The organism is Bradyrhizobium sp. 164 (assembly GCF_023073715.1).
Classification (GTDB): Bacteria; Pseudomonadota; Alphaproteobacteria; order Rhizobiales; family Xanthobacteraceae; genus Bradyrhizobium.
Genome location: NZ_JADPKA010000074.1, coordinates 1 through 57,671, shown reverse-complemented (window position 1 = coordinate 57,671; position 57,671 = coordinate 1). Strand labels below are relative to the sequence as shown.

Sequence of the window (57,671 nt, the reverse complement as noted above, 5' to 3'; positions counted from 1 at the left end):
GCCCCGACCATCACTTCCTCATCAACCCATACGGGCTGATGTTCGACGAGATCACGGCGTCGAGCCTCGTCAAGGTCGATTTGCATGGCAATCAGCTCTCCGAGAGCGAATACAGCATCAACCCCGCCGGCTTCACCATCCATTCGGCGATCCACGAGGTGCGCGAGGACGCGATCTGCGTGCTGCATCTCCACACGCTCGACGGCACCGCGGTGTCGAGCAGCGCCGAAGGCCTGTTGCCGCTGAACCAGACCGCCCAGCTCGTCACCCACGACCTCGCCTATCACGACTATGAAGGCATCGCGCTCGACCATGACGAGCGGCCGCGGCTGCAGAAGGACCTCGGCGACCACAACCACATGCTTTTGCGCAATCACGGCACGCTGACGGTCGGCCGCTCGGTCGCTTCCGCCTTCGAGCGCATGTACCACCTCGAGCGCGCTTGCTCGATGCAGGTGCGCACGCGCGCGCTGGGTACGCCGATCTATCCAGTCGACGACGTCGCGATCGACAAGAATACCGAGCTACTGTCGAACCGCGACCGCGCCGAGCTGCGCGCCACCAATCTCGTGTGGCCGCCGCTGCTACGCAAGCTCGACCGCGTCAATCCGGGCTATCGGACTTGAGATTTTCGGGATTTGGTGTAGGGTAGCGTGCAACGAACCTCTACGCCTTTTGGAATGAAACGCCGCCCAATTCCGGGCGGCGTTTTTATTTAGGGGTAACTCCCCACGCCCGTCATTCCGGGGCGCGCGAAAAGCGCGAACTAAGGTGCGCAATTGCGCACCTGAGAATCTCGCGCAACAATCTCCAGATTCCGGGTTCGCCTCTTCGAGGCGCCCCGGAATGACCGCTACGCGGTCACTTCACCTCCGCCAGCGCGGCGAGGATGCGGGCCCAGGAGCGGATGCCCTTCTGGAAGCTGCGCAGATCGTACTTCTCGTTCGGCGAATGGATGTTGTCGTCGTCGAGGCCGAAGCCGACCAGCAGCGAATCGAGGCCGAGCGTGCGCTTGAAATCGGCGACGATCGGGATCGAGGCACCCGATCCCATCAGCACGGTCTCCTTGCCCCATTCCTCGGTCAGCGCCTTCTTGGCGGCGGCGAGCGGTTTCATATTCCAGTCGAGCGCGACTGCGGGCGCGGCGGAATGGTCGCCGAACTCGACCTTGCAGTCGCCCGGAATGCGCGCGGTCACGTAGTCGCGGAACGCCTTGCGGATCTTTTGGGGGTCCTGCCCCTCGACCAGACGGAACGAGACCTTGGCAGACGCGTGCGACGGGATCACCGTCTTGGAGCCCTCGCCGATATAGCCACCCCAAATGCCATTGACGTCGCAGGTCGGACGCGAGGAGGCCTGCTCGATCAGCAAGCGCCCCTTCTCGCCGGCAGGGATCGACAAGCCCACCGGCTTGAGGAACGTGTCCGGCGTGAATTCGAGCTTTTTCCACTGCACCAAGATGTCAGGGGGCGTGTCCTTGATCCCGTCATAGAAGCCGGGAATGGTGATGCGGTTGTCGTCGTCGAACAGACTGCCCAGAATTTTCGTGAGGACCCGGATGGGGTTCATCGCGCTGCCGCCGAAGACGCCGGAATGCAGGTCGCGATTGGCGGCGGTGATCTTCAGCTCCTCATAGAGCAGGCCGCGCAGCGATGTCGTGATCGCCGGCGTGTTGTGATCCCACATGCCGGTGTCGCAGACCAGCACGTAGTCGGCTTTGAACTCGTCCTTGTTGGCCTCGATGAAGGGCACGAAATTCTTCGAGCCGACCTCCTCCTCGCCTTCGATCAGGAAGGTGATGTCGACCGGCAGCGAGCCCGTCACCTTCATCCAGGCGCGGCAGGCTTCGACGAAGGTCATGACCTGGCCCTTGTCGTCCTCGGCACCGCGCGCGACGATGATCTTGCGACCATCGGCATGGTCGGTGACGACAGGCTCGAACGGCGGACGATCCCAGAGATCGAGCGGGTCGACCGGCTGCACGTCGTAATGGCCGTAGAACAGTACGTGCGGCCGTCCGCCCGCCCTGGCCTTGCCGACGATGGCGGGATGTCCGGCGGTCGGCCTCACTTCGGTGGCGACATCGAGGCTTGCGATGTCCTTGGCGAGGTGCTCGGCCGCGGCCTTGCAATCGGCGGCGAAGGCCGGATCCGCGGAGATCGACTTGATCCGCAACAACGAAAACAGACGCTCCAGGCTGTTATCGAAATCCTTGTCGATGTGGTCGAGCACGGATTGAAGCTGCGCATTGGCCATGGTCGTATTCCCGATTGTTGGTCTCAAGGTGTCTGCGCTTTTAGCGCTGGCGCGGCCTCGGGACCAGCCGGCGGATGCCAGATGTGCCATGCGAGGCTGCCGGCAAGGATGGCGGTCGCAACGAGATTATTGCCCCAGGCCTGGATGACATTGGGAAACCACGGCAGCGATAGCAGCATGAGGATGCCGGCGGCACCCAAAGCGAGCCAGGTTCCCAGCCGCACATTCGCCCGCGCGTCGAGGGTGGCCCGATGCATCAGCACCGTCATGGGCAGGAACAGCCACATGAAGTAGTATTGCCGCGCCAGAGGCGAGGCAATCGTCATCAGGCAGAACAGGATGCCGAGCTCCTCGGCGTCGGAGCGCGCCGTTCGCCGCGCTTGCCGAGGCATGATCGCGACGAAGCCGAGCCCGAGCACCGCCGACAGCGCGAGCACGATCCAGTTCGCCGTGCTGTAGTCGACGTCGATGACGTTCATCGTACGCGGCGGCTTGTTGGGGTCTTCCAGATTGTAATTGATCGGCCGGACCAGGCGATGCGTGACAGCAATGAGGGACTGGTTGACCCACGACCAATTCTGCTCGCCGCGCTGGCCAAAGCCTTGTTCCGAGTTGGTACCGACCATGGCCTGGTACCAGGTCGCAAGTTCGGCTGCGTTGCGCTCGAAGCCGCGGATCGGCGCCGGCACGACGTAAAGAAGAATGCCGGTGAAGGCGACCGTAGCGACGGCGGCCGCCCACTTCTGCCGCCACATCAGGTAGGGCAGCACCGCGATCGGAAACACCTTGATGGCCGTCGCGAGCGCAAACATGAAGCCAGCAAGCCAGGGGCGCTGATGCCGCAAGCTCCAGAAGCCGTAGAGCATCATCGCCAACAGGACGAGGTTCGGCTGGCCGAGGTCGAACATGTCGAACACGAAAGTGACGGTGACGAAGGCGGGCAATGCTTCCAGCCAGGGACCGGGCTTGCGGTCCGAGCCAGCCAGGACCTGGGAGAACATCCCGGTGTACCACCACGCCACTGCATTCAGGATGGACAGGACGGTATAGAGCGGGATCTTGCCGAACCAGCTCGGGATCGCCAACATGATCGCCGGAAGCGGCGGATAGATGAATTCGAAGTAGTCGCTGATATCGCCGGGATAGAGCGAGCGTCCCTCCAGGATCTGCTGCCCGGCCCAGTACCACAGCCCGTAATCCTTGGTCTTGCCGTGGCCGAAGATCTCGGGAATGAGCACATCGGCGGTCAGGAGGACGCAGCAGAACAGGAAAAGCAGGTCCAGCGGCGCGCGCAGCGACAGGCGTCTCGGCGCATCAGGTTTGGCTAACGGGGCGGTGGAGGTCACGGTGGAGTCCAGTCGGCGGCGGACTACCACGTAGCAGACGGGCGGATGCTTGGAGAGCCCCTCACCGGAATTTGTGCGCTGTGATGGCCTCCCGATGGCCGCTAAACCTCCGGCGGCGTGATGGCCGGGCGTGCTGCCTAAGGCGCGACGAGATCGGGATGAATCGTCATCGCGCTTCAGGTTATTGTTTGAACATGATCTTTTCGGAAAACCGCTTCACACTTTTCCGGATCACGCTCTAGCGCCGCAGCAATCCGCCGAGCGCGCCGCGAACCAGGGTGCGGCCGATCGAGCCGCCGAGCTGGCCGCCGACCGACTTGCCGATATTGGCGGCCATCCCCCCGATCACCTGGTTGGTCACCGATCGCGTCACGTCGCGCGCGATGACCTGGCCGGTTGACAGACGGCCGCGCTTGACGTTGGTGCCGAAGATAGAGCCGACGATCGAGCCGATCTGGCCGAGGATGCCGCCACCGCTTCCACCTGCCGAACCATCTGCCGTTGCCGCCGTGCCGGCGATGCGCTTCTGAAGAATCTCGTAGGCAGACTCGGAATCGACAGCGGTGTCGTATTTGCCCTTGACCGGGCTTATAGCCATGATCGCCTTGCGCTCCTCCGGCGTGATCGGTCCAATCCGGGCCGACGGCGGCCGGATCATCACCCGCTCGACCATCGAAGGCGTGCCGTTGCCCTCGAGGAAGGACACCAGCGCCTCGCCCTTGCCGAGCTCCATGATCACCTTGGCGGTGTCGAGCTTCGGGTTGGGCCGGAAGGTCTGGGCTGCGGCGGCGACCGCCTTCTGGTCGCGCGGGGTGAAAGCGCGCAGCGCGTGCTGCACCCGGTTACCCAACTGCCCGAGCACGCGATCGGGCACGTCGACCGGGTTCTGCGTCACGAAGTAGACGCCAACGCCCTTGGAGCGGATCAGACGCACCACCTGCTCGATCTTGTCCATCAGCGTTTTGGGCGCATCGTTGAACAACAGATGCGCCTCGTCGAAGAAGAACACGAGCTTCGGCTTGGGCAGGTCGCCGACCTCGGGCAGCTCCTCGAACAGCTCCGACAGCATCCACAACAGGAATGTCGCATAAAGCCGCGGGCTCTGGAGCAGCTTGTCGGCGACGAGGATGTTGACCATGCCGCGCCCGTCGCGGTCGGTCTTCATGAAGTCCTTCAGCGTCAGCGCCGGTTCGCCGAAGAATTTGGAGCCGCCCTGGTTCTCCAGCACCAGGAGCTGGCGCTGGATGGTGCCGACGGTCGCCTTGGTGACGTTGCCGAAGCCCTGCGCGGCCTTGCGGATGGCGGCGAGCGGATCCGCCGCCGCGTCCGGCCCCTTCTTCCCGCTATCGGGCACGATGGCGTCGAGCAGCGCGCGAAGGTCCTTCATGTCGATCAGGACGAGACCGTTGTCGTCGGCGACGCGGAAGGCGACGTTGAGCACGCCTTCCTGCACGTCGTTGAGGTCGAGCATGCGCGCGAGCAGCAGCGGTCCCATCTCGGTGACCGTCGCCCGCACCGGGTGGCCCTGCTCACCGAACACGTCCCAGAACACCGTCGAGAACTGGTCGGGCTGGAACGTCAGCCCCATCTCGGTGGCGCGCTTGACGATGAAATCCTTTGGTTCGCCGACCTCGGAGATGCCGGAGAGGTCGCCCTTGATGTCGGCTGCGAAGACCGGAACGCCGGCGCGCGCAAATCCTTCCGCCATCACTTGCAGCGACACGGTCTTGCCGGTTCCGGTTGCACCGGTGACGAGGCCATGGCGATTGGCGAGCGCCAGCGTCAGCCATGCCTGCTCGTTTCCCTTGCCGACGAAGATCTTCTCGTCGGTGTCACCGAGCTTGCTGTCCTGTGCGGTCATTATGGTCTCTGATCTCTGCAGTTTCGCGTATCGAAACTCGAATACACCAGTTCCGGAGTTTAACGCATGTCGCGAGCCGATTGAAACCATTCAACGTGGTCCGGACATGCGACATCGTCGGAAACATCAGCCGAAAGTCGGAAAGGTGCATTCGCACCGCGGTATTTTCTTGCTGATTCCATCTCCGCTCTTGCATCGCTGCAACACTTTTCGCGCGTTCGAAACGTTGGTCGCGTTCATCGCTTGTATTTCACATCGCACCGGCTCAAGATCATTTTCGAAAGCAATACTCCGGCATGTGAACCGGCTGAGGGGCAGGCCATATGGACGAGCTGATCGGGCGGCTGGCAACAAACGCCAGCATAGATAGTGCTGTCGCTGAAAAGACTGTCGGCATTATCCTGGGTTTCCTCCGCAGCGAGGGTCCTTCCGACAGCGTGCAGGCCCTGATCGACCAGATTCCCGGTGCGGAAGCCGTGATCGAGACGTCCGGGAGCGGCGGCGGACTGTCGCGGCTGATGGGCGGTGGCCTGATGGCCGTCGGCTCACGCCTGATGGGCCTCGGACTCGGCATGTCGGAGATTCAAAACATCGCCCGTGAACTTTTTCGCTTCGGCCGAGACAAAATCGGAGCCGATCAGATGGGCAAGATCATCGCGGGGACGCCGGGCCTCAGCCAATTCGCCTGAAGCTTTCGCATTTCATATCGAGAATCATGACATATCCCATCTCCGAGATTGAGGGCCTGTCGGCCTTTGCCGCCAACAAGTTGAAGGCGCAGGGAATCCGCACCACCGACGCGCTGCTCGAGGCTGCCGGCACCGTGAAAGGCCGCAAGGCGCTGTCTGCCAAGACCGGCATCAGCGAGCAGCTGCTGCTCGAATGGGCCAACGTCTCTGACTACATGCGCATCCCCGGCATGGGCCGGGCCAAGGTCGGCCTGGTCCGCGCTGCCGGCGTCACCACGGTGCGCGAGCTCGCTTATCGGAATCCGGCAAGGCTCGCGCAGAGCATGCGGGACGCGAACGAGAAGAAGAAGCTCCTCCGCATCCTGCCTTCCGAGAAGTCGGTCGGCGAGATCATCGCCAAGGCGAAGAAGCTGCCGCCGAAGATTACGTATTAGCCACACACTCTCTCCGTCGTACCCCGCGAAGGGGTATCCAGTACGCCGCGCCTCCTCCACATTGTCGCAATGCCTCGGAGTATTGGATTGCCCGCTTTCGCGGGCAATGACACGAGGGGTTGGTCTTGAACTCCCCCTCCCCGACCGCTAAAGCCACCCGCATGAGCGCCTCGCCCTCCCCATCCGTCCCGCCGGCCGGCTCGGCCGGGGCCGACGTGCTGCGGACGCTGTTGGAACGGCCGCTTCCGGCGGTGATGGGGGTGCTCAACGTCACCCCGGATTCCTTCTCTGACGGCGGCGCGTTCATCGCGCCCGAGCAGGCCTTGGAGCGTGCCCGGACGATGATCGCTGATGGCGTCGACATCATCGATATCGGCGCGGAGTCCACCCGGCCCTACAAGGGCGCCCAGCCGGTCACAGCGGAACGCGAGCTCGCCCGGCTGAAGCCGGTGCTGGCTGGCGTCGTGGCGCTTGGCGCGCCCGTCTCGATCGACAGCATGAAGGCGGAGGTGGTGGCGTTCGCGCTCGACCAGGGCGCGGCGATCGTCAACGACGTCTGGGGCCTGCAACGCGACGCCGCCATGGCACCGCTGGTCGCGGCTAAAGGCGTTCCGGTCATCGTGATGCACAACCGCGACAATGCCGACCCCACCATCGACATCGTCACGGACATGAAAACCTTCTTCCTGCGCTCGCTGGATATCGCGGCCAAGGCTGGTATCGCGCGGGACAAAATCGTACTCGATCCCGGCATCGGCTTCGGCAAGACGGCCGAGCAGAGCATGATCGCGCTGGCGCGGCTGCGCGAACTCGACATGTTCGGCCTGCCGATCCTGGTCGGCGCCTCGCGCAAGCGCTTCATCGCCGCGGTGTCGCCGTCGGAGCCGAAAGAGCGACTCGCCGGATCGATCGCCGCGCACGTCATCGCCGCGCAGCGCGGCGCAAAAATCATTCGGACCCATGACGTCGCCGAAACCTTGCAGGCCCTGCGTGTAGCAGCAGCAATCGAGAGCAAGCCATGACCGATACGATCTTCGTCACCGGCCTGTCGATCCACGCGCGCCACGGCGTCATGGATCACGAAACCGAAGTCGGCCAGCGCTTCGTCATCGATCTCGAACTCTATACCGACCTGTCGGAGCCTTCGCGCAGCGACCGGCTCGCCGATACCGTGTCCTACGCCGAAGTGGTGGCGACCACCACGGCGGCGTTCAAGAACACCAATTACAAGCTCTTGGAGCGCGCCGCCGGCGCGGTGGCCGATGCCATCCTGTCGCATTTCCCGCGCATCCGCGCCGTGAAGATCACCGTGCACAAGCCGCATGCGCCGATCGCCGCGATCTTCGACGACGTCGGCATCATGCTGACGCGCTCGCGGCATCCATAAGATGGCGAGCGTCTTGATCGCATTCGGCGGAAATGTCGGCGATGTCCGCGCGACATTCCGCAAGGCGATCGCGCATATCTGCGGCATGGCGCAAGCCGCGCTGATCGCGCGCTCGTCCGACTATGCAACGCCGCCCTGGGGCGATGAGGACCAGGAGCCCTTCATCAACGCGTGCATCGAGATCGAGACCAGCCTTGATCCGCATGCACTGCTGTTCGTGCTCCAGAAGATCGAGCAGAAATTCGGCCGCACGCGGGACAAGGAGCGGCGCTGGGGCCCGCGCACGCTCGATCTCGATATGATTGCCTATGACAATGTCAGCTTGCAGAAGCCCGATCTGACCCTGCCGCATCCGCGCCTGTTCGAGCGCGCCTTCGTGCTGGTGCCGCTGGCCGAAATCGCGCCCGACCGCCTCATATCAGGCGTTCGTGTGCGTGACGGGCTCGCCAGCGTCTCGACGCAAGGCATTGAGCGGCTTCCGGATACCGGTTAACCAAAAACAACCGTTTGCAGGGGCGGTCCGCCGTGGCAATTTCGCCTGCGAATAACAAGATTTCGGGAGCCCCTCGCCGCATGACCTCCGTGACTGACGACCTGCCGCTGGCGGCGGATTTCCCCAAGGCGACGATCGAAGACTGGCGCAAGCTGGTTGACGGCGTGCTGAAGGGCGCGCCGTTCGAGAAGCTGGTCGGCAAGACCTATGATGGCCTGAAGATCGAGCCGCTCTACCCACGCGCCAAGGGCCTTGCGCCCGTGGTGGGCCGGCCGCCAGCTGCGCCCTGGCAGATCATGCAGCGGATCGACCATCCCGATGCGGCTGCCGCGAATGCGCAGGCGCTGACCGATCTCGAGAACGGCGCGACGGGGCTCGCGCTGGTGTTCGCCGGCGGCAGCGGCGCCCACGGCTTCGGCCTGGAACCGTCAGCCGATGCGGTCGCAAGAGTCTTGAAGGACATCCATCTCGATGCCGGCATCGGCCTCGAGCTTCAGATCGGTCCGCAATCGCGGATGGCCGCGATCCATGTCGCGGAATATGTGAAGAGCGCAGGCTTCGATCCCGCCGCCTGCAACATCCGCTTCGGGCTTGATCCGCTCGCGGCCGGCGCGGTGTGGGGCCACAGCCCCTATACTTGGGAGGAGATCGTTCCAGCCATCACCGGCGCCATCAAGGGTCTCGCTGGGCTCGGCTTCAAGGGGCCATTCGCCTCCGCCGACGGACGCGTGATCCACGATGCCGGCGGTTCGGAAGTGCAGGAGCTTGCCTTCGTGCTCGCCTGCGGCGTTGCCTATCTGCGCGCGATCGAAAATGCCGGCATTGCGCTGCAGCAGGCGCAGGACATGGTCTATGCGCGGCTTTCCGCCGATGCCGACCAGTTCCTGACCATGGCCAAATTCCGCGCGCTGCGGCTGCTGTGGGCGCGCATCGAGCAGGCCTGTGGCCTGACGCCGAAACCGCTGTTCATCGCTGCCGACACGGCCTGGCGCATGCTGACGCAGCGCGACCCTTACGTGAACATGCTGCGCGCGACCATCGCGACCTTTGCGGCCGGGCTTGCCGGCGCCAACGCGATCACCGTGTTGCCGCATACGCTGGCGCTCGGACTGCCCGATCCGTTCGCACGACGCGTGGCGCGCAACACGCAAGCCCTGCTGCTGGAAGAAAGCAATCTCGCCAAGGTCAGCGATCCCGCGGCGGGCGCCGGCGGCATCGAGACGCTGACCGCGCAGCTCTGCGAGGCCGCTTGGGCGCTGTTCCAGGAGAGCGAGAGAGCCGGCGGCGCCTTTGCCGCGCTTCAGCAGGGTATTTTTCAAAGTAAAGTAGCGGCTACGCGAAAGGCGCGCGAGGCCAACATCGCAAAACGCCGAGACGTGCTGACCGGCGCCAGCGAGTTTCCGAACCTGCATGAGAGCGAGACGGCCGTGCTGAAGGTGACGCCAATCGCGCTTCCGCCTTACGGTGAGCAAAAATACAAATTCGATGCACTGTCGCCGATCCGGCTGGCGGAACCGTTCGAGGCGTTGCGTGACAAGTCGGATGCCGCGTTGAAAGCACGTGGCGCCCGGCCAAAGGTGTTCCTGGCCAATCTCGGCACGCCCGCCGATTTCACCGCGCGGGCGACGTTTGCCAAGAGCTTCTTCGAGGCTGGCGGCATCCAGGCCCTCGACAGCGAGGGTTTTGCCGATCCGTCCAAGCTTGCTACCGCGTTCAAGGCCTCCGGCGCGGAGCTTGCCTGCCTCTGTTCCAGCGACAAGGTCTATGCCGGTCACGCGGAACCCGCCGCCCGGGCCCTGCAAACGGCCGGCGCCCGACATATCTATCTGGCAGGCCGCCCGACCGATGCCGAGGCGGCGCTGCGTGCGGCCGGCGTCACCGGTTTCGTCTTCGCCGGAGGCGATGCGCTTGCGACGCTGCAAGACGCCTACCGGCGGATGGAGCAGCCATGACCGAAACCAGCAAAACCGTTCTCACCGGCGGCTGCCAATGCGGGGCCGTGCGCTTTCGAGTCACGACGGCACCGACCAAGGTCTCGATCTGCCACTGCCGGATGTGCCAGAAGGCGGCTGGCGCCCCGTTCGCCTCCTTCGCCGACATCAACAAGACGGACTTTGCCTGGACCAAGGGACGGCCGTCGTTCTTCCGCTCCTCCTCCATCGCCGAGCGCGGCTTTTGCGCCGCCTGCGGCACGCCGCTGAGCTTTGGCCGCATCGACGGCGACCGGATCGAGATCATGACAGGCACGTTCGACCGCCCCGACCACGTTGTCCCAACGCGGCAGTTCGGCACCGAATCTCGCCTCGGCTGGGTAGTCGGCATCTCCAATTTGCCGAGCCAGACCACCCAGCAGAATTACGGACCGGAGAAGATGGCGACCATCGTCAGCTATCAGCATCCGGATCATGATTGAGGCCGTCCGGTGTTTCAGCTGCTCGGACAAAGCTTGCTAGGTCTCGCAGAATGGAAGTTTGTCGAGCTTTTCGCGCGCTTGCCGCGGAGCGGGACTTGAGCGATGACTGAGAGCCGGCTGGATGATCCGGTCTACAAGAAGAATGTGCAAAGGCTGATCGAGCATCATCGCAGCTTTGAGGATTCCAAGAGATGAGCCGCATTCCCAATTTCGCCGATGTCGCCTTCGAGCGGACCGCAACCACAGCGCCATTAGGCAGCGCCGAGCCGTGGCTGACGCCCGAGGGCATTCTCGTAAAACCCGCTTATGGCGAGGCCGATCTTGCCGGCCTCGATTTCCTCGAGACCTATCCCGGCATCGCGCCCTTTCTGCGCGGTCCCTACCCGACCATGTATGTCAACCAGCCCTGGACCATCAGGCAATATGCCGGCTTCTCCACGGCAGAGGATTCCAACGCGTTCTATCGCCGTAATCTCGCCGCTGGACAGAAGGGCCTCTCGGTCGCCTTCGATCTCGCCACGCATCGCGGCTATGACAGCGATCATCCGCGCGTCGGCGGCGACGTCGGCATGGCCGGCGTCGCGATCGATTCCATCTACGACATGCGCACGCTGTTCGCAGGGATTCCGCTCGATCAGATGAGCGTGTCCATGACCATGAACGGCGCGGTACTGCCGATCCTGGCGCTCTATGTCGCGGCCGCCGAGGAACAGGGCGTGCCGCCGGAAAAACTCTCGGGCACCATTCAGAACGACATTCTGAAAGAATTCATGGTGCGTAACACCTATATCTATCCGCCCGCGCCATCGATGCGGATCATTTCGGACATCTTCGCCTACACCTCCACGAGGATGCCGAAATACAACTCGATCTCGATCTCCGGCTATCACATGCAGGAGGCCGGTGCGACGCAGGACCTCGAGCTCGCCTACACGCTCGCCGATGGCGTCGAATATCTGCGTGCCGGACTCGCTGCAGGCCTCGACGTCGACCGCTTCGCGCCGCGCCTGTCGTTCTTCTGGGCGATCGGCATGAACTTCTTCATGGAGGTCGCCAAGCTGCGCGCCGCGCGCCTGCTCTGGGCGAAGCTGCTGAAGCCATTCAATCCGAAAGACCCGCGCTCGCTGTCGCTGCGCACGCATAGCCAGACCTCAGGCTGGTCGCTGACCGCTCAGGACGTCTTCAACAACGTCATGCGTACCACGGTGGAGGCGATGGCGGCCACCCAAGGCCATACCCAGTCGCTGCACACCAACGCGCTCGACGAAGCGCTGGCGCTGCCGACCGATTTCTCGGCGCGCATCGCTCGCAACACCCAGCTCTTCCTCCAACAGGAGAGCGGCACCACGCGCATCATCGATCCCTGGGGCGGCTCGTATTATGTCGAGCGGCTCACGCGCGACCTCGCCGCCAAGGCCTGGAGCCACATCCAGGAGGTCGAGGAGCTCGGCGGCATGGCCAAGGCGATCGAGGCGGGCGTGCCGAAACTGCGCATCGAGGAAGCCTCGGCCAAGACACAGGCCCGCATCGATGCCGGCAAGCAGGCCGTGATCGGCGTTAACAAGTACAAGCCGACCGATGAGGCGCCGATCGAGATCCTCAAAGTCGACAACAGCAATGTCCGCCGCTTGCAGATCGACAAGCTGACGCGGCTGAAATCCGAGCGCAATCAGAAGGACGTCGATGCCGCCCTCGCCGCGCTGACGCGCTCGGCCAGAGAAGGCAACGGCAATCTGCTCGCGCTCGCCATCGACGCGGCGCGCGCCAAGGCGACCGTCGGCGAGATTTCGGAGGCGATGGAGAAGGTGTTCGGCCGGCATCGCGCCGAGATCAAGTCCATCACCGGCGTCTACAAGCGGGAGGCCTCCAGCATGGGAAACCAGGTCGAGAAGGTTCAGGCGCTGATCGACGCCTTCGAGGAGGCGGAAGGCCGCCGCCCGCGCATCCTGGTGGCCAAGATCGGCCAGGACGGCCATGACCGCGGCCAGAAGGTGATCGCGTCAGCCTTCGCCGACATCGGCTTCGACGTCGACATCGGGCCGCTGTTCGCGACCGCCGACGAAGCTGCGCGGCAGGCGGTCGAGAACGACGTGCACATCCTCGGCGTCTCCTCGCTCGCCGCCGCCCACCTCACGGCGGTGCCGGAACTGAAGGCCGCGCTGAAGAAGCAGGGCCGCGACGACATCATGATCATCGTCGGCGGCGTAGTGCCGCCGCAGGATTACGACGCGCTGTACGCGGCCGGCGCCGAAGCCATCTTCCCGCCGGGCACCGTGATCGCCGATGCGGCGGAGGAACTGATCCGCAAGCTGAACGTCCGGCTTGGGCATAGCGAGGCGGCGGAGTAGTGATGGACTGGTCGTGCGCCCGGCCAGGTTGTGTCCATGACACCTGACGAAATCATTGCTGCAATACGCAAGAACGCGGATGCCATCAAAGGCAAGGGCGTATCGAAGCTCTCCATCTTCAGCTCGCACGTCCGCGACGATTATCGTCGATATAAACGGGATAGTTGTTGAAGTCGCGAATTAGCGACCAGACTTCGTCCAGCGGGTGATCCAGCACCGTGCTGTAATAGGCTTGGGTCATGGCTTGCCTTTGGCACTTGTTGCGCGCTGAGGTTGGCGACTTGCGCCGGCAAAACCCACCCGATTTCCGACTGCCCGTCCGATGGTTTCACACAAACGGCGATCTCGCTGGTAGCGCTACCTTGCGGCGCCGCCGCAAAGCCGACTAGAATGCCGCCGTTGACAAGAGCGCTCGACGTCGCGGGCGCCGCTGGGAGGCATTCAATGTCCAAGATCACCCGCCGCGCCTTTGCGGCCTCGTCTGCCGCGGTCGCGGCATCCGCCGCTTTCGGGTTCAAGCCGGCACTCGCACAAGCCTATCCGGCGCGTCCGGTCACCGTGATCGTGCCTTGGGGCGCGGGCGGCGGCACCGATGCGACCGCGCGCATCGTCGCGGCGCTGCTGGAGAAGGATCTCGGCCAACCCTTCAACGTGGTCAACCGCACCGGCGGCTCCGGCGTCGTCGGCCATAGCGCGATCGCGAGCGCGCAGCCCGACGGCTACACGATCGGCATGCTCACGGTCGAAATCTCGATGATGCACTGGCAAGGCCTCACCGAGCTGACGCCAAAGAGCTACACGCCGCTGGCGCTGATGAACGAGGATCCGCCCGGCATCCAGGTCTCCTCCTCCTCGCCCTACAAGACGGTCAAGGAGCTCGCCGACGCGATCAAGGCGGCGCCTCCGGGCAAGTTCAAGGCTTCGGGCACCGGCCAGGGCGGCATCTGGCATCTGGCGCTGGTCGGCTGGATGCAGGCGATGGGCCTGCCTGCCAACCAGGTCGCCTGGGTGCCGTCAAATGGCGCAGCGCCCGCGATGCAGGATCTCGCCGCCGGTGGCCTCGACCTGACCACCTGCTCGGTGCCGGAAGCGCGCGCCATCATCGAGGCTGGCAAGGCCAGGAGCCTTGCCATCATGGCGCCGGCGCGCAACCCGATCTTCAAGGACGTGCCGACATTGAAGGAGGCGATGGGCATCGACTACGCGACCGGTGCCTGGCGCGGCATCGGCGCCCCGAAGAACCTGCCGCCGGAGATCGCAACGAAGCTGACCGCAGCGCTGAAGAAGGTCTACGACTCAGCCGAGTTCAAGGACTTCATGAGCAATCGCGGCTTCGGCACCGTGTGGGGCGATGCCGCCCATTTCGCCGCCTTCATGGACAAGGGCGACGCCCAGATGGGCGAGGCGATGAAGGCGGCGGGCCTGAGCAAGGCGTGATTTTCACCTCTCCGCGCGAGCGGCAGGGCTGTCGCATATGAAGAACGTGGCGAGTAGCTCGCTTGCAGCCCATCCTTCGAGACGCCTGCCTACGGCGGGCCCTCAGGATGAGGTCGCGTTTTGCGGCGAGATATCAAACCCTCATGGTGAAGAGCCCGCGAAAGCGGGCGTCTCGAACCATGCAGGCCGAGCAGCTTCATCATATGCGCTAGCCCAACCCACGCGGGGAGAGGGAGTGCACTTCTCATAGGACTCTCCCATGCGTCTTCCCGACTCCGTCACGGGATCGTTTCTCGTCGCACTCGGCGCGGCCGCCGCCTATGGCGGTTGGATCTTGCCGCCGGTGCCGGGCCAGCCGGTCGGCCCCAACGTGTTTCCGCTGGTGATCGGCACCGGGCTCGCCCTGTGCGGGCTCGCGATCGTGTTCGGCATCGGCCATTCCTTCGAGGAGGAGGAAGAGCTGGTCCCGCTCGAGAACGGTCAGGCCGCCAGCCCGCCGCCGCAGGGCAAGCTCTACGGCCTTCGCGCCTTGCTGCCGCCGGCGCTGCTGCTGTTCTACGTCTTTGCCGCCGACCGGCTCGGCTTCATCCTCGCTGCCGCGATCATGGTCTACGTGACCTCGACCGCGTTGGGGGCGAAGTGGAAGCTGGCGCTGCCGCTCGCGGCGCTCTCGCCATTCGCCATTCACCTCATTTTCGGCAAGCTGTTGCGCGTGCCGCTGCCTGCCGGCCTGCTGCCGACGCCCTGGTAATCCCATGCTGAAAACCCTGATTGATGCGTTCGCACTGATCTCGACCTGGGAGGTCATCATCGCGATGTTCGCGGCCTCCGTGTACGGGCTCGTGATCGGCTCGCTGCCGGGCCTGTCGGCGACGATGGCGACCGCCCTGCTCGTCCCCGTCACCTTTTACCTGTCGCCGATCGCGGCGATTGCGACCATCGTCGCGGCGTCCTCGATGGCGATCTTCTCCGGCGACATTCCCGGCGCGCTGCTGCGCATTCCCGGCACGCCGGCTTCCGCCGCCTATGCCGACGAAGCCTATGCCATGACCCGCAAGGGCCAGGCCGAGCTCGCGCTCGGGGCCGGCGTCTGGTTCTCCGCGGTCGGCGGCATCGCCGGCGTGCTGTCGCTGATGATCCTGGCGCCGCCGCTCGCCGAGATCGCGCTGTCGTTCTCGACGTTCGAATATTTCTGGCTGGCGCTGCTCGGCCTGATGTGTGCCACTTTGGTCGCGCGCTCCTCGCCCGTGAAGGCGATCGCCGGCATGTTCATCGGCCTGCTGGTCTCCTGCATCGGCATCGAGAATCCCGGCGGCGTCCCGCGCTTCACCTTCGGCCTCACCGATCTGTTCGGCGGCATCGAACCGATCCCGGCGCTGGTCGGCGTGTTCGCGGTGGCGCAGGTGATGCGCGCGATGCTGACGCCCGAGCCGCCACCGCTGCCGCGACGAAAATTCGGAAGCATCATGGCCGGCCAGTGGAAGCTGACCAAGAAGTATCATTGGCAGATGACGCGCGGGAATATCGTCGGCATCATCATCGGCGTGCTGCCCGGCGCCGGCGCCGACATGGCCGCCTGGGTCTCCTACGCGATGTCGAAGCGCTTCTCGAAGGAGCCTGAAAAGTTCGGCACCGGTCACGTCGAAGGCCTGGTCGAGGCCGGAGCCAGCAACAACGCCAGCATCGCCTCCGGCTGGGTGCCATCGCTGCTGTTCGGCATCCCCGGCGACACCATCGCCGCGATCGCGATCGGCGTGCTCTACATGAAGGGACTCAATCCCGGCCCGACGCTGTTCACCGAGAAGGCGTCGAGCATGTACGCGATCTATCTGATGTTCATCATCGCGAACATCATGATGATCCCGCTCGGCATCGCCATGATCCGGGTCGCGGCCTACATCCTGCTGGCGCCACGCTCCACCGTGATGCCGATCATCATGCTGTGCTGCGCGGTCGGCTCGTTCGCGATCGGCAACAACATGTTTGGCGTCGTCACCGTCGCCGCCTTCGGCGTGATCGGCTATATCATGGAAGCGAACGGCTATCCCGTGGCAGCCATGGTGCTCGGCATCGTCATGGGCACCATGGTCGAGCAGGCTTTCGTCACCTCGTTGATCAAGTCGGACGGAAGCATCCTGCCGTTCTTCGAGCGCCCAGTCGCGGCGATCCTCGCCGCGATGGCAATCGGCGCCCTGCTGTGGCCGGTAATGGTGTGGGTGTGGCGCAAGATGAAACCGCCCCAGGCGGCGGCGGCAACATCCCGGTGATTTGCAGGCGAGCGCCCTCGCCTGCCCAGCCGGGCCGTTGTAAAGCAGGGCATGACTGAGAAGAAGGCCTCGCCGGACACCCAATCCCTCGCCCGCGACGTGCGCGCCGGCAGCCGCGCGGCGCTGGCGCGGGCTATCACGCTGGTGGAGAGCCGGCGCTCCGACCATCAGGCGCTGGCGCGCGAACTGGTGCAGATGCTGCTGCCCGACACCGGCAAGGCGGTGCGCGTCGGCATCACCGGCTCTCCGGGCGTCGGCAAGTCCACCACGATCGACGCGCTCGGCACGTATCTGATCGAACAAGGCCACAAGGTCGCAGTGCTCGCGGTCGATCCGTCCTCAGCGCGCAGCGGCGGCTCGATCCTCGGCGACAAGACCCGGATGGCGCGGCTGTCGGCCTCCACCGATGCCTTCATCCGCCCCTCGCCGTCTTCGGGCACGCTCGGGGGCGTCGCGGCCAAGACACGCGAGGCAATGCTGATTTGCGAAGCCGCAGGCTTCGGCGTCGTGCTGGTCGAGACCGTCGGCATCGGCCAATCCGAGACGGCGGTCTGCGACATGACCGATTTCTTCCTCGCACTTATGCTGCCGGGCGGCGGCGACGAACTGCAAGGGATCAAGAAGGGCCTGGTCGAGCTCGCCGACATGATCGCCATCAACAAGGCCGACGGCGACAACCTCAAGCGCGCCAAGATCACGGCCGCTGACTACCGCGGCGCGCTGCACATCCTCGCGCCGCGGTCCGAGCATTGGCACCCACCGGTCGAGACCTATTCGGCGCTCACCGGCGACGGAATCGCGAGAATTTGGCAGAGGATCCTTGATCACCGCAAGGCGATGAGCGCATCCGGCGAGTTTGCCGCGCGGCGGCGCGATCAGCAGGTGAAATGGATGTGGTCGATGCTGGAGCAGCGCATACTGGCGCGGCTGCGCAGCGAGGCGTCGGTGCGGACCAAGGTCCGGAAGATCGAGGCCGAGGTCGCCGACGGCCATCTCACGCCGGCCCTCGCCGCGGAGCAGATGCTGGAGTTGCTGCAATGAGCGAAAGGCTCCGCATTCTCCTCACCGGCTTCGGGCCGTTTCCCGGCGCGCCGTTTAACCCGACCCAGCCGCTGATAGCGCGGCTGGCGCAGCTGCGCCGCCCGGCGCTCGATAATGTTGCGATCGCAAGCCACATCTTCCCGGTCACCTATGCTGCGGTCGACCGGCAATTGCCTGACGTGCTCGCGAAGGTGAAGCCGGATGCACTTCTGATGTTCGGCCTCGCCGCACGCACGCCTTACTTGCGCATCGAGACCCGCGCCCGCAATGCGGTCACCATGCTCTGGCCGGATGCCGCCAACACCCGCTCGAGCAAGCGCGGCATCGCCGGCGATGCGGACGCGATGACGTTCGGTCCGCACACCGCAAGGCTGCTGCGCGCCGCACGCCTCACCGGCATCGATGCGCGCGCCTCGCGCGATGCCGGCGCCTACCTCTGCAACTATCTGAGCTGGCGCGCGATCGAGAATGTGAGAGCGGGCGGGCCCAGGCTTGCGGCGTTCATCCACATCCCGCTGCTCGCGCGCAGCGGCGCGGTGCGCCGCAAGGGCGCACCCCGGATCACGCTGGAGGAACTGGTGGATGCGGGCGAAGCGATGCTGATGGAGATGGTGCGATTGGCGCGGAAGGAACGGAACACGCTGGGGCCGTAACCCCTACCGCACCTTGCTTACGTAAACATTTAACCCTACCGCGAACAATCCTCACGCCACCGGCCGTCCTGAGCTACCTAGTCCCCGCGGACACGTCCCGCGTCCGCCGGAGGACGCGTCATGGACCTCAATCGCCGTCACCTCATCGGAGCCTCGACCGCGGGCATCGCCGGCGCGCTCGCCGTGCCGGCCGATGCTGCGCGCGCGGCGCCGCTGACGTCCCTGCTCGGCCGCGACGCCACGCAATACGGTGTGCGGCCCGGCGCCAGCGAGGACCAGACCCGCGCGCTCCAACGTGCGATCGATGAGAGCGCGCGGACGCAGATGCCGCTCGCCTTGCCGCCCGGCATCTACCGCACTGGACTATTACGGCTACCGAGCGGCGCGCAGCTGATCGGCGTGCGCGGTGCGACGAAATTCGTCTTCACTGGGGGCGCGTCGGCGATCCAGAGCGACGGCGCTGACTCCATCGGCCTCACCGGCATCACGTTCGATGGTGGCAACATTCCGCTGCCGACGCGGCGCGGCCTGATCCACGTCCTCGGCGGCCGCGACGTCCGCACCCGATTGCATGATGATCGGCTCCGGCGGCAGCGGCATTTGGCTCGAGCAGGTCTCAGGCGACATCTCCGGTAACATCTTCTCCAATGTCGCAGCGACGGCGGTCGTCTCGTTCGATGCCCGGGGCCTCAGCGTCTCCCGCAACACCATCACCGGCACCAACGATAACGGCATCGAGATCCTGCGCACCGCGATCGGCGACGACGGCACGCTGGTCGCTGACAACCGCATCGAGGACATCAAGGCCGGCCCCGGCGGCTCCGGCCAGTACGGCAACGCCATCAATGCCTTTCGCGCCGGCAACGTGATCGTGCGCGGCAACCGCATCAGGAATTGCGATTACTCCGCCGTGCGTGGCAACTCCGCCTCGAACATCCATATCACCGGCAACAGCGTCAGCGACGTGCGCGAGGTCGCGCTCTATTCGGAGTTCGCGTTCGAGGCCGCGGTGATTGCCAACAACATTGTCGATGGCGCCGCCGTCGGTGTCTCCGTCTGCAATTTCAACGAGGGTGGCCGCATCGCCGTGGTCCAGGGCAACATCATCCGCAACCTGATCCCGAAACGGCCGATCGGCACCGCGCCGGACGACGATGCCGGCGTCGGCATTTATATCGAGGCGGATTCCTCGGTGACCGGCAACGTGATCGAGAACGCGCCGTCCTACGGCATCGTCGCGGGCTGGGGCAAGTATCTGCGCGACGTCGCCATCACCGGCAACGTGATCCGCAAGGCGCTGGCAGGCATCGGCGTCTCCGTGATGCCCGGTGCCGGCACCGCGCTCGTCAACAACAACATGATCTCGGAGACCCCGCGCGGCGCCGTGGTCGGGCTGGACCACGCGCGCGCCGTGACGTCCGACCTGTCAGCCGACGGTGCGCAGCGGTTCGCGCAGGTGGTGGTCGGCGGGAATGCGGTGCGGCGTTAGAACGCGTTGCGCAGCAGCGGGTATTTGGCCTCCAGGCCATCGAGGCTGAAGGTGAATTCGACGACGCGCTCGGGGGCGGCGACGATTTCGGCGGGAGGTGGGGAGAATTGCGGCAGTAGCGTTGCCGCCGTGGCCGGCGCCATAACGGCAGGTGCCGTGCGCGATGCCATCGCGGGTGGCGCGGAGAGCGGTGCGATCGGGGCTTCGGTAACGTCGGCGAGAACGTCCGGCGTGGGATCGAGCCTGACCGGCACCGCGGTCTCGGGCGCGATGTGGACGGCCTTCGGCTGCACGGTCTGCGCCTGTTGGTCGCGCGGAAATACGCGCGGCATCGTTGCCGGCGACCAGCCGAAGGCGGGCGTCACGCTGGCGGCTGCCGCAGCGACGTCCGCGCCCGTTGCAAGGGCGCGCCAGGTCTGGACCGCACGCTTGGCCTCCTGGATATTTTCGAGAAATGCGATCTCGGAGTGGTAGCGGCGCCAGCGTCCGGTCTCGAACATTTCGGAGAGATGTTGCAGCCGCTGCTCCGCGAGAGCGCACCAGCGTGCCGCAATGTCGCGGCTAACGGCCACGTCGCGAACGACTTCTTGGCGATGTGTCATGAACCAGCCCGTCAGGAGAAAACACGGACGCAGGGACGCAACGCACACGAATCAATTTAGACGCGACATGATTATTTTGTGGAAAAGTTTTGACTTGTCCAGCAACGACACCGCGTCCGCCATCGAGCACCGTAATCGTGCGGAGATTTGCTATGTTTTCGAGTCAAGCTTCGCACAAGCATGACCGGCTTGCGGCGTGCCGCGCGAGCGACGCGGCGGACGCGGGTGCGGTCCTTCAACCGGAAGCTGAACGATCGCGAGGCTTTAAAATTGGATGCCCACAAAGAAAAGACCCGTCCGGGGGGACAACCGGACGGGTCGAGCCATATGGGCGCTTGGGGTGGATGGGCGCTCGCGCCTGATATGACCGATGGGGAGGGATGACCGCTCCCACATAATTTGGTCGTGGCAGCTGGCTGAACGTTCAACGCGGCATTCGCTTTTTTGACCTTCGGCGGGCGCGCGCGTCTTGTCGCAGCCGCTACCGCGGCGCCGGCCTATCCGCCTGAGAAATCGCGGATTTTTCGTCTGCGCTCGACAACGAGGGTTGCTCGATGGCGCGGATGCCGGGCTCGTCGGGACGCTTCCCGGCATCTTCACGTTTTGTTGTACCGGATGCCGCCGCAACCGGCGTCGCACTGTCGGCCGGAACGGCCATGACCGCGGCAAACGCATCGGCCTCGCCGTCGCCGAACAGATCATCACGGCCGGGTGAACCGAGGTCGCGCGCGGTCTTCGCCAGCGTCGTGCGCAGCGCTTCCGGCTTCAAGGCATGGTTGCGCTCGAGCAGCAGCGCCGCGACGCCGGAGACATAGGCGGCGGAGAAGGAGGTTCCGGACGTCATCTGGTATTTGCCGTCAGGCGCCGGCAGGAAGATGTCGACGCCGGGAGCTGCGACCGCGATGTAGTTGCCGCGATTGGAGGCGGTGAACAGCCGGTCCTGCTGGTCGGTCGCACTGACCGCGATCACGTTGGGATTGGCGGCGGGATAGAGCGGCGGCGATTTGGCCCCGGCATTGCCGGCGGCCGCGATCAGCACGAGGCCACGCGCGGCGCTCGCGGCGATGGCCCGCTCGATCAGGGCGTCCTTGGGGCCCGCAAAGCTCATATTGACGATCTGCGCGCCGTGCTCGGCAGCATAGTTCAGCGAGCGCAGGATGATGTAGGACGAGCTCTCGGCCCCGCCCGCAGGGCCGCCGAAGGCGCGGATCGCGATGATGCGCGCCTCGGGCGCGCTGCCCATCAGCCGGCCATGCGCGACGATGGCACCCGCGATGCCAGTGCCGTGAACATGCGGTCCCTCGGTGGTGCCGAGCGCATCGAAATTGTCGGCGATGGAATCAGCGAGTTCGGGATGGCTGGCGTCGATCCCGGAATCGATCACGGCAACCGTGACGTTGGCGCCGTGCGCCAGCGTATGCGCCTGCGGCAGGCGGAGCTTTGTCAGTGCATATTGCGCAGGATCGCCTTCGGTCGGCCCCGACGGTTTCTGGTCCTGGAGCACATAACGGAAGTTCGGCTGAAGCGAGCGCACACTGCCCTCGGCCGCGAGTTCGCGCCGCACCGTCTCGTATGCCCGGCCATCGGTGATGCGGAACAGGCCGAAAGTGGCGCCGATCAGCGGGAAATTCTCGGAGGCAACGCGCGTCAAGCCGTGGCGACGGGCGAGTTCGTCGGCCTCGGCCGGCGAGAGCGCACCGTCGATCTCGGCGATGAGCTCCTTGGCGAAGCTGCGCGAGGTGACCGCGGCCGGCGTGCTGTTGCCACGCCCCTTGCCGGCGCTCTTCTTGACTGATTTTCCACCGCCCTCGCCGCCTGCGTTCGGCTGCGCCAGGCATTCGCCCCCGGCATCGCGATAGGGTGCGGTGCAGGCCGGATAGAGGTTCGGCGAATAGCGCGCATAGGGCATTACCGGCGTCGGCCGTATGCGGGACGACGTGGTGTGGGGGATGGCCGCGATCGTCCGCGGGCCGCGGCCGACGCTGACCGCGCGCGCCGCGACACCGGGGCTTACACGCGGGGCAATGCTCGGAGAGATGGTCGGCGTGCGCGAGGGAACGCTGATCGTGGGCGTACGCATGATCGCCTGCGCCTGCGCAACCTCGACGCCGAGACAGGCTGTGAGCAGCAGCGCGGCTCCGACCGACGAAACGTAGGCCCCGGCGTGTACCCTGCTCTCCGACTGGCGCGTCATCGGTTCAGCGGCGCGGTCAGGGGGTCGCGACGGCCAGATTGACGAACTTCTCGCGCTGCATCTTGCCGAGCAGCGAGGCGAGCTCGTCCTGGCTCATCGCCTTGTTGAATTGGAGGCGGAACATGCCGCCCTTGGCTCCGTCGATGATCGACGCCTGATAGCTGTCGAGCAGCGCGGTGATGTCGGCGATGCGCGCCTCGGGAGTGAAGCGCACCAGCGCACGCGCCGGCGCGGCCGTGCTTCCAAGCTCGCGTGTGATCGGCGCGCTGGTCGAGAGCGAAGCCGTCTGGAAGGTCGCCGGCTGGTTCTTGATCAGCACGGCGCCGATGATTCCGGCTTGCAGCACGAGCGCGACGGCGCCGAGGCTCGCCGACCAGGCCAGCGTCCGCGGCGACAAGCTCGCGAAGAAGGTCGAAATGCGCGCCGACAGCGGCAGCGAACCGGTCGCCCGCGCCGGCTCGGCATCGATCGCGGCGAACAGCTTCTGCAGCGCGCGCGCGGACGGAGCCCCCAGGCTCTCGTTCAGATGGATGGTCTCTTCGTACTCGCCGCGGATCGCGGCATATTGCTTCGCGAGCTCCGGATCGCGCGCCAGGGCTTCCTCGACGCGGCGGGCATCGCGCGCGTTCAGCGTGCCGGCGGCGTGCCAGGGCAGCAGCAGTTCAATTTCACTGGGCTCTTGCTCCAGCATCTTCTTGCTCAACGCCATCATGGCCAGCCTCGCTCAACGCCGGCTGCCTTCAGCAGTTCGGCCAATTTCTTGCGCGCATAGAACAAGCGCGTCTTCACAGTGTTCTCCGGTATCCCGACGATCTCGGCCACTTCTTCCACGGACTTCTCGTGGTAGTAGACGAGATCGACGATTTCCCGGTGTTCCGGCGAGAGACCCGTCAGACACTCCCGCAACGCCTCACTGGTATCCTTCTTCTGCACCAGCGTTTCTGGATCGTCGGACGTATCCTCGATCGCGTTGGCGGCCTCTTCGTCCAACTCAAAATCCTTCCTGCGCCGAAGCGCAGACAGGGCCTTGAATCGGGTGATTGCCAGCAGCCAGGTGGAAACGGCGGATCGACCCTCGAACTTGCCGGCTTGACGCCAGACGTCGAGAAACACCTCGCTGATGAGGTCTTCCGCCGCCTGCTCGTTCCGCACGAGCCTGAGCCCGAACCTGTAAACCCTGACATGGTGCCGCCCGTACAGCACCTGCATGGCGAGCCGGTCGCCTTGAGCGATCCTGGCGATGAGGACCTCGTCCGAAGCCGCCTGTGTCACGCTCAAAGGCCGTCTCGCAAGATTGGTCGGGTCGATGCGGCGGACGGTTCGACCGAAAAGGCGAAATTCTTCAACTTACCGCAGTCATACGCGAGCCTGTGTGATCTACCCCACATACGTGCATTCTTCATATTCGCCCGTGGCGGTCGGCCATTTCGGTCCAGATCGGTAGCATAGTACTGAAATATGTCCTCAGCAGAAAGCCGGTCCAGCACAGCCAGCGCGGCCAAGTCTGGATCCATAGCAGTTCTGCACGCCATATGTCTCACGACCCCCCGTTTTGGCTCGACCGCATCGCCCTGCCTCATCGCCGGCAGATGTCCCTGCCACCGATGTTCCATGACCGGAACGCCCCACACGGATTCGGTTCCGAAGGATACCAAACCTAAAGGCTTGCCACGTAGATTTTTGGGCTGACATCCACCATCGGCAGGATAATGAACACGGCCGCGACGTCCTTTCCGGAGAGGAATGCCGCTGAAGTCGCGGATCTCGTCTTCGCGCGCGAAGCGGCGGCTCCGGAAGTCGTGGCGCGCCGGGCCCGGCAGCGCCGCCAGATGTATATCGGCCAGGTCGCGAGCTACTCGCTCGGGGCCTCGGTCCTGCTGCTGTACGCCTATGACGGCGCGATCTCCATGGGCGTGCCGTCGCTGTTTTGGCTCGGCGGCCTCCTGATCATCGGTACGTTCACCGTGCTGTCGGAAGCCGGCTTCGGTGATCGGTTCGAAGATCATTACCTCACCGTCTTCCAGATATCTGCGCATACGGCGCTGCAAGTGGTGTTCCTGCTCGCGGTACCGACGGTCGGGGTCGCCTTCCTTGCCGTGCTGTTTCTGATCTTCGCGTTTGGTACGCTGCGGATGACGTCGAGCCAGGCGATGGTCACCTGGGGTCTTACCACCTGCGGGCTCGTCGTGGTCTTTCTGGGCTCGGACCTGCCGATCGGCCTGCCGGTTACGACCCGGTTGCAGCGGACCGCCTCGATGCTGTGCTTCGTGCTGGTGATCGGCCAGTGCGCCACCCTCGGCCTGTTTGGCGCAACGCTGCGCAAGATCCTGTACCGGCGCAGCATCGAGCTGAAGGCCGCCTATCAGCGCATCGAGGAGCTGGCCGAGCTCGACGAACTCACTGGCTCCTACAATCGCCGCTGCATCATGCGGCTTCTCGACACCGCGATCGAAGAGTCACGGCAGGCATCAACGCCTTGCGCGATCGCGCTGATCGATCTCGACTGGTTCAAGCGCATCAACGATGCCCACGGCCATCCCATCGGCGACGAGGTGCTGCGCACCTTCGCCATCACCATTTTTGCCAACATCGGCCCGGCCGACTGCTTCGGCCGCTACGGCGGCGAGGAATTTCTGCTGCTGCTGCCCGGAGCGGATGGCGGGGCGGCATCGCGCATGCTCGACCGCTTGCGCCAAATCGTCGCCGATCTCGACTGGAATGCATTTTCTCCGGGCATGCGCGTGACCATTTCCGCGGGCGTCGTGACGCTGCGCGACAACGATACTGCCGACACGTTTCTCGTGCGCGCCGACCGCGCGCTCTATTCCGCCAAGGCGCAAGGGCGCAACCGCGTTATAACGGACTGACCAATTCATTTTTTTCCGACGCGTGAGAAGACGGCGCCGGACCGAACGCTCCAGGACAGGGCCATGAGATCGAAATCCGCAACGTCATCCGAGAACCTGCTCGAGGAATTGCAGGCGGCGCTCTCCCACGGCACCGTTGCGCGCCGGGTCGAGACGCTGCGCCGCGTCACCGATCTCTTCGTGGGCAACGCGGTGGATTATTCCGACGACCACGTCCGCGTGTTCGACGACGTGTTCCAGTGCCTGATCGAGCAGATCGAGGTTTCGGCCAGGGCGCTGCTCGCTGACCGCCTCGCACCGATCGCGTCCGCGCCGCCCAAGATCATCCGTACGCTCGCGCTCGACGAGGTGATCGAAGTCTCCGGCCCCGTGCTGTCGAAATCGGAACGGCTGGACGAAGCGACACTGATCGAGATCGCGCGAAGCAGAGGCCAGGCGCATCTCAAGGCGATCTCGCTGCGGCGGGTGCTATCGGAGGCGTTGACCGACGTGTTGGTGACGCGCGGCAACGAGGACGTGGTGCAGTCGACCGTCAGCAATCCGGGCGCGCGCCTGTCGGAGGGAAGTCTCACCGACCTCGTCAACCGCGCCGAACGCGACGATGACCTCGCCACCTGCATCGGTCTGCGACCCGACCTGCCGCGTCATCACTATTTGAAGCTGATTGCAAAGGCTTCCTTGAGCGTGCGCAAGAAGTTAGAGGCCGCACACCCCGGGCTCGCGGAGGAAGTGTCGAGCGTCGTCCAGGAAGCCGCCCAGCGGGTCCGCGCCGCCGCCACGACCAGGCAGACCGAGACGGCGCGCGCGCTGGTGAAGTCGCTGCACGAGGACGGTCGCCTCAACGAATTTCAGGTCAGCACTTTCGCCGAGCAGGGCAAGTTCGACGAGACCAATGCGGGACTCGCAGCACTCGCGGGCGTCGCGATCGAGACCGCCGAGACCATAATGATCGACAGCCGGACCGAGGGCGTGATGATCCTCGCCAAGATCGCGGGCATGTCATGGTCGAGCGTGCGCGCCATCATCGCCATGCGCGAGAAGCTCTCCGGCGGCTCGCAGACTGACACGCTGACGCGGCGCGACACCTACGAGGCCCTGCGCTCATCGACCGCGCAGCAGGTACTGCGGTTTTACCGCATGCAGCAGAGCACGACGCCGGCGTCGTGAAGCCCGGCGCGCTAGTACCGCAGGACTTTCGAGCCCACTGCCGCGCCGATCGCGGTCACCACCGCGGTCGCGAGCGTGTACCAGGTCGCGACGAACAGCGGAGAATCGTCGGTGCAGTGCGAAGCGTAGAGCGTCGCGGCCAGCCCGGCAGACAACAGCCCGGCGAGCGCGCCGGCGAGCGCCGGGCGCGACGGCGCACCGTGGCGCAGGCCGAACAGCGCTCCCGCAAGCAGCGGCAGCGCCATCGCGGGGATCGCAAACAGGCACACCCTGGAGTTCTTGCCCATCAAGCGCATCGTCATCGGCATGGCCGGCGCCATCATCGCCTCACTGCCGATCGCCACAGCAAGCAGTCCGACGGGAAGCAGCAAGAGCCAGCCCCAGCCGCGCAGCAGGGCTTCGGGACGCGACAGATGCAGGCTGACGATGATGGCGGGAATCGCGAGCGACAGCGTCACCGCGAACTTCATGTCGAAGAACGGGTTGCGCATCGCACTCATCATGTCCGGACGCACACCGAGGAACGTCGCGAAGATCAGGATCGACAGCGGCGCGGCCACCAGCAGTGCCATGGTCAGGACGGTGCCGACGCGCGGCGCGCGATGAACGTTGTCGGCCGCGAGCGAGCGAATGAGTTGATCGGTATCCATGCCTAGTCGTCCCGCAGTTTGGCAGTCAGTGCAGCAAGTCCACGATGCAGCGCAACCCGCACCGCACCTTCGCTCATCGCAAACTTTGCCGCCGTATCCTTGATCGAGGCGGCCTCGACCGCGATCGACTGCAAAACGTCGCGCTGGCGCTGCGGCAGGGTGCTCAGCTGGGCGGCGACCTCGCCCACCGAAGCCGTCTCCTGCGGCGCCGCGCCCGGCAGCGTCTCGGCGAAATCGTCGATGTTGACGAAGACGCGCCTGCCGCGCCGCCGCAGCGTATCGATCAGCTTGTTGCGGGCGATCGCGAACAGCCAAGGCGCGAAGGGGGCTTCGCTATCCCAGGTGTGCCGCTTCAGATGCACCGCCAACAAAATCTCCTGCACGATATCCTCGGCTTGGTCGGGAGACTGGCCTGCCCGCGCCAGCCCACGTCTTGCAGCAGCGCGCAGCACCGGCGTAACCGCCTTCAACAGGCGATGATACGCCGCATTATCGCCCGCCATGGCCGACCGCATCAGGCCGGTCCATTCATCCTCACGTCCGCGCACGCGCGCCCCTCACCATGCAATTCGGCCGCTCTTTCAATTTGTTACCCCTGCGCCCGCGTGATCACGAACTCGTGATCGACGCCGAGCCTCCTCTCCGCTGCGGCCGTAAGAGCCCGCGACGCCTCATAACACCTATCAATCCGGCCCGCATCCGGCGGCCGGCGGCGAGGGGCGGTTTGCCCCGTTTTCGCCCTGTGGAGCCCGAAGAATCCCATTTTCTGCCCCGCTGTCGTCACGCCCCAGGGTCTCTGTTCGTTCTTGGGACGGGCGGAATTGGGGAGATCGTCAACATGATCAAAGCCAGCGGGCGCGCGGCCCTGATCCTTGTGGCCGGGCTTTTCTTGGTGTTTGGCGGCGTTGCACAGGCGGCGCCGAACTCAGCCGAAAGCAGCAAATCCGACAGCGCAGGCAATCAGGCCGACGCGGCCAAGCCGAGCAAGCAGCGGCACCATGAGTCGCGCCGCGCCAGCAGCAAGACGGCGCAAAAGACCGACAAGAAGGACGCTGCGGCAAATACCTCCGAGGCCAAGGCCGGCATCGACGGGAGGGCCTCAAGCCAGATGCCGCCGGAAGTCGCCAACGCGCATGCGCAGCTCACCGCCACCGATATGCCGACCGCTGCTGCGGCCACTGCGATGACGGGCCGTGCCAACGACAACGTCCAGGCGGCGGCGGCCGATGACACCGCCAATAACACCGCGGCCGAGACCCAGGTGGTGGCCCCCGATCAGCTCAACGACATCGACCGCGCCGTGCAACAGGACAACCCGCCGGCGCAGAAGGCCGTGGTCGCTGCAACCGAAGCGCAGCCGCGCCCCACGCCGGTGATGGCAAGCAGCCAGCAGAGCTCGGCCTGGGACCAGAGCTCCCTGATCGGCAAGATCTTCATCGGTGTCGGCACGTTTCTGACGCTGGCCTCAGCTGCGCGCATGTTCATGGCCTGACCGTCAGTTCCGCCAGGACGCACGGCCCCGCGAGTCCTGCGTCCGGCCCCTTGAAGCCCACCGCGCCAGCGGGCACATTGCCCACCCAATCAGAAGCGTGGGTGGACCATGAGCACGTTCGAACACATCATCGTCGAAAGCAAAGGCGCGGTCGGCATCATCAAGCTGAATCGGCCGAAGATGCTCAACGCGCTCTCTTTCGGCGTCTTCCGCGAGATTGCGGCCGCCGTCGACGATCTCGAGGCCGATGAGGCCATCGGCTGCATCGTCGTGACCGGCAGCGAGAAGGCCTTTGCCGCCGGCGCAGACATCAAGGAGATGCAGCCGAAAGGCTTCATCGACATGTTCTCCGAGGATTTTGCCGCGATCGGCGGCGACCGCGTCGCGCGCTGCCGCAAGCCGACCATTGCGGCAGTCGCGGGTTATGCGCTCGGCGGCGGCTGCGAGCTCGCCATGATGTGCGACTTCATCATCGCCGCCGATACCGCCAAGTTCGGCCAGCCCGAGATCACGCTCGGCACCATTCCAGGCATCGGCGGCACCCAGCGCCTGACGCGCGCAATCGGCAAATCGAAGGCGATGGACCTCTGCCTCACCGGCCGCATGATGGATGCGGCGGAGGCTGAGCGCGGAGGCCTCGTCAGCCGCATCGTGCCGGCCGACAAGCTGATGGACGAGGTGATGGCGGCAGCCGAGAAGATCGTGGCCATGTCGCGCCCTGCCGCCGCGATGGCCAAGGAAGCGGTGAACCGCGCCTTCGAGACCACGCTCGCCGAGGGTATGAGCGTCGAACGCAACCTGTTCCACGCGACTTTCGCGCTGGAAGACCGCTCCGAGGGCATGGCCGCGTTCATCGAGAAGCGCAAGCCGGTGAACAAGAACCGGTGAGGGACAAGTCCATCAGGCTGGTGTAAGGCTCTGCCGCGTTCTCGCCGAAACCCTGTGACGAAGCTGCAACAAGCACGGATTTCATGGGGGTTTTCCCCGCGGCAGTTTGCCTGCGGGACCTGCGCTGGTTAAACAGTTAAGAGGGCCCCGTCGGCGGGGGCGGACAGCCAGGATTTTGCGGGATTACATGATTGGGCGTACCGCCAGAGCTGGTCGCGTGATGACGCGGCATCGATCGGGCGTGGCTCCCGTGCTTGCGACATGGACCATGCTGGCGCTCTCGTGCGTCCTTTCCTCCCCAGCGTGGGCCGAGGCCCTGCCAGAGGCGCTCGCCAAGGCCTACCAGACCAACCCCCAGCTCAATGCCGAGCGCGCACGGCAGCGTGCGACCGACGAGAACGTGCCGCAGGCACTTGCCGGCTATCGACCGCAGATCGTGGCCAGCCTCAGCGCCGGCCTGCAATCGGTGCGCAATCTGCTGCCCGACAACACCATCCAGACCGCCAATCTAAAACCCTGGATCATCGGCGTCACCGTGACGCAGACCCTGTTCAACGGCTTCCGCACCGCCAACAGCGTGCGCGCCGCCGAACTCCAGGTGCAGTCGGGCCGCGAGGCGCTGCGTAATGTCGGCCAGGGCGTGCTGCTCGACGCGGTCACCGCCTACACCAACGTGCTCGCCAACCAGTCGCTGGTCGAAGCGCAGCGCTCCAACGTCGCCTTCCTGCGCGAAACACTCGCCGTGACCCAGCGCCGCCTCAATGCCGGTGATGTCACACCGACCGACACCGCCCAGGCCGAGGCGCGCCTCAACCGCGGCCTTGCCGATCTCAACGCGGCGGAAGTCGCGCTCGCCGTGAGCCAGGCAACCTATACGCAAGTGATCGGCAACGCGCCGTCGCAGCTTCGGCCCGCCGAAGCCGTCGACCGCTATCTGCCGAAGAGCCGCGAGGATGCCATGACGATGGCGATCCGGCAGCATCCGGCGGTGACGGCCGCAAGCTTCGACGTCGACGTCGCCTCCACCAACATCCGCATCGCCGAAGGCACGCTGCTGCCGAGCGCCAGCATCCAGGGCAGCGCCAGCAAGAGCCGCAACAACGACCCGACGCTCGGCACCTTCGCCGAGGATCAGGCCTCGATTGTCGCCAACGTCACCGCCCCGATCTACGACGGCGGCCAGGCCGCGGCGCAGACCCGGCAGGCCAAGGAGATCACGGCGCAGAGCCGGCTCGTGCTCGACCAGGTGCGCAACCAGGCGCGTACGGCCGCAGTCAGCGCCTGGGTTGCCAATGAAGGCGCCAAGATCACGGTCTCGGCCTCGGAGTCCGAAGTGAAGGCGGCTACCGTCGCGCTCCAGGGCGTGCAGCGTGAGGCCGCCGGCGGACAACGTACGACGGTCGACGTGCTGAACTCGCAAGCCGACTTGATCCAGGCCAAGGCGCGCCTCATCAGCGCCAACCGCGACCGCGTCATCGCCTCCTACACGCTGCTCAGCGCGGTCGGCCATCTCGATGTCAAGACGTTGAACCTGAACACGCCGGATTACCTGCCCGAGGTGCACTACCACCAGGTCCGCGACGCCTGGCACGGCTTGCGCACGCCGTCGGGGCAGTAGCAGCCGGCGACGCAGGATCTCCAGCGCGCTGCCCTGCTCGCCCGTCTTGACGTACCCGGTCGTGCGTGTTGACGGCTCACGCCCGCTTGCGGACCTTGTTGAGCAGCTATGCAGCGAAGTGGAGCGGCTTCCGGGCTGATGTGATACTGTCCCAGCCCTATTGCCAAAGATCGTATTACAGGGAGAGAAACCATGCTCAGCCGACGCGGCGTCCTGTTCGCCTCGCTTGCCGCCGGAGTAGCCATGACCAACAGAGCCAACGCCCGTGCGGCGCAGCCTGAGACGCCGATCAATTTCGATGTCCCGGCGCATGCCTGCGACTGCCACACCCACATCCATGGCGATGTCGAAAAGTTTCCGTTCTTCGCAGGGCGCGTCTACACGCCGGAGCCGGCGAGCCCCGAAGAAATGGCCGCGCTGCACAAGGCGCTGCATATCGAGCGAGTGGTGATCGTGACACCAAGCGTCTACGGCACCGATAATTCATCGACCTTGTTCGGCATGAAAGCACGCGGCGCGACCGCGCGCGGAGTGGCCGTGATCGACGACAAGACCACCGAGGCCCAACTCGACACGATGCATCAGGACGGATTCCGCGGCATCCGCCTCAATCTTGCGACCGGCGGCGTCAATGACCCCAATGTCGGCCGACCGCGCTTCACTGCCGCCGTCGAACGGATGAAGGCGCGCGGCTGGCACGTGCAACTCTACACCACGCTCGCCATGATCTCGGCGATCAAGGACCTCGTCGAGACGGCGCCGGTGCCCGTCGTGTTCGACCATTTTGGCGGTCTCGAAGCCTCGCGGGGCCTGGAGCAGCCGGGCTTTTCCGATCTCGTCGCGCTGGTGAAATCCGGCAAGGCCTATGTCAAGATTTCGGCCGCCTACCGGTCATCAAAGCTCGCACCCGACTATCAGGACATGGTGCCCTTCGCGAAGGCGCTGATCGCGGCGAACGCGGATCGCATCGTCTGGGGCACCGACTGGCCGCATCCCGATTCCAGCCGCGTCGAGGGACGCAAGCCCACCGACATCGCGCCGCTCTATCAGATCGACGACGGACGTCTGCTCAATCAGCTGCCAGTATGGGCGCCAGATGCGGACGTGCGCAAGAAGATCCTGGTCGACAATCCGGCGCGTCTCTACGGGTTCTGACGATCAGCGCGCGGGCGGGAGAAAAAGGAGATCAGGACCGGCAAGGTCACGAGGATCACGACCGGCGCCAGCATCATGCCGGTGACGACCACGACCGCGAGCGGCTTCTGCACCTGCGAGCCGATGCCGTCCGACAGCGCCGCCGGCAACAGGCCGACGCCGGCGACGACGCAGGTCATCAGCACCGGCCGAAGCTGCAATTCGCCGGTACGCACCACCGCGCTCATGCGGTCCATGCCTTCCTCGATGAGCTGGTTGAACTGCGACAGGATGATGATGCCGTCCATGACGGCGATGCCGAACAGCGCGATGAAGCCGATCGCCGCGGAGACGCTGAAGGCCGTGCCGGAAATCAAAAGGCCCAGCACGCCGCCGAAGATCGCCATCGGGATCACGCTCATCGCGAGCAGCGTGTCGGTCATCGAGCCAAAATTGAACCAGAGCAGGACGCCGATCAGCGCCAGCGAGATCGGCACCACGATCGACAGCCGCCGGATCGCATCCTGGAGGTTGCCGAACTCGCCGACCCACTCCATGCGCGAGCCGGGGGGCAGCTGCACCTGCTCGGCGATCTTTTGCTGCGCCTCGCGGATCGCGCTGCCGAGGTCGCGTTCGCGTACCGAGAACTTGATCGGCAGATAGCGCTCCTGCTGCTCGCGATAGATGTAGGCGGCGCCGGAGACGAGGCTGATGTTGGCGACCTCGCTCAGGGGGATCTGCGTGACGGTGCCGTTCGGTCCCGGCGCGCCGATCCGCAAATTCTGGATCGCCTCCGCGCTTCTGCGGTATTCCGGCGCGAGGCGCACGATGATCGGGAAGTGGCGGTCGCTGCCAGGCTCATAGAGATCGCCCGCAGTGTCGCCGCCGATTGCGACCTTGATCGTGGCGTTGATGTCGCCGGGGGCGAGACCATAGCGCGCAGCCTTGGCACGATCGATGTCGATCTGGATAGTCGGCTGCCCGAGCGAGGTGAACACCGCAAGATCGGTGACGCCCTGCACGGTGGCCAGCACCGACTTGATCTTGTTGGCGGTGTCGGTCAGCGCCTGGAGGTCGCTGCCGAACAGCTTGATCGAGTTCTCGCCCTTCACGCCGGAAACGGCTTCGGAGACATTGTCCTGGAGATATTGCGAGAAGTTGAACTCGACGCCGGGGAAGCGGTCGTCGAGCTGCTTGAACAGTTGCGCGGTCAGCTCTTCCTTGTCGCGCGTGCCGGGCCACTGGCTCGCGGGCTTGAGCGGCGCGAAGAACTCGGCGTTGAAGAAGCCGGCGGCGTCGGTGCCGTCGTCGGGACGGCCGTGCTGCGACACCACGGACTCGACCTCGGGCCGGGCGCGGATCACCTTGCGCATCTCGTTGACGTAAGAATTGCCTTCCTGGAGCGAGATGGTCGGCGGCAGCGTGGCGCGGATCCAGAGATTGCCCTCTTCCAGTTTGGGCAAAAATTCGAGACCCAGCAGCCGGCCGAGCGCAACCGTCATCAGCACGAGGCCGACGGCGCCGCCGAGCACGATGTTTCGATTGGCGACCGCCCAATGCAGCAGCGGCGAGTAAAGCCTGTGCAGGATCTGCATGATCCTGGTCTCGGTTTCCTCGACATGGGCGGGCAGGATGATCGCCGATAGCGCCGGGGTGACGGTGAACGTCGCAAGCAGCCCGCCCGCAAGCGCATATGCGTAGGTGCGCGCCATCGGCCCGAAGATATTGCCCTCGACGCCTGACAGCGTGAACAGCGGCAGGAAGGCCGCGATGATGATGGCCGCTGCAAAGAAGATCGAGCGCGAAACGTCGGCCGCAGCGCTGAGGATGGCATGGCTCTTCATGCCGAACAGCGTCTCATGCGACATCTGCTCGGCTTCCGACATCGGCGTGGTCTGGGTCAGGCGTCGAAAGATCGCCTCCACCATGATGACGGTAGCATCGACAATCAAGCCAAAATCAATGGCGCCGACGGACAGCAGGTTCGCCGATTCTCCGCGGAGCACCAGGATGATAACGGCGAAGAAAAGCGCGAACGGAATGGTGGCGCCGACGATCAGCGCGCTGCGCAAGTCACCGAGGAACATCCACTGCAACAGCACGATGAGCAGAATGCCGACCACCATGTTGTGCAGCACGGTGTGGGTGGTGAGCTCAATCAGGTCTCCGCGGTCGTAGATCCGCTCGATGCGCACGCCTGGCGGCAGGATGCTGGAGTTGTTGATGGTTTGAACGAGTTGGTGGACGCGCTTGATGGTCGGCGAGCTCTGCTCGCCGCGGCGCATCAGGACGATGCCCTGCACGATGTCATCGGAATCGTCGATGCCGGCAATGCCCAGACGTGGCTTCTGGCCAACGGTTACGGTGGCGACGTCCTTGACCAGCACCGGATTGCCGCCGGACTGCGCCACCATGGTGTTGGCGAGATCATCGATCGAGCGGATCAGGCCGACGCCGCGCACCACCGCCGATTGCTGGCCGATATTGACGGTGTTGCCGCCGACATTGACGTTGGAATTGCCGACCGCTTGGAGCAATTGCGGCAGCGTCAAGCCGTTGGCGACCAGCTTGTTGAAATCGACCTGGAGCTCGTAGGTCTTGCTCCTGCCGCCCCAGCCGGTGACGTCGATGACGCCCGGCACGGCGCGGAAGCGGCGCTGCAGGATCCAGTCCTGGATGGTCTTTAGGTCAAGCACGCTGTAGTTCGGCGGTCCGACGAGACGATACCTGAAGATTTCGCCGACCGGACTGAGTGGCGATATCTGCGGCTGCACGTTGCCGGGCAGCGGCGCGAGTTGCGCCAGCCGGTTCAGCACCTGCTGCAGCGCCTCGTCATAGGTATAGGCGAAGGAGAACTGGAGTTTGACGTCGGAGAGGCCGTAGAGCGAGATTGTGCGGATAATCGTGAGGTTCTTCAGGCCCGCGACCTGTGTCTCGATCGGAATCGTGATGTAGCGCTCGATCTCCTCTGCCGAGAGGCCCGGACTCTGCGTCACGATGTCGACCATCGGCGGGGTCGGATCGGGATAGGCTTCGATGTTGAGCTGGTTGAACGCGATCAGACCGCCGATCATGACGGCGACGAACATGCCGACCATCAGAAAGCGCCGATTGACGGCAAGGGCAACGAGACGATCCATCAGGTCTTCAGTTTTCTTGGGTCGTCGATCAGCTGCCGGACGCCGCGCGGTCGATGAACAGGCTGCCCCTGGTGACGATCTGCTCGCCAGGTTTCAGATTGCTAGTGACCTCGACGAGGTTGCCGTTGATGAGGCCGATCTTGATCTGGCGCAGCTCGACCGATTTGTCCTCGCGCGCGACCCAGATGCGGACCTTGTCGGCTTCATAGATCAAAGCCTGCTTCGGCACCGCCGGCGCGGCACGGTCGCCGGCCGAGTAGATCGTGACGTTGGCGAACATCTCCGGCTTGAGCAAGCCGTCCTTGTTGTCGATGGTGGCTCGGACCAGGAGGCGGCGGGTGTTGGGATCGATCGCGGCGGCGACGTAGTTGATCCTGGCGGTCAGCGGCCGCCCGGGCAGCGCCATCACGTTGACGGTGATGTCCTGACCGATGCACACCGCGGCCGCATCACTCTCGCGCACGAAGGCGGTGAGCCAGACCGTGGAGAGGTCGCCGATCACGAAGACCGGATCGCTGGCACCGGAACTGACGTACTGGCCAGGGCCGATCTTGCGCTGCACGACCGTGCCCGCGATCGGCGAATAGATCGTGATTTCCGGATTAATGACGCCCTTTTCCTGGAACGCCTTGATGGTCTCGTCGGTGAAGCCGAGGATGCGCAGCTTGTTGCGCGCCGCTTCTAGCGCCGTCATCGAGGAGCGCATGTCGTTCTGCGCCTGAACCTGGGTCGCCTCCGCCTGCTGATAGTCCTTCAGCGGAATGGCATGGCCCTCATAGAGGTCCTTAGCGCGCTTGAACTGGATGTCGGAGAGCTCAAGCGCCGACCTTGCCTTGTTCTGCGAGGTCATGGCCGCGACGAAATCGTTCTGAGCCTGCACAGTGTCGGCGGCCTCGATCGTGAACAGCGGTTGGCCTTGCTTCAGCATCTCACCCGGTTTGGCGAGCAGCTTGGTGACCCGGCCCGCATAGGGCGAGAACACCGGCGTCGAACGGTCCTCGTCGACCGCGACTTTGCCCTCGGTGACATACTCGGCCCGGAAGCTCTTGGCCTTGACCGGCTCGATCGTCAGCGTCGCCCATTCGGACGGCGTCGGTGTGAAGGTCTGCGCATTCCTGCGCGATTGGCTCGAGATTTCGGAGTGTTTCTTTTCCTTAGATCCCGAATACAGGAAGCCGTAGGCCCCGGCACCGGCGAGCGCTAGTAAAACTACGGAGGTGATCATCCGTTGTTTTGTAAGCACCTGCAATCGCTTGGTATTTTCAACCACCATTGAGCCCGGTCGTGTTTGCGACGATCTCGGCAAATGACTGCCTTATCGGTCGCGCTAATAGTGCTGAATTCCGATTTCAAACAACCTAAAAAACGCTGGGCGCCTCTTGGTCGACGTTAAAATTTCGCGATGTGTCAGCTTCATGTCAGCTTCGCGCCGGCCACTGTGCCGGATGACTGCCGAGCGGCATCGCCGGACGACTCCATTGTGCCGGCGTCGTCGATAGCACCGCCGAATGGCGCACCGCCTTCAACATGCCGAAGCCAGATGGCATGCTCTCGATGAACGCAGCATGTATGGCCTCCCCCGTAAGATCCGGGGTGTCCAGTCCGCCGTCAAGCCGGCCGAGATTCCACAGCCAGCGTCCGGTCTGCGCCAGCGACACGCGGACGTGCCAGCTGCCACCTTCGCGAGCCTGGCGCACTTTGGCCATCATGGCGCCGAACGCCATCAGATAACCGGTGGCGTGGTCGAGCATCTGAGCCGGCAATTCCTTGGGACCGTCGATGCCGGCGGCCTGTCCCTCCGCCTGGTTGAAGCCGGTCGCGGTCTGCACCAGTGAATCGAAGCCGCGCCGCTCTGCCCACGGACCGGCATGGCCATAGGCCGACAGCGTGACATAGACGATGCCGGGATTGGTTTGCGCTGCGTCCTCCGGCGCGAAGCCGAGGGCGGCGAGCGCGCGCGGGCGGTAGCCTTGCGAGAAGACGTCGGTGTCTTGCAACAGGGCGCGCAATTGCGCCCTGCCCGCCTCGCTTTTCAGTTCGATGAAGGTGGTAAGCTTGCCGCGGCCGGTGTCGATGGTGAGCCAGGGGATGGCGGGTAGTTCGGGCCCTGAGACGAGCAGCACGTCCGCGCCGTGCGCAGCGAGCGTGCGGCCTGCGACAGGGCCCGCGATGACGCGGGAGAGATCGAGCACGCGCAGGCCCGCGAGCGGACGATCGCTGTTCGACAATCCCAGGGGCCACGGTTTCGCCGGGGCCTCGCCGATCTTCTCGATCGAGACCAGCGGTAGTTCGGCGAGCGCCCACGCTTGCGGCAGCGCCGACCATTCGTCGTAGCTGCGCATCAGGGCAACGACGCCGCCCGCGGCGTAAGCCGCAGCCTCGAAATCCTCGCCTTTCCATTGCATGAGCGCCGCCTGCACCTTCTCGCGCTCGGGCACGCAGCCGAGTACCTTGCAGACGGCCTCGCGGTGATGCGGGAAATTGGTGTGGCAGCGGACGAAGCGGCCGTCGCCGGTTCTGTAGACGCCGGCGATGGCGTCCCAGGCCGGGGGCGGCGGCTTGTCGTCCACGCGCAAATAGCGCTCGGATCGGCATTCGACGACCGCATGACGCATGTCGACGGAGACGTCCTGCGCCTCACCGCTGCGCAGTCGCCAGATCTCCGCGGCGGCGAGGCCGGCGGCGGCGATCGTCGTCTGGCCGGCGACGGCGACGCGAAAGGAGGATGGGATCTGCGGCTCCTCACCGGTCAGCTGCACGCGGTCGAGCGCGGCGGCCTCGCCGCCTGCGGAGGTCCAGATGCTCTTGAGAATATCGGCCGGGCTTTGCATGGCCGCTTCTCTCCCTGCTCGTTTGCTGTACTTTTCGCGACCATGTCATGATCACAGAAAGGATTGCAATGGCCGCCGTCGATCCCCTCACCGCGGGTGCCGTGTTCGTCGCGACGGCGGCGACGGACGCGGTCTACGTGATGTTCACCTCGGCCGTGGTCGCGCGCAAGCGCGTGCCCGCCGCGACCTGGAGCGCGATCTGGTACCTGCTCTCGTCTTACGCCGTGATCAGCTACACCGAGAACGCCTTCTACGTCGCGTTCGCCGCGATCGGCTCCTGGGTCGGCGCCTACGTCTCGCTGACCTTCCTGCACCGCCCGCCCGGCGGCCCGCCGGTGGGAGCGGCGCTGGAGTGAATGGGCCCCGCCTCTCTCCGCGTCATTGCGAGGAGCCCTTGCGACGAAGCAATCCAGAGTGCTTCCGCGGATGCATTTTTGGATTGCTTCGCTGCGCTCGCAGTGACGAATTGGAGAGTTCAGCATATCTCCCAAAAGAGCTACACTCCCGGCACCAACAACAAGGAAAACCAGACAATGGATCTCGGTCTCAAAGGAAAGAACTCCATCGTGCTCGGCGGCACGCGCGGCATCGGGCGGGCGATCGCGGCGACACTTGCCGGTGAAGGCGCCAATGTCGCTATCTGCGCGCGCAACGCCGATCAGGTTGCGGCCACCGTGGCCGAGCTGAAGGCGAGCGGAATCCGTGCGACCGGCAGTCCAGTCGATGTCACCGACGGCGCGGCGCTGAAAGCCTGGATCGAGAATGCCGCAAAGGAGCTCGGCGGCATCGACATGCTGTTCTCCAATGCCGGCGCGATGGCGCAAGGGCACGACCCCGCGTCCTGGGAGCAGAATTTCCGGCTCGACGTGCTCGGTGCGGTGCATGCCTTCGATGCCGCGCGACCGTTCCTGGAGACAGGCGGCGCCAGCAGTGGCGACGCCGCCTTCGTCATCATCTCGTCGATCTCCGCGGCGCAAGCGGACACCGCCAGCTCCTACGGCCCGATCAAGGCGGCGCTGATCCACATGGCCAAGGGACTAGCGCGGCAATATGCCAAGAAGAAGATCCGGGTCAACGTGGTCTCGCCCGGCACGGTCTATTTCAAGGGCGGCGTCTGGGAGATGATCGAGCAGAACATGCCGGAGCGCTACAAGGATGCGATGAGCCGCAACCCGACCGGCCGCATGGCGACGCCGCAGGAGATCGCGAGCGCCGCGGTGTTTCTGGCAAGCCCGGTGTCAGGGTTCACCACTGGGTCCAATCTCGTCGTGGACGGCGCGATTTCGAACCGAGTGAATTTTTAGGGCACGGCATCATCATCGAAGAACTCGTAGGGAGGGCAAAGCGAAGCGTGCCCACCGCTTTCGCGACAGCCGCTGGAAGGTGGGCACGGCGCTTACGCGCCTTTGCCACCCGACGGCAGTAAGCGTGTGGCGGCATCTCGCGTCACATCTCAATGAAAATCCCGCGATGGCGGCAGGGTGCGGACGTTGCGGGGGTGGCGGATTTTCTGCGCCGGGCTATCCGCGTGAGCACGGGGATCGTCGTTGAGCGGCTCGACCAGGGCGGTGCCTGCCGGCACCGGATGCTTGCGGCTTAAGGCATCGTTGGCGAGACCTATCAGATCGTGCGAGCGGTCGATCATGCGCTGAGCGATGAGATGCGTCACCTTTTCAGGGCTGCTCTGGATGTAGCCTTCAACCAGGATGAGGCGCGCGCCCATCACCTCCTTGCGGTATTGCTCCATGATCTTGGGCCACACCACGACATTGGCGATGCCGGTTTCGTCCTCTAGCGTCATGAACACGACGCCGCTGGCGCTGCCCGGCCGCTGCCGCACCAAGACCACGCCGGCGCAGCGGACGCGGCGCCGCTCGTTCTCATGGCTGACATCCTTGCAGGCGATGACGCGCTCGCGCGAGAACATCTCGCGGAGGAATTCCATCGGGTGGCCCTTCAGCGACAGGCGGATGGTCTGATAGTCGGCGACCACTTGCTCGGCGCGCGGCATCACTGGCAGCGGCCTTGCGTGCTCGTCCGGCTGCTCGCGCGCGGTGGCCGCCTCGAACAGCGGCAGCGGCACGTCGTCGGGCAGCCGCCGCACCTGCCATAGCGCCTCGCGGCGGTCGAGCCCGAGCGAGCGGAACGCATCGGCATCCGCCAGCAGGATCAGCGCGCGCTTGGGCAGGCCGGTGTCGCGCGCAAAATCTTCGAGCGAGGTGAAGGGACGGCGGTTGCGGGCGGCGACGATGCGGTCGGCCCAGTCCTCTCTCCTGTCATTCCGGCGCGATGCGGCGGCGTCGAGCCCGGAATCCATTACGTCAGGCGTATGCGGCCCGACGGCTTCCGGGCTCGCGCCAAGTGGCGCGTCCCCATTGCGCAATTGCGCAATGGGGAATGACGACTGAGAGCACTTTAGCCTCTCCTCATCCTCGTCCAACCAGTGAAAGCCGTCGATCTGGCGGAAGCCGAGGCGCACGGCGCAGTATTTGCCTCTCCCCTGCTCCAACGTGTTCTGCGCAAAACTGTAGGACACGTCGATGTCGCGCACCTCGACGCCGTTCTTGCGAGCATCCCCGACGATCTGCGCCGGGGCATAAAAGCCCATCGGCTGCGAGTTCAAGAGGCCGCAGCAGAAGGCGTCGGGGTGGTAATGCTTCAGCCATGAAGAAATGTAGACGAGCTGCGCAAAGCTCGCGGCATGGCTCTCCGGAAAGCCGTAAGAGCCAAAACCCTTGATCTGATCAAAGCAGCTTCGGGCAAAGTCGGGATCGTAGCCGCGCGCGACCATGTTGCCGATCAGCTTGTCCTCGTATTTGCCGATGGTGCCGATATTGCGGAAGGTCGCCATCGAGCGGCGCAGGCCATTGGCCTCCTCGGAGGTGAATTTTGCCGCCTCGATCGCGATGCGCATCGCCTGTTCTTGGAACAGCGGGACGCCCTTGGTCTTATGCAGAACCTTGTAGAGCTCGTCCGCGGGACCATGCTCGGGCGATGGCGAGGGATAGCTCACTTTTTCCAGGCCGTTCCGCCGCCGTAAGTAAGGATGCACCATATCGCCCTGGATCGGGCCCGGACGTACGATCGCGACTTCGATGACGAGATCATAGAACGTCCGCGGCTTCAACCGCGGCAGCATGTTCATCTGTGCGCGGCTTTCGACCTGGAACACGCCGAGCGATTCCCCGTCGCAAAGCATGTCATAGACTTTGGGGTCGTCCTGCGGGACGCTCGCCAGCACCCAGCGCTCGCCCTTATGCTCCGCGATCAAATCAAAACACTTGCGGATACAGGTCAGCATGCCCAGCGCCAGCACGTCGACCTTCATCATGCTGAGCGCGTCGACGTCGTCCTTGTCCCATTCGATGAAGGTGCGATCGTCCATCGCGGCGTTGCCGATCGGCACATAGGTGTCGAGCCGGTCCTGCGTCAGCACATAACCGCCCACATGCTGGGAGAGATGGCGCGGGAATTCGATCAGTTCGGTTGCGAGCTCGACCGCGAGGTTGATCATGGGATTGTTGGGATCGAGCCCGGCCTGCCTGACTTGCATGTCGTTAAGACCCTTGCCCCAGCTTCCCCAGACGGTGTCGGCGAGCGCGGCAGTGACATCTTCGGTCAGGCCCAGCGCCTTGCCCACGTCGCGAATGGCACTGCGCGGGCGATAATGGATGACGGTGGCGATGATCGCGGCGCGGTGGCGGCCGTAGCGACGATAGACATATTGCATCACCTCCTCGCGCCGCGAATGCTCGAAATCGACATCGATATCGGGCGGCTCCAGCCGCTCCTTGGAGATGAAGCGCTCGAACAACAGATCGACCTTGGTCGGATCGACCGAGGTGATGCCAAGCACGTAGCACACGGCCGAGTTCGCCGCCGATCCCCGCCCCTGGCACAGGATATTCTGGCTGCGCGCGTAGCGCACGATGTCGTGCACGGTGAGGAAGTAATGCGCGTATCTCAGCTCGGCAATCAGCGTGAGCTCTTTCTTCAGCGTAGCGTACAGTTTCTCGTCGATTTTGGTGATGCCGCCGAAATATTTGTCGACACCGGCCCAGGTCAGATCCTCAAGATGACCTTGCGCGGTCTTGCCCGGCGGCACCGGCTCGTCCGGATATTGGTATTTGAGCTGATCGAGCGAGAAGTCGATTGCATCGGCAAAGCGCATGGTCTCCGCGATCGCCTCGGGGAAATCGCGGAACAGCCGCGACATCTCCTGCGGCGCCTTCAAGAACCGCTCGGCATTGGCTTCCAGCTTCCGTCCGACCGCTTCGATCGTGGTCTTTTCCCGGATGCAGGTCAGCACGTCCTGGAGAGGACGGCGCGCGGGATGATGATAGAGCACCTCGTTGGTCGCGAGCAACGGCACTCTTGCTTTTGCCGCGAGATCATCGAGCCGCGCCAGCCGGCGCCGGTCGTCGCCGCGATAGATCAGGCTCGCCGCCAGCCACACGCCCTCGGCGCGGCTGTCCTTGAGTTTTGCAAGAACATCCAGCGCCTGTGCGGGTTCGAAACGATGCGGCAGCGTCAGGACCAGGAGCTGGCCTTCTGAAAACTCGATGAGGTCGGCGAAGGTGAGACGACACTCGCCCTTCTCGATCCGCGTGATGTCGTCGCCGCGCTTGCCCTTGGTGAGAAGCTGGCACAGCCGACCATAGGCCCCGCGGTCACGCGGATAGACCAGAATGTCCGGCGTGCCGTCGATGAAGACGATGCGCGCACCGATCAGGAGTTTCGGCTTGTGCAGCACCTCGGCATTGTCGAGCTCCTTGTAGGCGCGCACCACGCCGGCCAGCGTGTTGTGATCGGCGATGCCGATCGCGGGAATGCCGAGGATGCTGGCCTGATGCACATAGGCGCGCGGATCCGAGCCGCCGCGCAGGAAGGAAAAATTGGTGGTGATGCCGATCTCGGCATAGGCAGGCGTATTCATGCGAAGAGACCGTGCACATACCAGCCGGGAGAAGCGGGTTTGCCGTCGTCGTCGAACACCTCCCCCTCATAAAGACCGTCGCGAAAGATCCAGAAGCGCAGGCCTTCGGCATCCTCGATGCGGAAATAGTCCCGCGTGAGCTGCTTGCCGTCCTGCCGCCACCATTCCATCGCGATGCGCTCGGGCCCTTCCACCCGCACCACCGCATGCAGCGCGCGGCGCCAGGTGAATTGATGCGGCGGGCCGTCCGGCACGGTCGCAAATGGCACCTTGATCGGCTCCGGCTTGTCGAACAGCCGCAAGGGACGCAGCGGCGGCTCGTTCTCGGCCCGCGCAGGCCATTCCGCCTGCATGGCGGCGGCGAGATGATGCTGCGCCGGCGCGGCTACAACCGCGCATTCAGGGATATGGGTGTCCTGCGGCAGGTGCACGACGACACGCTTGCCGCCGATGCGCGCGGCAATGCGGTCGATCAGTGCGGCGATTTCGTCATTGTCGTGGGCATGGGCATCGAGATCGCGCTGCTCCTGCACCACGATTTCTGTACGGTTCGCCGACAGCCGCACCATGTCGAAGCCGAAGCCAGGATCGAGCGGATCGGCGAGCGCATCGAGACGCTCGCGAAACAGCCGGTCGATGACCGCGCTGCGCGTCACCGGACGCCCGGTCTCGACCGTAATCGCGCGCACCACGCCGTCGGTGCGGAAGAACGCGGCTTCCAGGCGTCGCGCGCCCTTGCCCTGCTTCTCCATGGATGCGATCAACGTGTCGGCAAGCCGCGACAGCGTCATCGCGATCATGGTGTCGGTCGCGATCGGCTCGGCGAAACGTTTTTCCACGATGTAGTCGGGCAGCGGTTTTCGCGGGTTGATCGGCGCATCGCCCTGCCCCAGCGCATGCGCCAGCAGCGTGGAGAACCGGGCGCCGAACCGCGCCGTGATCTCGCTCGGCGAGCGCGAGGCGACGTCGCCGATGGTCTTCAAACCGGCGCGACGCAAGCCTGTGGTGATGACTTCACCTGCACCGAGCGCGGAAATCGGAAATCGGCTGATCGCCTCCGCCTCCTCGCCATCGGCCACGATGGTGCCCGTGGCCTGCCGCGTCAGCGTGCGTGCGCAGATCGAGGTGCCGGCGATCGCCGCGCTGATGGCAAACCCCTGCCAGGCCAATGCGCGAACCAACGTCCGTAACAACGCGGCCTCACCACCGAATAGATGCGCGCAGCCGGTGATGTCCAGAAACAGGCCGTGCGGCGGATCGAGCGCCACCAGCGGCGTGAAGCGGTCGCACCAGTCCGCGACATCGCTCAGCGTCTTCGCATCGGCCACAATATCGGCGTCGAACACTTTCAGGTCCGGACACATCGCCCGCGCATTGGCCAAGGGCTGACCTATATACAGGCCGAGGCGCTCGGCGGCCTCGTCGAGCGCATGGATCACCAGCGCATTGTTGTCCTTGATGACGACGATGCTTGGATCATTGCTCTTATGCAGTCCGACGTTCCCAAAGAACCGCTGAATCCGGTCGATGGGCAGGCGTGGCAGCCACAGGCTGAGAATACGTCGACGGCTCACTGAACTGGCACTCATCACATTTCCATTCCATGGTCCACCGGCCACATGGGCCATGACGATTGCGCAAGAGCTCGGCATCGAAGCGCGGCGCGCCCCAGGCACTCGACACCGGGCCCGGCGGTGAATGCGCTGCGCGCAGCATCCATCGTGTTTCCGCGGTCGAGGGCAGCGGCTGCGCCGCCATGCGCAGCAAGAGCCCGGTGACACCGGAAGCTTGCGCGGCCAGCGTCAGCTTGCGGCTCGCCACGAGATCGAACTGCCTGGTCTCGCCCCAGAGCTCGAGCACCAAGGCCCCCAGCGCATCGCAGGCAAGCGCGTCGGCTGAGCTGCGCAGTGCGCTCTCGACATCAGCGGCGCGCACCATCACCACGCGGCGCGGATCGAGACCGAACTCGGCGAGCCCGCTCATCGACAGCGCGCCGGTTTCGATTTCCGAAAAATCCTGCCGCACCCACAGCAGCGGCCGGCGCGCCGAAACGCGGCCCGCAAGCCCCATGACAAAGCCCGTTGCGGCCGTCCCCTGCCGGCCCTCACAAAACACCTCATGGATCGCCGCACGTGCGAGCCCGCCCTTCAGCGCGCTGTCCGCCTCGCTGTGGCCGAGCGCGACGCGATCGCGCTGATGCACGACCTCCGCCGTCTCGATGCGCTCGATCTGGCTGCGCAAGGTCGCAAGCGCGCTTCTGCGTGCGCCGCTCATGCTCGCCGCTCCTTCAGGGGTGATTGCCGGTGGCTCTCAAAAAGAGAACCAGCGGCTGGCTCATTTGTTCATGATATGTTCTAATATAAAGCTAACGCCGCCCTGGGAGTCAATCGAATTGGCGCGCTTTAGGATTCATGAGTGGAATCAAAGAGATTCAAACATGGACGTACAACGCAAGCTGGAAATCCTGGCGGATGCTGCCAAGTACGACGCATCCTGCGCCTCCAGCGGCACCGAGAAGCGGGATTCCAGCGACGGCAAGGGCATGGGCTCGACCGCGCCGGGCATGGGCATCTGCCATTCTTACGCGCCGGATGGACGCTGCATCTCCCTGCTCAAGGTGCTGCTGACCAATGCCTGCAATTACGATTGCCTCTATTGCGTCAACCGCGCCTCCTCCAACGTGCCGCGCGCCCGCTTCACCATCGACGAGGTCGTCAAGCTGACGCTCGACTTCTACCGGCGCAATTACATCGAGGGCCTGTTTCTCTCCTCCGGCATCATCCGCAGTCCCGATTACACCATGGAGCAAGTGGTCAGCGTCGCGCGAAAACTGCGCGAGGAGCATCACTTCCGCGGCTACATCCACCTCAAGACGATTCCCGAAGCCGACGATGCGCTGATCGCAGCAGCCGGCCAATATGCCGACCGTCTCTCCATCAACATCGAGATGCCGCAGGAGACGAGCCTCAAGCAATTCGCGCCGGAGAAGGACGTGCGCGCGATCCGCCGCACCATGGGCCGGCTGCGGCTCAAGCTCGATGAAGCCGAGGAAGGCCGCAGCGCGAAAACGAAGGCCAAGCCGCAGCGCTTTGCGCCGGCTGGGCAAAGCACGCAGATGATCGTCGGCGCCGACACGGCCTCCGATCACACCATTCTCCACACCAGCGCCAATCTCTACGGCGCCTACCGCCTGCGCCGCGTCTATTATTCCGCGTTCAGCCCGATCCCCGACGCCAGCCGCGCCCTGCCCTTGCGCGCGCCGCCCTTGCTGCGCGAGCACCGCCTCTATCAGGCCGACTGGCTGATGCGGTTCTACGGCTTCGACGTCGGCGAGATCGTCGACGACAGCGCGATGCTGCCGCTCGACATCGATCCAAAGCTCGCCTGGGCACTGCGCCACCGCGACCGCTTTCCGCTCGATGTCAACCGCGCCAGCCGCGAGGAATTGCTGCGCGTGCCGGGCTTCGGCACCAAAGCAGTCGAACGCATCATCGCGACGCGGCGCACGACAATGATCCGCCTCGCCGATCTCGCGCGGCTGCACGTGCCCCGGCACAAGGCGCTGCCGTTCATCGTCCTCAGCGATCACCGCCCCTCACCGCATTGTCTCGACGAGGCGCGGCTGATCGAGCGGTTCAAGCCAAAGGCGACGCAACTGGGATTTGGCTTCTGATGCAATTCATCACTCTCGATCATGAAACCGATTTCGAAGGCTGGCGCAAAGCCGCACGTAGCCTCGTGCTTCACCGCGTCAGGCCAGCCGATGTCACCTGGGCCGTGCAGGGAGGCGAAGCGGAGCTGTTCGCGCCGCCCTCGCCGTCTCTGCTGCCGGAGGGCAGCGATAGCACCTTCAACGTCTCCGCGAAATTCGTCGAGCTCGCCAAAGCGGCAATCCTGCACCGCGACCGCGAACGCTTTGCGATCCTCTATCGCCTGCTATTTCGGCTGAAGGACAATCACGATCTCATCGAGGTCGCAACCGATCCCGATGTCGCGCAAGTCACGGCCATGGCGAAGGCAGTCTACCGCGACGAGCACAAGATGCATGCCTTCGTGCGCTTCCGCGAAATCGGCAGGGAACGCCAGGCGCATTACGTCGCCTGGTTCGAGCCGGAACATCACATCGTCGAGCTCGCCGCGCCATTTTTCGCCAAGCGCTTTGCCGACATGCCCTGGTCGATCCTGACGCCCGACCTCTGCGCGCATTGGGATGGCCACGCACTCTCGTTCACGCCGGGCGTCAGCAAGAGCGAGGCGCCCGGCGAAGACCGTCTGGAGGAAACCTGGCGGCGCTATTATGCCAGCATCTTCAATCCGGCCCGGCTCAAGGTGAAGCCGATGCAGGCCGAGATGCCGAAAAAATACTGAAGGAACCTGCCCGAGGCTTCGATCATTAAGCCCTTGATCGAGGACGCCGAGCGCATGACCGGCGCCATGATCGCCAATGCCGCAACCGATCCGCACAAGCCTCAGAAGCGGCCGGAGGCTCCGATGAAACGCAAAACCACAACCGACGATCTCGACGCGCTTCGCGAGGAGGCCGCGCATTGCCGCGCCTGCCATCTCTACAAGGACGCGACCCAGACGGTGTTCGGCGAGGGCCCGAAGTCCGCCAACATCATGCTGGTCGGCGAGCAGCCCGGCGACAAGGAAGACCTCGCCGGCCATCCCTTTGTCGGCCCGGCCGGCCAGATGCTCGATCGCGCGCTCGAGGAAGCCGGCGTCGATCGCAAGAAGGTCTATGTCACCAATGCCGTCAAGCACTTCAAATTCGTGCCGCGCGGCAAGATCCGCCTGCACCAGAAGCCGAATACGCCGGAGATCCGGGCGTGCCGGCAATGGTATGAGCGGGAGCTGGCGGCCGTTCAGCCCGATCTCGTCGTCGCGATGGGCGCCACCGCCGCGCAAAGCGTGTTCGGCAAGATCACGCCCATCGGCAAAAACCGAGGCCGGTTGATCGACCTTCCCGACGGGCGCAAGGCTTTGGTGACGGTGCATCCGTCTTATCTGCTGCGGCTGCCCGATCCCGAGGCCAAGGTGCTGGAATATCAGCGCTTTGTCGAAGATTTGAAGATCGCGGCCGGCTTGCAGAAGAAGGCTGCACGGGCTGCTTAAATACTGGCAGGAAGGCGGCTTTCACGCCTTGGTTGTCATCCAGCCTTCAAATCCATCGCGGACAATACCCTTACCTGAAGGTTAAGGGGCGTCCAGAGATGACCGATGTAGCATTCGACCGCGCCGTAACAGATCGCGCGCCCGTCCAGCAGGCGTCGCGGCCAAATCTCGACAAGGGCTTCAATCCGCTGACGCTGATCCTGTTCTTCGGCATCCTCGCCGCGGGCGCGCTGTTCGTCGCCTACAGCATCTATGTCGACATCAACGCGACCGGCACGCGGGTGACGACCTACCTGCCCTACATCCTCCTATTCGTCGCGCTCCTCATCGCGCTCGGCTTCGAGTTCGTCAACGGCTTCCACGACACCGCCAATGCGGTGGCCACCGTGATCTACACCCATTCGCTGCCGGCCGAAGTCGCGGTGATGTGGTCGGGCTTCTTCAACTTCCTCGGCGTGCTCTTGTCCTCCGGCGCGGTCGCGTTCGGCATCGTCTCGCTGCTGCCGGTCGAGCTGATCCTCCAGGTCGGCTCCAGCGCCGGTTTCGCCATGGTGTTCGCGCTTCTGATCGCCGCGATCCTCTGGAATCTCGGCACCTGGTTCTTCGGCCTGCCCGCCTCGTCCTCGCACACGCTGATCGGCTCGATCATCGGCGTCGGGGTCGCCAACGCCGTCATGCGCGGCCGCGACGGCACCTCCGGCGTGGACTGGAGCAAGGCGACCGAGATCGGTTACGCGCTGCTGCTGTCGCCGCTGTTCGGCTTCATCTGTGCCGCCGTGCTGTTGCTGCTGCTCAAGTTCATCGTGCGCAATCCGTCTCTGTACGCGGCACCTGAGGGCAACAAGGCGCCGCCACTCTGGATCCGGGGCCTGCTGATCCTGACCTGCACCGGCGTCAGCTTCGCCCACGGCTCCAATGACGGCCAGAAGGGCATGGGCCTGATCATGCTGATCCTGATCGGCACCGTGCCGACGGCTTACGCCCTCAACCGGGCGCTGCCGGAATCTCAGGTCGCCCAGTTCCAGAAGGCCTCCGAGGCTGCCTCCAAGGTGATCTCGGCGAAAGGCGCCGGCCACAGCATCATCGGCGATCCTCGCCCGGCGGTGACGCAATACATCGCCCTGCACGAGCTCAACGATGGTACCTATCCCTCGCTCGCCCTGCTGGTGAAGGACGTTGGCGATCAGGTCGCTCGATACGGCACGTTGAGCAAGGTACCCGCCGAAGCCGTCGGCAACACCCGCAACGACATGTACCTGACCTCGGAAGCGATCCGCTTCCTGATGAAGGATAAGGCGAACGATCTCAACAAGGACGAGATCGCGGTGCTCAACACCTACAAGGGCTCGCTCGACGCCGCGACCAAGTTCATCCCGACCTGGGTGAAGATCGCAGTCGCCATCGCGCTCGGCCTCGGCACCATGATCGGCTGGAAGCGCATCGTTATCACCGTCGGCGAGAAGATCGGCAAAAGCCATCTCACCTATGCGCAGGGAGCCTCGGCCGAGCTCGTGGCCGCCGCCACGATCGGCGCGGCCGACGTGTTCGGCCTGCCCGTCTCGACCACTCACGTGCTGTCGTCCGGCGTCGCCGGCACCATGGCGGCCAACGGCTCGGGCCTGCAATGGTCGACCATCCGCAATCTGCTGATGGCCTGGGTGCTGACGCTGCCCTGCGCGATCATGTTGTCGGCCACGCTCTACGTGATCTTCTCGCGGATGTTCTGAGAAGAACGACACTTCATAAATGCGGATGGCCGGGCCTTAGCCCGGCCATTTGCATTCAAGATTGTCATTCCGGGGCGGCTCGAAGAGCCGAACCCGGGATCTCGAGATTCCAGGTCTGATCCTGCGGACCATCCCGGAATGACGACTCAGAAGCCTTAAGACGCCGCCAGCTGTTCCTCGACCAGCTTGACCCAGTAGGACGTACCGAAGACGATCGCCTCGTCGTTGAAATTGTAGGCGGGGTGATGCAGGCCGGCGCTGTCGCCGTTGCCGCAGAAGATGAACGCTCCACGCCGCGCTTCCAGCATATAGGCAAAATCCTCGCCGCCCATCAGCGGCGGCATCTCGTGCACGTTGGCGTCCCCTGCGACCTGCTTGGCGATGCGCCTTGCCACCTCGGTCTCCGCAGCGTGGTTGTTCACCACCGGATAATTGCGCTTGTAGCGCAGATCGATCTTGGCGCCGGTGATCTGCGCCACGCCGGCCACAACTTCGCGGACGCGCTTCTCGACCAGCTGGCGCACCTCCGGCGACAGCGTGCGGATAGTGCCCCTCAGCGTCGCCGTCTGCGGAATGACGTTGCGGGCATTGCCGGCGTGGAACTCGCAGATCGAGATCACAGCCGATTCCAGGGGATCGACGCTGCGCGCAACGATCGATTGCAGGGCAGTGATCACCTGTGCACCGACCAGCACGGAGTCCACGCATTTGTGCGGACGCGCGGCATGGCCGCCGACGCCCTCGATCAGAATGTCGACCTCGTCGGTCGCCGCCATGATCGGTCCCGGCCGGATCGCAAACGAGCCGATCGGGATGCCCGGGCCGTTGTGCATGCCATAGACCTGCTCGATGCCGAAACGCTCCATAAGGCCATCCTTGACCATGGCCTCGCCGCCGGCGCCGCCCTCCTCGGCCGGCTGGAAGATCACCACGGCATCGCCGGCGAAGTTGCGGGTCTCGGCCAGGTAGCGCGCCGCACCCAGCAGCATCGCGGTGTGGCCGTCATGGCCGCAGGCGTGCATCTTGCCCGGGTTCTTCGAGGCGTAAGGCAGGTTGGTCTGCTCCTCGACCGGGAGCGCGTCCATGTCGGCGCGCAGACCGATCACCTTGAGCCCGTCGCCGGCCGGCTTGCTGCCTTTGATGACGCCGACCACGCCGGTCTGGCCGAGGCCAGTCACGACCTCATCGCAGCCGAACTCGCGCAGGCGGTCAGCGATAAATGCTGCGGTGCGGTGAACCTCGTACAGCAGCTCCGGATGCTGATGGATGTCCCGGCGCCAGGCCTGAATATCCGGTTGGAGGTCGGCGACGCGGTTCACGATAGGCATGGAGGATCTCAAGCTTTTTTGGGAACACAGGATTGTCCTACCATGCAAGCGCCGGTCCACCTAACTCCGGCGGATCGAAGGTAACCTGTCCTTTCGTCATGGCCGGGCTTTTAGCCAGCTTGTCTTGGCCATCTACGTCCGACTATTACGACAGAAAGCGCGTGGATGGCCGGGACAAGCCCTGGCATGACGCCTGTTGGGATGGACGCAGAATGCCAAGACGGCTCGAAGGTGAGTTTGACTACATTATCGTCGGAGCCGGCACCGCGGGATGTATCGTCGCGAACCGGCTGTCGGCCGATCGCAACAACCGCGTCCTCATCCTCGAAGCCGGCGGCGACGACAATTGGATCTGGTTCCACATCCCGGTCGGCTATCTCTTCGCGATCGGCAATCCGCGCTCGGACTGGATGTTCAAGACTGAAGCCGAGCCGGGCTTGAACGGCCGCGCGCTCGCCTATCCCCGCGGCAAGGTGATCGGCGGCTGCTCGGCGATCAACGCCATGATCTCCATGCGCGGACAGGCTGCCGACTACGACCATTGGCGCCAGCTCGGGCTGACCGGCTGGGGCTATGGCGACGTGCTGCCGCTGTTCAAACGGCTGGAGGATCATTTCCTTGGGCCGAGCGAGCATCATGGCACAGGAGGCGGCTGGCGCATCGAGGCGCCGCGACTGTCGTGGGACATTCTCGACGCCGTTGGGGACGCCGCCGAGGAGATGGGCATCAAGCGCATCCCGGACTTCAACACCGGGGACAACGAAGGCACCAGCTATTTCCACGTCAACCAGAAGCGCGGCCGGCGCTGGTCGTCGGCGCGCGGCTTCCTCAAGCCCGCGCTGAACCGTCCCAATCTGCGGCTGGAAAAGCATGTGCTGGTCGACCGCCTGGTCATCGAGCAGGGCCGCGCCGTCGGCGTGCGCTTCATCCAGAATGGCGAGATCATCGAGGCGCGCGCCAAGCGCGAGGTGATCCTCTCGGCCGGTTCGATCGGCTCGGTGCAGGTGCTGCATCGCTCCGGCATCGGCCCCGCCGACTGGCTTTCGCCGCTCGGCATCGACATCGTCGTGGACCGGCCCGGCGTCGGGCGCAACTTGCAGGATCATCTCCAGCAGCGCGCGATCTACAAGGTCGAAGGGGTGCGCACGCTGAACGAGACCTATTACAACCTGTTTCGCCGCGGCCTGATGGGGCTCGACTACGCCTTCCGCCGCCGCGGGCCGCTGACCATGGCGCCATCGCAGCTCGGCATTTTCACGCGCTCCGATGCGACGCGCGCACGCGCCAACATCCAGTTTCACGTGCAGCCGCTGTCGCTCGACAAGTTCGGCGATCCCCTGCACCGCTTCCCCGCGATCACGGTGAGCGCGTGCAATCTCCAACCGACCTCTCGCGGCACCGTGCGGCTGCGCTCGGCAACGCCTGAAGAGAAGCCGATCATTGCGCCGAATTACCTGTCGACCGACGACGATCGCCAGGTCGGCGCCGACGCCATCCGCACCACGCGACGCCTGATGCAGCAGAAGGCGCTGGCAAAATACCGCCCGATCGAATATCTGCCCGGCCCCACCGTCGGCGACGACGATGCCTCGCTTGCGAAGGCTGCCGGCGACATCGGCACCACCATCTTCCATCCCGTCGGCACCGCGAAGATGGGCGCGGCGAACGATCCGATGGCGGTGGTCGACGAACGCCTGCGCTTCTACGGCCTCGGCGGTCTTCGCATCGTCGATGCCTCGATCATGCCGACCATCACCTCGGGCAACACCAACACGCCGACCGCGATGATCGCGGAGAAAGGTGCGGCGATGATTTTGGAGGATGCGAAGTAGCATCCGGCCACCATGATCAATTCGTACCGCTTTTCAATCGGCCCAGCCGACGCGCAGATCGCCATGTTGCAATGGGGCGAGAGCGGGAAACCACCTGCCCTGCTCCTGCATGGCACTGGCTTCGTCGCTGACGTCTGGGACGAGGTCGCGCGCGAGCTTGCATCGACCTACACCGTCTATGCGCTCGACCGCCGCGGCCATGGCGCCAGCCACAAGCCCGGCGCCTATCACTTCCTGGATTACGCCGATGACGTGAGCCGGGTGATCGAGACACTCGAGCTGCGCGACGTCTATGGCATCGGCCACAGTGCTGGTGCAACCGACCTACTCCTCGCGGCAAAACTTCGTCCCGGATGCTTCACGCGCCTGTTCGTGATGGAGCCGACCGTGATGGACCCGCGCGCGGCGCGCTCCGGCGCATTGAGCGACGAATCCCTTTCCCGCGTGCACGGCACGCTGCGGCGACGGGCCGAATTCGAGAACGCTGCGGCCGTCTTCGCGCGCTACCGGGCGGCGCCGGCATTTGCGGATTGGACCGAGACGTCGCTTTGGGCTTACGTGCGCCACGGCTTCGTGCCGCTCGACGACGGCCGGGTAAAGCTCTGCTGCACGCCGGAGATCGAGTCGGCAATCCTGTGTCCGATCTACGAGGCGATGGAGCAGGTTTACGTTGGCGATGCCCGCGGCAATCCGTTTACCTCGCTCACCGAGATCGACTGCCCGGTGCGCGTCACGACCGCCGCGAAGTCGGGGCCGATCTACAAGGAAATGTCGGCGCGCGCCGTATCGCTGATTCCGCGCGTCAGTACGTTGGTCTTCGATGATGCCGGGCATTGCGTGGCGCAGGAAGTGCCGCAGGCCGTGGTGCAAGCCGTGAGAGATTTTTCAAAGTAAGTCTCGTGCCGGACGCGGCGCAGATGCGCCGCCGAGCCGGGGCCCATCTCACGGCGCACCGCGCGGCTTTCAGGGTCCCGGCTCTGCAACGCATCACCAAGAGGTGCTGCGTTGCGTCCGGGACACGAGAATTTCCCCCTCACGAAATCGTCATCGCATTCGGGAATAAGACGCTTCCTTCCCCGATCACCTTCCCGAAGCCCAATTCCGGGCGAGAGGAGATGCGCGATGAGCGGACACGATCACGGGGACGACGGTGTCAGCCGCCGCAAGGTGCTGGAATGCATGACCTGGGCCGGCACCGGGGTGCTCTGGACCATCACCGGCGGCGTGCCGCGCTCGTTCGGCATCATCGATAGTGCGCAAGCTGCTACCGCGGCCGCGCCCGGCATGACCTTCCTCCAGATCAGCGACAGCCATGTCGGCTTCGACAAGCCGGCCAATCCCAACGCGCTCGGCACGCTGGAGGAAGCCGTGGGCAAGATCAACGCCATGCCGGTCAAGCCGTCCTTCATGATCCACACCGGCGACATCACGCATCTGTCGAAGGCCGCCGAATTCGACAATGCCGAGCGCATCATCTCGCAAACCAAGCTCGACGTGCATTACGTGCCGGGCGAGCACGACATCATCGACGAGGAGGTGAAGCTCTATCGCGAACGCTACGGCCGTGGCACCAAGGGTCGCGGCTGGTACTCGTTCGACGCCGGCGGCGTGCACTTCATCGGCCTCGTCAACGTCGTCGACCTCAAGGCCGGCGGCCTCGGCAATCTCGGCGCCGAGCAGCTCGCCTGGCTCGAGGACGATCTGCGCGGCAAGTCAAAATCGACTCCGGTCGTGCTGTTCGCGCACATCCCGCTCTGGACCGTCTATCCCGAATGGGGCTGGGGCACCGAAGACGGCGGCCGCGCGCTGGAATACGTCAAGGGGTTCGGCTCGGTCACGGTGCTCAACGGCCACATCCACCAGGTGATGCAGAAGGTCGAGGGCAACGTCACTTTCCACACTGCGCGCTCGACCGCCTTCCCGCAGCCGGCGCCGGGGGCCGCTCCCTCACCAGGACCGATGAAGGTCGAGAACGCCAGGCTCCGCTCCATGCTCGGCGTTGCCAGCATCAACTTCAAGCAGAACGAGCAGCGCCTCGCCATCATCGACACGCCGCTCCAGGGCTGAGAGAAAAGCTGATCATGAAGACACTCAATCGGCGCGACTTCGGTGTCGACTTCGGTCTCGCTTTGGCCGCGGCCATCCTGTTGCCCACAACAGCTGCCCGTGCCGACGAGACGGAGGTGCATATCGATAATTTCGTTTTCCAGCCGGCCGAGCTCACGATCAAGGTCGGCACCACCGTGACCTGGACCAACCGGGACGACATCCCGCACACCGTGGTGTCGGCCGGCAAGTTCAGGTCCAAGACCCTGGACACCAAGGACAAGTTCTCGTTCACCTTCACCAATGCGGGCGACTACAAATATTTTTGCTCGTTGCATCCGCACATGACGGGGATGATCAAGGTTGAGTAACGTCTCCAACCAAGGCACCCACGTCTTGCCCGGCCGGTTGTCCCACGCCGGCCGGGCTCAGACCTATTCGATCACGGCAAAAGAAGTGGCAAAGCAAAAGGCAAAGCGAGGAGCGATGCCCGGCACCGACGATTTGCAGAAGGCGCTGCGCTTCCGCGAAGCGGCGCTGCCCTATCTCGACGACGTCTACACGCTCGCGCGCTATCTCTTGCGCGATGCCTCCGACGCCGAGGACGCGGTGCAGGAGTGCTATCTGCGAGCGCTGAAGCACTTTGACAGCTATCATGGACCGGCGATGAAGCCGTGGCTGTTCGCGATCCTGCGCAACGTCTGCAACGCCGAATATGCGCGGCGCGCGCATTCCCACAGCGCGATCGAGGAGACGCCCGGCGCCGCCGAGCAGACACCAATCTGGCAGGAGAGCGAGGCAAGCCCGGAAACCGAAGTGCTGCGCAGCCGCGATGCCGGCGCGATCCGCAAGCTGATCGACGCGCTCGCCGAACCGTTCAAGGAAACCTTCGTGCTGCGGGAGATCAACAATCTTTCCTACCGTGAAATCGCCGAGGTCGTCGGCGCGCCCATCGGTACCGTGATGTCCCGCCTCGCCCGCGCCCGCGCCATGCTGCGCGCGGCCTGGAATGTGGAAGAGGAGCACTCAAGATGACTTGCGAAGAAGCGAGGAACCTGCTTCACGCGCTGCTCGACAATGAGCTCGATGCGGGCCATGCGCGCGAGGTCGAAGCCCACATCGCAAGCTGCCCGGACTGCGCTGCGGAGTTCGCCGCGCAGCGCGACATGCAACGCGTGCTCGCCCACGCCAGTTTGCGCTACACCGCGCCCGCAAGCCTGCGCAGCCGGATCGAGGCCTCGTTGCCCGAGCCGCAGCGCCAACAACCAACCCGCCGCTCCGTGCTGCGCGGCTTTGCAATGGGCTCAGCCGTCTCCGCGCTTGCTGCTTCGGGCATCGTCGCGGTGGTGCTGCGCCAGGACGACCAGCAGCGTATCCTGTCGGAGGTCGTCTCCGCGCATCTGCGCTCGCTTCAGGCCGGTCACCTTACCGACGTGCTTTCCACCGACCAGCACACCGTCAAGCCATGGTTCAACGGCAAGCTCGACGTCGCCCCGCCCGTGATCGACCTCACCGCGCAGGGTTTCACGCTGGTCGGCGGCCGGCTCGACTATATCGATGCGCGCGCCATCGGCGCCGTCGTCTACCGGCGCCGGCAGCACGTCATCAACCTGTTCGTGTCGCAGACATCGAACGCGGAATATCGCGCGCCAAAGACCGAAACCATGCAGGGCTTCAACTGCCGTCGTTGGGGCAATCGCGGCCTGAACTTCTGGGCCGTCAGCGATCTCGGCGCCGACGAGCTCGCCGAGTTCGTCGACAGGTTCGAGGCGGCGATCAAGGCGAATGTGGAGGGATAGAAGGGTCTCGCTGTCACTGCGAGAGCGTAGCGACGAAGCAATCCAGGTTCTTTCCGCGGAACGATCCTGGATTGCTTCGCTTCGCTCGCAATTGTGCATGTTCACTAATTCGCTGATTGGATCGCTCCAGCGGAGGACGATCCGATGCGCGACAACAGCTATGACCGGACGATTGAGCGCAACTATCTGCA

47 protein-coding genes and 2 pseudogenes (1 of these 49 running past the window's edge) are annotated in these 57,671 nt (G+C 64.7%); 32 read left to right on the top strand and 17 right to left on the bottom strand.

Annotated elements, in window-relative coordinates:
* Window positions 1-626, top strand: the 3' portion of a protein-coding gene (locus IVB01_RS23850) for a class II aldolase/adducin family protein (protein ID WP_247276647.1). It extends 154 nt beyond the left edge of the window; the window shows 626 of its 780 coding nt (coding positions 155-780); its start codon lies off the left edge, out of view; the stop codon is at window positions 624-626.
* Window positions 627-861: 235 nt separating this feature from the next.
* Here the strand turns inward: IVB01_RS23850 and IVB01_RS23845 are convergent, their stop codons facing one another.
* The 3 genes from IVB01_RS23845 to IVB01_RS23835 all read right to left on the bottom strand — a co-directional run bounded on the left by IVB01_RS23845 (window position 862) and on the right by IVB01_RS23835 (window position 5,463).
* Window positions 862-2,256, bottom strand: coding sequence for a M20/M25/M40 family metallo-hydrolase (locus IVB01_RS23845; protein ID WP_247276648.1), 1,395 nt, complete (start codon window positions 2,254-2,256; stop codon window positions 862-864).
* Between the two features lie 23 nt (window positions 2,257-2,279).
* Complete coding sequence (locus IVB01_RS23840; protein WP_247448575.1) at window positions 2,280-3,602, bottom strand: glycosyltransferase family 87 protein; 1,323 nt, start codon at window positions 3,600-3,602, stop codon at window positions 2,280-2,282.
* A 238-nt stretch (window positions 3,603-3,840) separates the two neighbouring features.
* Window positions 3,841-5,463, bottom strand: coding sequence for a helicase HerA-like domain-containing protein (locus IVB01_RS23835; RefSeq protein WP_247276650.1), 1,623 nt, complete (start codon window positions 5,461-5,463; stop codon window positions 3,841-3,843).
* 323 nt (window positions 5,464-5,786) lie between these two features.
* Between IVB01_RS23835 and IVB01_RS23830 the strand changes: the two genes are divergently transcribed.
* The 8 genes from IVB01_RS23830 to scpA all read left to right on the top strand — a co-directional run bounded on the left by IVB01_RS23830 (window position 5,787) and on the right by scpA (window position 13,227).
* Window positions 5,787-6,152: a DUF2267 domain-containing protein gene (locus IVB01_RS23830; RefSeq protein WP_247276651.1), complete on the top strand. Its 366-nt coding sequence runs from the start codon at window positions 5,787-5,789 to the stop codon at window positions 6,150-6,152.
* A 26-nt stretch (window positions 6,153-6,178) separates the two neighbouring features.
* Window positions 6,179-6,586 carry a DUF4332 domain-containing protein gene (locus tag IVB01_RS23825; RefSeq protein WP_247276652.1) on the top strand — a complete coding sequence of 136 codons (408 nt, stop codon included), beginning with the start codon at window positions 6,179-6,181 and terminating at the stop codon, window positions 6,584-6,586.
* A 161-nt stretch (window positions 6,587-6,747) separates the two neighbouring features.
* On the top strand, window positions 6,748-7,608 hold the full coding sequence (folP, locus tag IVB01_RS23820) for a dihydropteroate synthase (protein WP_247276689.1): 861 nt from the start codon (window positions 6,748-6,750) through the stop codon (window positions 7,606-7,608).
* On the top strand, window positions 7,605-7,973 hold the full coding sequence (gene folB, locus IVB01_RS23815; RefSeq protein ID WP_008553485.1) for a dihydroneopterin aldolase: 369 nt from the start codon (window positions 7,605-7,607) through the stop codon (window positions 7,971-7,973). Before folP ends, folB begins: the two co-directional genes overlap by 4 nt.
* Before the next feature lies 1 nt (window position 7,974).
* Window positions 7,975-8,466: a 2-amino-4-hydroxy-6-hydroxymethyldihydropteridine diphosphokinase gene (gene folK / locus IVB01_RS23810; RefSeq protein WP_247276653.1), complete on the top strand. Its 492-nt coding sequence runs from the start codon at window positions 7,975-7,977 to the stop codon at window positions 8,464-8,466.
* An 80-nt stretch (window positions 8,467-8,546) separates the two neighbouring features.
* A complete protein-coding gene (locus tag IVB01_RS23805; RefSeq protein WP_247276654.1) occupies window positions 8,547-10,418 on the top strand; it encodes a methylmalonyl-CoA mutase family protein in 1,872 nt (623 codons plus the stop codon).
* Window positions 10,415-10,879 (top strand): GFA family protein, encoded by a 465-nt coding sequence (locus IVB01_RS23800; protein ID WP_247276655.1) that lies wholly within the window; start codon window positions 10,415-10,417, stop codon window positions 10,877-10,879. Before IVB01_RS23805 ends, IVB01_RS23800 begins: the two co-directional genes overlap by 4 nt.
* Window positions 10,880-11,070: 191 nt before the next feature.
* Window positions 11,071-13,227 carry a methylmalonyl-CoA mutase gene (scpA, locus tag IVB01_RS23795; protein ID WP_247276656.1) on the top strand — a complete coding sequence of 719 codons (2,157 nt, stop codon included), beginning with the start codon at window positions 11,071-11,073 and terminating at the stop codon, window positions 13,225-13,227.
* Between the two features lie 118 nt (window positions 13,228-13,345).
* Here scpA and IVB01_RS35510 read toward each other — a convergent pair whose 3' ends face one another.
* Complete coding sequence (locus tag IVB01_RS35510) at window positions 13,346-13,468, bottom strand: hypothetical protein (RefSeq protein ID WP_256464535.1); 123 nt, start codon at window positions 13,466-13,468, stop codon at window positions 13,346-13,348.
* 203 nt (window positions 13,469-13,671) lie between these two features.
* Between IVB01_RS35510 and IVB01_RS23790 the strand changes: the two genes are divergently transcribed.
* From IVB01_RS23790 to IVB01_RS23765, 6 genes and pseudogenes are all read left to right on the top strand, one after another.
* Window positions 13,672-14,664: a tripartite tricarboxylate transporter substrate binding protein gene (locus IVB01_RS23790; protein WP_247276657.1), complete on the top strand. Its 993-nt coding sequence runs from the start codon at window positions 13,672-13,674 to the stop codon at window positions 14,662-14,664.
* Window positions 14,665-14,923: 259 nt separating this feature from the next.
* Window positions 14,924-15,415 (top strand): tripartite tricarboxylate transporter TctB family protein, encoded by a 492-nt coding sequence (locus tag IVB01_RS23785; RefSeq protein ID WP_247276658.1) that lies wholly within the window; start codon window positions 14,924-14,926, stop codon window positions 15,413-15,415.
* Between the two features lie 4 nt (window positions 15,416-15,419).
* Window positions 15,420-16,931, top strand: coding sequence for a tripartite tricarboxylate transporter permease (locus IVB01_RS23780; RefSeq protein ID WP_247276659.1), 1,512 nt, complete (start codon window positions 15,420-15,422; stop codon window positions 16,929-16,931).
* A 51-nt stretch (window positions 16,932-16,982) separates the two neighbouring features.
* Window positions 16,983-17,972 carry a methylmalonyl Co-A mutase-associated GTPase MeaB gene (gene meaB / locus IVB01_RS23775; RefSeq protein ID WP_247494928.1) on the top strand — a complete coding sequence of 330 codons (990 nt, stop codon included), beginning with the start codon at window positions 16,983-16,985 and terminating at the stop codon, window positions 17,970-17,972.
* Window positions 17,969-18,625 carry a pyroglutamyl-peptidase I gene (locus IVB01_RS23770; RefSeq protein WP_247276661.1) on the top strand — a complete coding sequence of 219 codons (657 nt, stop codon included), beginning with the start codon at window positions 17,969-17,971 and terminating at the stop codon, window positions 18,623-18,625. Before meaB ends, IVB01_RS23770 begins: the two co-directional genes overlap by 4 nt.
* Before the next feature lie 120 nt (window positions 18,626-18,745).
* Window positions 18,746-20,114, top strand: a pseudogene (locus IVB01_RS23765) (TIGR03808 family TAT-translocated repetitive protein).
* On the opposite strand, the gene IVB01_RS23760 reads toward IVB01_RS23765, so the two are convergent.
* The 4 genes from IVB01_RS23760 to IVB01_RS23745 all read right to left on the bottom strand — a co-directional run bounded on the left by IVB01_RS23760 (window position 20,111) and on the right by IVB01_RS23745 (window position 24,188).
* Window positions 20,111-20,686 carry a TIGR03809 family protein gene (locus IVB01_RS23760; RefSeq protein WP_247276690.1) on the bottom strand — a complete coding sequence of 192 codons (576 nt, stop codon included), beginning with the start codon at window positions 20,684-20,686 and terminating at the stop codon, window positions 20,111-20,113. The pseudogene IVB01_RS23765 and the gene IVB01_RS23760 overlap by 4 nt on opposite strands.
* A 511-nt stretch (window positions 20,687-21,197) precedes the next feature.
* Entirely contained in the window at window positions 21,198-22,910 is a 1,713-nt protein-coding gene (locus tag IVB01_RS23755; protein ID WP_247276663.1) for a S8 family serine peptidase, read from the bottom strand.
* A 16-nt stretch (window positions 22,911-22,926) separates the two neighbouring features.
* The gene (locus tag IVB01_RS23750; RefSeq protein WP_247276664.1) at window positions 22,927-23,622 is read right to left on the bottom strand and encodes a hypothetical protein; all 696 of its coding nucleotides are present in this window, start codon (window positions 23,620-23,622) and stop codon (window positions 22,927-22,929) included.
* On the bottom strand, window positions 23,619-24,188 hold the full coding sequence (locus tag IVB01_RS23745) for a sigma-70 family RNA polymerase sigma factor (RefSeq protein ID WP_247276665.1): 570 nt from the start codon (window positions 24,186-24,188) through the stop codon (window positions 23,619-23,621). The genes IVB01_RS23750 and IVB01_RS23745 overlap by 4 nt, the downstream gene beginning before the upstream one ends.
* 431 nt (window positions 24,189-24,619) lie before the next feature.
* Between IVB01_RS23745 and IVB01_RS23740 the strand changes: the two genes are divergently transcribed.
* Window positions 24,620-25,777 carry a GGDEF domain-containing protein gene (locus tag IVB01_RS23740; RefSeq protein WP_247276666.1) on the top strand — a complete coding sequence of 386 codons (1,158 nt, stop codon included), beginning with the start codon at window positions 24,620-24,622 and terminating at the stop codon, window positions 25,775-25,777.
* A gap of 63 nt (window positions 25,778-25,840) precedes the next feature.
* Window positions 25,841-26,944, top strand: coding sequence for a DUF2336 domain-containing protein (locus IVB01_RS23735; RefSeq protein WP_247276667.1), 1,104 nt, complete (start codon window positions 25,841-25,843; stop codon window positions 26,942-26,944).
* Window positions 26,945-26,955: 11 nt separating this feature from the next.
* Here the strand turns inward: IVB01_RS23735 and IVB01_RS23730 are convergent, their stop codons facing one another.
* On the bottom strand, window positions 26,956-27,594 hold the full coding sequence (locus IVB01_RS23730; protein WP_247276668.1) for a DUF1109 domain-containing protein: 639 nt from the start codon (window positions 27,592-27,594) through the stop codon (window positions 26,956-26,958).
* Window positions 27,595-27,596: 2 nt separating this feature from the next.
* A complete protein-coding gene (locus IVB01_RS23725; RefSeq protein WP_247494927.1) occupies window positions 27,597-28,142 on the bottom strand; it encodes a sigma-70 family RNA polymerase sigma factor in 546 nt (181 codons plus the stop codon).
* Between the two features lie 290 nt (window positions 28,143-28,432).
* On the opposite strand from IVB01_RS23725, the gene IVB01_RS23720 reads away from it, so the two are divergent.
* From IVB01_RS23720 to IVB01_RS23705, 4 genes are all read left to right on the top strand, one after another.
* A complete protein-coding gene (locus tag IVB01_RS23720) occupies window positions 28,433-29,086 on the top strand; it encodes a hypothetical protein (protein ID WP_247276670.1) in 654 nt (217 codons plus the stop codon).
* 108 nt (window positions 29,087-29,194) lie between these two features.
* The gene (locus IVB01_RS23715; protein WP_247276671.1) at window positions 29,195-29,974 is read left to right on the top strand and encodes an enoyl-CoA hydratase; all 780 of its coding nucleotides are present in this window, start codon (window positions 29,195-29,197) and stop codon (window positions 29,972-29,974) included.
* A 268-nt stretch (window positions 29,975-30,242) separates the two neighbouring features.
* Window positions 30,243-31,592: a TolC family outer membrane protein gene (locus IVB01_RS23710; protein ID WP_346015545.1), complete on the top strand. Its 1,350-nt coding sequence runs from the start codon at window positions 30,243-30,245 to the stop codon at window positions 31,590-31,592.
* A 192-nt stretch (window positions 31,593-31,784) separates the two neighbouring features.
* Window positions 31,785-32,747: an amidohydrolase family protein gene (locus IVB01_RS23705; RefSeq protein ID WP_247276672.1), complete on the top strand. Its 963-nt coding sequence runs from the start codon at window positions 31,785-31,787 to the stop codon at window positions 32,745-32,747.
* Here the strand turns inward: IVB01_RS23705 and IVB01_RS23700 are convergent.
* The 3 genes from IVB01_RS23700 to IVB01_RS23690 form a co-directional block, all read right to left on the bottom strand.
* The gene (locus tag IVB01_RS23700; RefSeq protein ID WP_247276673.1) at window positions 32,735-35,866 is read right to left on the bottom strand and encodes a CusA/CzcA family heavy metal efflux RND transporter; all 3,132 of its coding nucleotides are present in this window, start codon (window positions 35,864-35,866) and stop codon (window positions 32,735-32,737) included. The two genes, IVB01_RS23705 and IVB01_RS23700, sit on opposite strands and share 13 nt — an antisense overlap.
* A 28-nt stretch (window positions 35,867-35,894) precedes the next feature.
* A complete protein-coding gene (locus IVB01_RS23695; RefSeq protein WP_247419285.1) occupies window positions 35,895-37,139 on the bottom strand; it encodes an efflux RND transporter periplasmic adaptor subunit in 1,245 nt (414 codons plus the stop codon).
* 145 nt (window positions 37,140-37,284) lie between these two features.
* Window positions 37,285-38,697 (bottom strand): CoA transferase, encoded by a 1,413-nt coding sequence (locus IVB01_RS23690; protein WP_247276675.1) that lies wholly within the window; start codon window positions 38,695-38,697, stop codon window positions 37,285-37,287.
* 68 nt (window positions 38,698-38,765) lie between these two features.
* On the opposite strand from IVB01_RS23690, the gene IVB01_RS23685 reads away from it, so the two are divergent.
* Together IVB01_RS23685 and IVB01_RS23680 are read left to right on the top strand one after the other, a co-directional pair.
* A complete protein-coding gene (locus IVB01_RS23685; RefSeq protein WP_247276692.1) occupies window positions 38,766-39,053 on the top strand; it encodes a hypothetical protein in 288 nt (95 codons plus the stop codon).
* A 177-nt stretch (window positions 39,054-39,230) separates the two neighbouring features.
* Entirely contained in the window at window positions 39,231-40,001 is a 771-nt protein-coding gene (locus IVB01_RS23680; RefSeq protein WP_247276676.1) for an SDR family oxidoreductase, read from the top strand.
* Between the two features lie 149 nt (window positions 40,002-40,150).
* Here the strand turns inward: IVB01_RS23680 and IVB01_RS23675 are convergent, their stop codons facing one another.
* From IVB01_RS23675 to IVB01_RS23665, 3 genes are read right to left on the bottom strand one after another with little or no spacing between them, the layout of a single operon-like run.
* Window positions 40,151-43,633 carry an error-prone DNA polymerase gene (locus IVB01_RS23675; protein WP_247276677.1) on the bottom strand — a complete coding sequence of 1,161 codons (3,483 nt, stop codon included), beginning with the start codon at window positions 43,631-43,633 and terminating at the stop codon, window positions 40,151-40,153.
* A complete protein-coding gene (locus IVB01_RS23670) occupies window positions 43,630-45,222 on the bottom strand; it encodes a DNA polymerase Y family protein (protein ID WP_247494926.1) in 1,593 nt (530 codons plus the stop codon). The genes IVB01_RS23675 and IVB01_RS23670 overlap by 4 nt, the downstream gene beginning before the upstream one ends.
* Window positions 45,119-45,907: a DNA repair protein gene (locus IVB01_RS23665; RefSeq protein ID WP_247276679.1), complete on the bottom strand. Its 789-nt coding sequence runs from the start codon at window positions 45,905-45,907 to the stop codon at window positions 45,119-45,121. Before IVB01_RS23665 ends, IVB01_RS23670 begins: the two co-directional genes overlap by 104 nt.
* A 163-nt stretch (window positions 45,908-46,070) precedes the next feature.
* On the opposite strand from IVB01_RS23665, the gene IVB01_RS23660 reads away from it, so the two are divergent.
* From IVB01_RS23660 to IVB01_RS23650, 3 genes and pseudogenes are all read left to right on the top strand, one after another.
* Window positions 46,071-47,306 carry a putative DNA modification/repair radical SAM protein gene (locus IVB01_RS23660; protein WP_247276680.1) on the top strand — a complete coding sequence of 412 codons (1,236 nt, stop codon included), beginning with the start codon at window positions 46,071-46,073 and terminating at the stop codon, window positions 47,304-47,306.
* Window positions 47,306-48,748 (top strand): annotated as a pseudogene (locus tag IVB01_RS23655) (UdgX family uracil-DNA binding protein). The gene IVB01_RS23660 and the pseudogene IVB01_RS23655 overlap by 1 nt, the downstream one beginning before the upstream one ends.
* A gap of 98 nt (window positions 48,749-48,846) precedes the next feature.
* Window positions 48,847-50,475, top strand: a complete 1,629-nt coding sequence (locus IVB01_RS23650) for an inorganic phosphate transporter (protein ID WP_247276682.1) — start codon at window positions 48,847-48,849, stop codon at window positions 50,473-50,475.
* 155 nt (window positions 50,476-50,630) lie between these two features.
* Here the strand turns inward: IVB01_RS23650 and IVB01_RS23645 are convergent, their stop codons facing one another.
* The gene (locus tag IVB01_RS23645; RefSeq protein ID WP_247494925.1) at window positions 50,631-51,803 is read right to left on the bottom strand and encodes a M20 aminoacylase family protein; all 1,173 of its coding nucleotides are present in this window, start codon (window positions 51,801-51,803) and stop codon (window positions 50,631-50,633) included.
* A 212-nt stretch (window positions 51,804-52,015) separates the two neighbouring features.
* On the opposite strand from IVB01_RS23645, the gene IVB01_RS23640 reads away from it, so the two are divergent.
* From IVB01_RS23640 to IVB01_RS23615, 6 genes are all read left to right on the top strand, one after another.
* The gene (locus IVB01_RS23640; protein WP_247276684.1) at window positions 52,016-53,635 is read left to right on the top strand and encodes a GMC family oxidoreductase N-terminal domain-containing protein; all 1,620 of its coding nucleotides are present in this window, start codon (window positions 52,016-52,018) and stop codon (window positions 53,633-53,635) included.
* A 12-nt stretch (window positions 53,636-53,647) separates the two neighbouring features.
* Window positions 53,648-54,529 carry an alpha/beta hydrolase gene (locus tag IVB01_RS23635; RefSeq protein WP_247276685.1) on the top strand — a complete coding sequence of 294 codons (882 nt, stop codon included), beginning with the start codon at window positions 53,648-53,650 and terminating at the stop codon, window positions 54,527-54,529.
* Window positions 54,530-54,757: 228 nt separating this feature from the next.
* The gene (locus IVB01_RS23630) at window positions 54,758-55,702 is read left to right on the top strand and encodes a metallophosphoesterase (RefSeq protein WP_247276686.1); all 945 of its coding nucleotides are present in this window, start codon (window positions 54,758-54,760) and stop codon (window positions 55,700-55,702) included.
* 14 nt (window positions 55,703-55,716) lie between these two features.
* Window positions 55,717-56,052 (top strand): cupredoxin family copper-binding protein, encoded by a 336-nt coding sequence (locus IVB01_RS23625; protein ID WP_247276687.1) that lies wholly within the window; start codon window positions 55,717-55,719, stop codon window positions 56,050-56,052.
* A 115-nt stretch (window positions 56,053-56,167) separates the two neighbouring features.
* Window positions 56,168-56,716: a sigma-70 family RNA polymerase sigma factor gene (locus IVB01_RS23620; protein WP_247276693.1), complete on the top strand. Its 549-nt coding sequence runs from the start codon at window positions 56,168-56,170 to the stop codon at window positions 56,714-56,716.
* Complete coding sequence (locus IVB01_RS23615) at window positions 56,713-57,480, top strand: anti-sigma factor (RefSeq protein ID WP_247448571.1); 768 nt, start codon at window positions 56,713-56,715, stop codon at window positions 57,478-57,480. The genes IVB01_RS23620 and IVB01_RS23615 overlap by 4 nt, the downstream gene beginning before the upstream one ends.
* Window positions 57,481-57,671: the final 191 nt, after the last annotated feature.

Coding starts and splice junctions, on each gene's coding strand:
- IVB01_RS23845 (WP_247276648.1), bottom strand. CDS start 2,256: ATGGCCAATGCGCAGCTTCAATCCGTGCTCGACCACATCGACAAGGAT.
- IVB01_RS23835 (WP_247276650.1), bottom strand. CDS start 5,463: ATGACCGCACAGGACAGCAAGCTCGGTGACACCGACGAGAAGATCTTC.
- IVB01_RS23830 (WP_247276651.1), top strand. CDS start 5,787: ATGGACGAGCTGATCGGGCGGCTGGCAACAAACGCCAGCATAGATAGT.
- IVB01_RS23825 (WP_247276652.1), top strand. CDS start 6,179: ATGACATATCCCATCTCCGAGATTGAGGGCCTGTCGGCCTTTGCCGCC.
- folP (WP_247276689.1), top strand. CDS start 6,748: ATGAGCGCCTCGCCCTCCCCATCCGTCCCGCCGGCCGGCTCGGCCGGG.
- folB (WP_008553485.1), top strand. CDS start 7,605: ATGACCGATACGATCTTCGTCACCGGCCTGTCGATCCACGCGCGCCAC.
- folK (WP_247276653.1), top strand. CDS start 7,975: ATGGCGAGCGTCTTGATCGCATTCGGCGGAAATGTCGGCGATGTCCGC.
- IVB01_RS23805 (WP_247276654.1), top strand. CDS start 8,547: ATGACCTCCGTGACTGACGACCTGCCGCTGGCGGCGGATTTCCCCAAG.
- IVB01_RS23800 (WP_247276655.1), top strand. CDS start 10,415: ATGACCGAAACCAGCAAAACCGTTCTCACCGGCGGCTGCCAATGCGGG.
- scpA (WP_247276656.1), top strand. CDS start 11,071: ATGAGCCGCATTCCCAATTTCGCCGATGTCGCCTTCGAGCGGACCGCA.
- IVB01_RS35510 (WP_256464535.1), bottom strand. CDS start 13,468: ATGACCCAAGCCTATTACAGCACGGTGCTGGATCACCCGCTGGACGAA.
- IVB01_RS23790 (WP_247276657.1), top strand. CDS start 13,672: ATGTCCAAGATCACCCGCCGCGCCTTTGCGGCCTCGTCTGCCGCGGTC.
- IVB01_RS23785 (WP_247276658.1), top strand. CDS start 14,924: ATGCGTCTTCCCGACTCCGTCACGGGATCGTTTCTCGTCGCACTCGGC.
- IVB01_RS23780 (WP_247276659.1), top strand. CDS start 15,420: ATGCTGAAAACCCTGATTGATGCGTTCGCACTGATCTCGACCTGGGAG.
- meaB (WP_247494928.1), top strand. CDS start 16,983: ATGACTGAGAAGAAGGCCTCGCCGGACACCCAATCCCTCGCCCGCGAC.
- IVB01_RS23770 (WP_247276661.1), top strand. CDS start 17,969: ATGAGCGAAAGGCTCCGCATTCTCCTCACCGGCTTCGGGCCGTTTCCC.
- IVB01_RS23755 (WP_247276663.1), bottom strand. CDS start 22,910: ATGACGCGCCAGTCGGAGAGCAGGGTACACGCCGGGGCCTACGTTTCG.
- IVB01_RS23750 (WP_247276664.1), bottom strand. CDS start 23,622: ATGATGGCGTTGAGCAAGAAGATGCTGGAGCAAGAGCCCAGTGAAATT.
- IVB01_RS23740 (WP_247276666.1), top strand. CDS start 24,620: ATGAACACGGCCGCGACGTCCTTTCCGGAGAGGAATGCCGCTGAAGTC.
- IVB01_RS23735 (WP_247276667.1), top strand. CDS start 25,841: ATGAGATCGAAATCCGCAACGTCATCCGAGAACCTGCTCGAGGAATTG.
- IVB01_RS23730 (WP_247276668.1), bottom strand. CDS start 27,594: ATGGATACCGATCAACTCATTCGCTCGCTCGCGGCCGACAACGTTCAT.
- IVB01_RS23720 (WP_247276670.1), top strand. CDS start 28,433: ATGATCAAAGCCAGCGGGCGCGCGGCCCTGATCCTTGTGGCCGGGCTT.
- IVB01_RS23715 (WP_247276671.1), top strand. CDS start 29,195: ATGAGCACGTTCGAACACATCATCGTCGAAAGCAAAGGCGCGGTCGGC.
- IVB01_RS23710 (WP_346015545.1), top strand. CDS start 30,243: ATGCTGGCGCTCTCGTGCGTCCTTTCCTCCCCAGCGTGGGCCGAGGCC.
- IVB01_RS23705 (WP_247276672.1), top strand. CDS start 31,785: ATGCTCAGCCGACGCGGCGTCCTGTTCGCCTCGCTTGCCGCCGGAGTA.
- IVB01_RS23700 (WP_247276673.1), bottom strand. CDS start 35,866: ATGGATCGTCTCGTTGCCCTTGCCGTCAATCGGCGCTTTCTGATGGTC.
- IVB01_RS23695 (WP_247419285.1), bottom strand. CDS start 37,139: ATGGTGGTTGAAAATACCAAGCGATTGCAGGTGCTTACAAAACAACGG.
- IVB01_RS23690 (WP_247276675.1), bottom strand. CDS start 38,697: ATGCAAAGCCCGGCCGATATTCTCAAGAGCATCTGGACCTCCGCAGGC.
- IVB01_RS23685 (WP_247276692.1), top strand. CDS start 38,766: ATGGCCGCCGTCGATCCCCTCACCGCGGGTGCCGTGTTCGTCGCGACG.
- IVB01_RS23680 (WP_247276676.1), top strand. CDS start 39,231: ATGGATCTCGGTCTCAAAGGAAAGAACTCCATCGTGCTCGGCGGCACG.
- IVB01_RS23675 (WP_247276677.1), bottom strand. CDS start 43,633: ATGAATACGCCTGCCTATGCCGAGATCGGCATCACCACCAATTTTTCC.
- IVB01_RS23670 (WP_247494926.1), bottom strand. CDS start 45,222: ATGAGTGCCAGTTCAGTGAGCCGTCGACGTATTCTCAGCCTGTGGCTG.
- IVB01_RS23665 (WP_247276679.1), bottom strand. CDS start 45,907: ATGAGCGGCGCACGCAGAAGCGCGCTTGCGACCTTGCGCAGCCAGATC.
- IVB01_RS23660 (WP_247276680.1), top strand. CDS start 46,071: ATGGACGTACAACGCAAGCTGGAAATCCTGGCGGATGCTGCCAAGTAC.
- IVB01_RS23650 (WP_247276682.1), top strand. CDS start 48,847: ATGACCGATGTAGCATTCGACCGCGCCGTAACAGATCGCGCGCCCGTC.
- IVB01_RS23645 (WP_247494925.1), bottom strand. CDS start 51,803: ATGCCTATCGTGAACCGCGTCGCCGACCTCCAACCGGATATTCAGGCC.
- IVB01_RS23640 (WP_247276684.1), top strand. CDS start 52,016: ATGCCAAGACGGCTCGAAGGTGAGTTTGACTACATTATCGTCGGAGCC.
- IVB01_RS23635 (WP_247276685.1), top strand. CDS start 53,648: ATGATCAATTCGTACCGCTTTTCAATCGGCCCAGCCGACGCGCAGATC.
- IVB01_RS23630 (WP_247276686.1), top strand. CDS start 54,758: ATGAGCGGACACGATCACGGGGACGACGGTGTCAGCCGCCGCAAGGTG.
- IVB01_RS23625 (WP_247276687.1), top strand. CDS start 55,717: ATGAAGACACTCAATCGGCGCGACTTCGGTGTCGACTTCGGTCTCGCT.
- IVB01_RS23620 (WP_247276693.1), top strand. CDS start 56,168: ATGCCCGGCACCGACGATTTGCAGAAGGCGCTGCGCTTCCGCGAAGCG.
- IVB01_RS23615 (WP_247448571.1), top strand. CDS start 56,713: ATGACTTGCGAAGAAGCGAGGAACCTGCTTCACGCGCTGCTCGACAAT.